Below are 57,671 nucleotides of genomic sequence, written 5' to 3' on the forward strand. Positions count from 1 at the left end.
CGAGTTCGCTTGCTTGCACAAGCTCTCTTCGTTTGGTTGCGATCCGCAAACTTACCGGCTGGCGCTGCTGTTCGCAACCCCGGGTGAACGCCCGGTGAAGCTGTTCCAGCGAGGCCGCCTCTCGGCTACTTGCGGGGACCTACTCTAGCACACCTTTTCGGTGCTTCGCACCGGTGGGTTGCCCGAGTGGATCCTTGAGCTGTTGCCCTGCCTCCGCTCCTGGCGGCTGCCGCGGCAACTCGGGAAACATTACACGCGGCCTCCGGATACGTCAAACCCGCGGGGCGCAGTGCCTCCGCCGGTTCGTCGGGTGCGTACACGGCCCGAGGGGCCGGAGTGCAGGCGGGCTCAGCCTTCCCGACCCTCCGGGGCCTCGGTGGCGGGGACCCCGCTGACGGGCTTGAGGAAGAGCACGGCCAGCGGGGGGACGGTGAGCTCTGCCGATGCCGGCGCCCCGTTGAACGCGCCCTCGGTTGCGGTCACCCGCCCGAGGTTGCCCACACCGGATCCGCCGAAGACCTCGGCGTCCGTGTTGAGGACCTCTTCCCACTCCCCCGCCCAGGGCAGCCCGAGACGGAAGTTCTCGTGGGTGTTGCCCGCGAAGTTCGCGATGCACACGAGGGGGTTGCCCTGGTCGTCCCACCGGGTGAACGAGAGCGTGTTGCGCATGGCGTCGTTCGCGTCGATCCACTCGAAGCCGGAGGGATCGTTGTCACGGGCGTAGAGCGCGGGCGTCTGCCGGTACACTTCGTTGAGGCTCTTGACGAGTTCCTGCACCCCGTGGTGCGGAGGCGTCTCGGAGAGCCACCAGTCCAGACCGTGCTCCTGGGACCACTCCGACTCCTGGGCGTACTCGGTGCCCATGAAGATCAGCTGCTTGCCCGGGTGCGCCCACATGTAGGCCAGGTAGGCCCGCACGCTGGCCAGCTGCTGCCACCGGTCCCCCGGCATCTTGCGCAGCAGTGAGCCCTTGCCGTAGACGACCTCGTCGTGGGAGATCGGCAGGATGAAGTTCTCGGAGAACGCGTACACCAGCGAGAACGTGGCCTTGTTGTGGTGGTAGTGCCGGTTGACCGGGTCCTCGGCCATGTACTCGAGGCTGTCGTGCATCCAGCCCATGTTCCACTTGATGCCGAAGCCGAGGCCGCCGGCGCTCGTGGGCTTGGTCACGCCCGGGAAGGAGGTGGACTCCTCCGCGATCATCACGACGCCGGGATTGCGCCGGTAGGCGGTCGCGTTCGCCTCCTGCAGGAAGCCGATCGCCTCCAGGTTCTCGCGGCCCCCGTACTGGTTGGGCTCCCACTCGCCGTCGTTGCGGGAGTAGTCGAGGTAGAGCATGGACGCGACGGCGTCCACGCGCAGCCCGTCCACGTGGAACTCCTCGAGCCAGTAGTTCGCGTTGGCCACCAGGAAGTTGCGCACCTCGCGCCGGCCGTAGTCGAAGATCAGCGTGCCCCAGTCCTTGTGCTCACCACGCCGGGGGTCCGGGTGCTCGTAGAGGGGCTGGCCGTCGAACTTGGCGAGCGCCCACTCGTCCTTGGGGAAGTGGCCCGGGACCCAGTCCACGAGCACACCGATGCCGGCCTGGTGGAGCTGGTCCACGAGGTACCGGAACTCGTCCGGGGATCCGAACCGGGAGGACGGTGCGTAGTAGCCGGTGACCTGGTAGCCCCAGGAGCCCCCGAACGGGTGCTCCGCCACGGGCATGAACTCCACGTGCGTGAATCCCTGCCACGTGAGGTACTCGACCAGTTCACGGGCGAGGTCCACGTAGCCCAGGCCCATGCGCCACGAGCCGATGTGCATCTCGTAGACGCTCATGGGGGCGTTGTGCGGGTCCGTGGTGGCACGGCGCTGCATCCACTCCGAGTCCTGGAACTCGTACTCCGAGTCGAAGACGCGGGAGGCGGTGGACGGCGGGATCTCGGTGCCGAAGGCCATGGGGTCGGCCTTGTCGCGCCACGCCCCGTCCGCGGCGCGGATGCGGAACTTGTAGGTGTCACCGGACTGCATGCCCGGCACGAACAGCTCCCACACCCCGCTGGAGCCCAGCGAGCGCATGGCGTGCTCGGAGCCGTCCCAGCCGTTGAAGTCGCCGACCACGCGCACGGCCTGCGCGGTGGGAGCCCACACCGCGAAGCTCACGCCGGAGACGTCGCCCAGGGGCGAGGGGTAGTGCCGGATGTGCGCACCCAGGACGGTCCACAGGGTCTCGTGGCGGCCCTCGCCGATCAGGTGCAGGTCCAGCTCCCCGAGGGTGGGCGCGAAGCGGTAGGGGTCGTCGACCTCCTCGGCCTCCTGGCCCGCGTAGGTCACCTCCACCCGGTAGTCCGGGATCTGGCCGTCATCGTGTGCGGGCACCACACCCGTGAAGATGCCGCCCCACTCGTGCTCGAGCGGGAACGTGCCGTCGAGGGTGCGCACCGAGACACCGGTGGCAAAGCGCCGCAGCGTGCGGATCGTAACCGAGCCGTCCGGGTTGGGGTGCGCGCCGAGCACCGAGTGCGGGTCGTGGTAGCGCCCCTCGGCCACGGCCGCGAGGACGTCCTCGGAGGCCGGCACTGGACCGCCCGCGGGAACGTCCTGCCGGGACTCGTGCTGCGGGGGTGCTGCGGGAGCCACCGGTGGCTGGGCCTCGGGGGCCTGCGCGGGCAGGGTGGCAGCGGAGGTCGACGCCGTGGGCTCGACGCGCGCGCTCTTCTCACCGCTCCGCGCCGGCGCGGGGGCGGACTGCTCCGTGGGCCGGGCATCGGAGGAAGCGCGGGGCTTGGGGTTCTGGGGGTGCTCGGTGGTCACGAAATCCTCGGCTCTCGACGGCGTTGACTGGCTCTCGTGTGCGTCACGACTCACGGTACGGGAGCGTGCACGTTCAAGCGAGCGCATGACCGCGGCGGACGGGACCTGCACCCAGTCCGGGCGGTTGCGTTGCTCGTAGACGACCTCGTAGAGGGCCTTGTCGAGCCACAGGGCCTGGTACAGCACGGAGCCCGTGTCCAGGTCACCACCGCTCGTGGCCCGGTAGCCCTCGAGGAAGGCCTCCGAGACGCTGCGGGTCCACTCCTCGGTGTCCTGCTCCGCCTCCTTGGCGGCCATGGCGCCGGCGTAGTCGAACGAGCGCAGCATCCCCACGACGTCGCGCAGGGCCACGTCCGGACGGACACGCTCCTTGATGGGACGCAGCGGCTCGCCCTCGAAGTCGAGGATGCGGAAACCCTGGGTGTCGCTGTGCAGCACCTGGCCCAGGTGGTAGTCGCCGTGGATGCGCTGCAGAGCCGGGATCTCGCGGGTCGTGGCCAGCTCCTCGAGCAGGGCGTCCACCTGCGGCGCGAAGGACTCGAAGCGTTCACCGCACGACTCCCAGGCCCAGCGGATGCGGGCGGCGAGGTCGTCCAGGAAGCGGCGCCGGGCGGCGTCGGCGACGGGCACCGGCTCGAAGGCCGCGAGCAGGTCCGCGTGGACCCGTGCGGTGGTGGCGCCCAGGTCCCGCGCGAGCTCCGCGAAGTCGCGACCCTCCGTGGCCGCGCCCACGGCCATGGCCCAGGCATCCTCGGAGTGGTCCAGGAACTGCGCCGCGACGGCGAGCTGGCCCGACGTGGTGACCAGGCCCTGGCGCCACTGCGCGTCCACCCAGCCCGCGGTCGCGGGGACCGCGCTGGAGCCGTGCGACGTGAGCTTGACGCCCACCTCCACGTCCGGGTTGCGGCCCTCGCCGACGACGCGGAAGAACTTCACGATTACGGCGTCGCCGTGCAGTGCGTCATCCCCGTCCGACTCCCCCTCCGGGCGGAGGATGACGGACGTGTTCGACTGCTCCGAGGAGATCACGTGCACCTGCGCGGAGGAGGCGATGCGGTAGTCCGTGTTCAGCGCCCCGGTGTAGCGGCCGTGCAGCCTCATGCCGTGGCGCAGCACGCCGCCCTCCGTGAGCTGCGCGTCCATCATGCGCAGCACGCGGTCCAGGAAGCCGGGCTCGCCCACGGCGTCGTAGAGGTGGACGGTGGCGCCGTCGTCGGGATCCGGGGTGTCCGCCGAGCGCTCGTGCTCGAGCCCCGCCGTCTCGTCCGACGCAGCCACGCCCTCCTGGTCCTCGGACGCCTTGGCCCCGCGGCGCCGGTCCAGCAGGGAACCGGCCTGGGAGATCGCCCGGCGCAGGAACGACGCCGAGGCCTCCGCCCCCGCGACCAGCTGCTCCGGCAGCGCCCGGTCGGGACCGCCCGCGGAGTAGCTGCCGATCTCGAAGCGCTCGAGCTCCGGCAACCTGCGCGTGCTGCGCACCACCGGCACGTGGAGCAGCTCGCTGCGCTCTCCCACCGTGACCTGCACGAGGAAGATGGCGCGGTCCGTGCCGGGCTCCGACTCCCAGCGGTCGTCACCGCCCACCTCGGCGCGCCCCGCCACGTTCAGCCGGAGCTGGTCCGGGGTGGCAGTGAACGGGAACCACCGCTGCCGCGGCAGCCATTCACGCAGTCGGTCGAGAAGTTGCTGATCCGTCATGAGGATCCCCCCGTTGTGGTCTGGAAGTCTGTGTCGAGCGCGCGCGGGCCGCCCCGCGCGGACTCACTCGCCGCGTGCGGGCCTGATGATGGGCATGGCCACCGTCTCCGGGTGACCGCCGTCCGAGGTCGCCGCCGAGCGCAGACGCAGCCAGAAGAAGTCCTGGGAGCCGAGCGTGATCCGGTAGTCGCCCTCGTCCGAGAACTCCCCGAACGGCTCGCCGCCGAACAGCTCGCGGGTGCCGCGGCCGGCGTACTCGGCGAGGTGCACCGAGCAGCTCGCGGGCACGTGGGAGAGGTTGAAGATGCACAGCAGGGTCTCGCCCACGCCGTCCTCGGCGTCCTCGGGGGCCAGACGGCGCAGGAACGCGAGCACCGACTCGTGGTCCGTGTCCACGTTGATGTACTCGCCCATGCCGAACGCCGGGTGTGCCTTGCGCACCATGAGCATCTGACGGATCCAGAGCAGCAGGGACGACGACGACGCCAGCTGGGTCTCCACGTTCGTCTGCGCGTAGTTGTACACGAGGGACTGCACGACGGGCAGGTACAGCTTTCCCGGGTCCGCGGTGGAGAAGCCCGCGTTGCGGTCCGGGGTCCACTGCATGGGCGTGCGGGACGCGTCGCGGTCGTCGAGCCAGATGTTGTCGCCCATGCCGATCTCGTCCCCGTAGTACAGGAACGGGGAACCGGGAAGGGACAGCAGCATGGCGTGCGCGAGCTCCAGCTCCGCGCGGGAGTTGTCGAGCAGCGGCGCCAGGCGGCGTCGGATGCCGATGTTGGCCCGCATCCGCGAGTCCGGCGCGTACCAGCCGAGCATGGCCTGGCGCTCCTCGCTCGTGACCATCTCCAGGGTCAGCTCGTCGTGGTTGCGCAGGAACGTGCCCCACTGGGTGCCGCGCGGGATCTGCGGAGTGTTCGCCATGGTGGAGACGATGGGCGCGGCCTTCTGGTCACGCAGCGAGTAGTAGATCCGCGGCATGATCGGGAAGTGGAAGCACATGTGGCACTCGGGGGACTCCTCCGTGCCGAAGTACTCCACGACCTCGTGCGGCATCTGGTTGGCCTCCGCGATGATCACGCGGCCGGGGTACTCCTCGTCCACCATCTCGCGCAACTTCACCAGGAAGTCGTGCGTGCCCGGGAGGTTCTCGCAGTTGGTCCCCTCCTCCTCGATGAGGTACGGGATGGCGTCCGCGCGGAAGCCGTCGATGCCCATGTCCAGCCAGAACTTCACGACGTCGAACACGGCCTCGACGACCTTGGGGTTCTCGAAGTTCAGGTCCGGCTGGTGCGAGAAGAAGCGGTGCCAGAAGAACTGGCGGCGCACCGGGTCGAACGTCCAGTTCGAGATCTCGGTGTCCACGAAGATGATGCGGGCGTCCTCGTACTTCTCGTCCGTGTCCGACCACACGTAGAAGTCGCCGTAGGGGCCCTCCGGGTCCTCGCGCGATGCCTGGAACCAGGGGTGCTGGTCCGAGGTGTGGTTCAGCGGCAGGTCCGTGATGACCCGCAGCCCGCGGGCGTGCGCCTCCGCCACGAGACGCTTGAAGTCGCTCACCGTGCCGAACTCGTCCAGGACGGAGTAATAGTCCGAGATGTCGTAGCCGCCGTCGCGCAGGGGCGACTCGTAGAACGGCGGCAGCCACAGGCAGTCGATGCCGAGCCACTGCAGGTAGTCGAGCTTCTCGATCAGACCCGTGAAGTCACCGGAGCCGTCGCCGTTCGCGTCGGAGAACGCGCGCACGAGGACCTCGTAGAACACGGCCTTGCGGAACCAGTCGGGGTCGTGGGCGATCCCGGGAGCGTTGAGTTGGAAAGGAGTGATGCTCATGGTGTGCGGGACTGCCCTCTCGCAGAGACAAGTGTGACGAGCATGAAAGGTACGGGACCCGGCCTGCCGCCGCCATCGGCGTGGACGGCGGCGGCACCGGGCGCTGGGCTACTTGACGTCGCGGCGGACCGTCAGCACGTGGACGGGCTCCACGTAGGGGTCCAGGCGCACGTAGTTGTGGTCCCCCCACTTCCAGCTGGAACCGGTGAGGAGGTCGTCCACCCAGAACGAGCCGTCCTCGTTGAAGTCCTCGTCCCGCAGGTCGAGGGAGTCCAGGTCCAGCCAGACGGTGGCCTCGCGCGTGGCGTGGGGATCGGTGTTGACGACCACGATCACCGTGTCCCTGACCTCCACACCGCCGTGCTCCACGGTCTTGGTCTTGCTGTAGGCCACGATGGCGTCGTCCGAGGTGCGCTGCACCGTGAGGTTCTGCAGGTCCCCCAGCGCCGGGTGGTCCCTGCGGATCTGGTTCAGGCGGGTGACGTACGGGGCGAGCGACTCGCCGCGCTCCAGTGCACCCTCGAAGTCCCGCGGACGCAGCTGGAACTTCTCGTTGTCCACGTACTCCTCGGCACCCTGGCGGGCGACGTGCTCGAAGAGCTCGAAGCCGGCGTAGAGACCCCACAGCGGGGAGGCCGTGGCCGCGAGCGCCGCGCGCACCTTGAAGGCCGCCGGGCCGCCGAACTGCAGGTACTCGGTGAGGATGTCCGGGGTGTTCACGAAGAAGTTGGGCCGGTAGAAGCCCGGGGTCTCGTGCGAGATCTCCTCCAGGTACTCCTCGATCTCCTCCTTGGTGTTGCGCCAGGTGAAGTAGGAGTAGGACTGCTGGAACCCGGCCTTGGCGAGCCCGCGCATCATGGCCGGGCGGGTGAACGCCTCCGCCAGGAACACGGTGTCCGGGTGGTCCTCGCGCACGCGGGCGATCAGCCACTCCCAGAACCACAGGGGCTTGGTGTGGGGGTTGTCCACGCGGAAGATGTCCACGCCGTGGCTGATCCACAGCTCCACGACCCGCAGCACCTCGGCGGCGAGGCCCTGGGGGTCGTTGTCGAAGTTCAGGGGGTAGATGTCCTGGTACTTCTTGGGCGGGTTCTCCGCGTACGCGATGCTGCCGTCCGCGCGGGTGGTGAACCACTGGGGGTGCTCCTGGACCCACGGGTGGTCCGGGGACGCCTGCAGGGCGAGGTCCAGTGCGATCTCCAGCCCGAGCCCGTGCGCGTGCGCGACGAAGGCGTCGAAGTCCTCGAACGTGCCGAGGTCCGGGTGGATGGTGTCGTGCCCGCCCTCGGGGCCACCGATCGCCCATGGGGAGCCCGGGTCCTGCGGACCGGCGGTGAGCGTGTTGTTCGGCCCCTTGCGGTGGTTGCGGCCGATCGGGTGGATCGGGGGCAGGTAGGCGACGTCGAAGCCCATGGCCGCGGCACGGTCCAGGGCCGCCGTGGCGGTGCGGAACGTGCCGGAGGTCCACGTGCCCGTCTCCGGGTCCCAGCTCGCGCCCTCGGAGCGCGGGAAGAACTCGTACCAGGCGCCGCGGCCGGCGGCCTCGCGCTCGACCTCGACCGGGTAGCGCGGGGAGCTGCTCACGAGGTCGCGCAGCGGGTTGCGCTCCACGTAGCCGCGCAGCTGCTCCGAGGTGGCGATCTGCCACCGCTCCTCGGGGGTCAGGGACGTGTCCGTCATGGCCTCCGCGGCCTCCTCGAAGGCGCGCACCTCCTCCGACGAGCGCCCCGACTCCTTGGAGGCGGCGTCGAAGAGCAGGCTCGCCTCCTGGAACACCAGCTCGACGTCCTGGCCCACCCCCAGCTTGATCTGGGCGACGTGGTGCCACGTGTCGTAGAGGTCCGACCAGCCCTCCACCGCGAAGCTCCAGCGACCCTCGGACGCTGGGCGCACCATGGCCTCGTAGCGGTCCGTGCCGGTGGCGACCAGCGTCATGGGGCGACGCTGCACCTCGCGGCCCTGCGGATCGAAGAGCACGGCGGTCACGCCCAGGGAGTCGTGCCCCTCGCGGAAGACGGTCGCGGCCACGCGGATGTCCTCCCCCGGAACGGCCGTGGCGGGGAAGCGCCCGCCCTCGATCACGGGGCTGACGTCCGTGACGGGGATGCGGCCGTAGACGAGGTCCTCGGACGGGAAGTCCACGGTGTCCTCCTCGGCCTGCTCCGCGCCGTCGCACGCTGCCGTGCCCGGGCTCTGCACGGCGGTCTGACCAGCGGGTGCCGCGGGGACGGAGGTGCCGTCCGCGGCCACGACGACGACGTCGTCCTCCCGGACGTCCGCACGGGAGGCCTCCGCTCGAGGCGCGTCCGCTCGGGGCCCGTCGGCCCGGGACACCGACGGGGCGACGTCCGGAACGCCGGTGGCGGGCACGGGCGGGGTCAGGCGGGAGCCCACGTCCGGGGACGCGTCACCCGCGTGGGTGTCCGGTGCGGGATCGTGGGACGGGCGACGGCCTTGGGGCTGTGAGTTCTGCTGCGACACGTGACCAACGTTACCGACTATCCCCGGGATTCTTAAGGCCGCCGGGTCCCGGGACGAACCGTGAAGTCACACGGCGGGCCCCGTTGAGCGGCAGGCCCGCACGGACTAGGCTCGGCCCTGTGAAGGCCATCCGCAGGTTCACCGTCCGCACCGTCCTCCCCGACTCCATCGCCCCGCTCGGGCGACTGGCCCGGAACCTTCGTTGGTCCTGGCACAAACCCACCGAGGACCTCTTCGCCGAGCTCAACCCCCACGCGTGGGAGGCGGTGCACGGGGACCCGGTCAAGCTCCTCGGGTCGCTGACCCGCGAGGAGATCCAGCAGATCTCGCAGGACCCCGAGTTCGTGGCGCGCGTGCACGCCCTCGACGCGGACCTCGAGACCTACCTCACCGAACCCCACTGGTACCAGCGCACCCAGGGCGAGGACGCGCCGTCGTCGATCGCGTACTTCTCCGCGGAGTACGGGATCACCTCCGCCCTGCCGCAGTACTCCGGCGGTCTCGGCATCCTGGCCGGGGACCACCTCAAGACCGCCTCGGACATGGGCGTGCCGGTGGTCGGCGTGGGGCTGCTCTACCAGGCCGGCTACTTCAAGCAGTCGCTCTCGCGCGACGGCTGGCAGCAGGAGACCTACCCCGTCCTGGACCCGGACGAGCTGCCCCTGACCCTGCTGCGCGAGGCGGACGGCACGCCCGCGCTCGTGAGCCTGCCGCTGCCCGACGGCCGCACCCTCTCCGCGCAGATCTGGCGGGCGGAAGTGGGTCGCGTGCCCCTCCTGCTGCTCGACTCCAACATCCGGCAGAACGACGACGCCGCCCGCAACGTCACCGACCGCCTCTACGGCGGCGGCAGCGACCACCGGCTGCAGCAGGAGCTGCTGCTCGGCATGGGCGGGATCCGGGCGCTGCGCGTGCACAGCCGCCTCACGGGTGCCCCGGCGCCGGAGGTCTACCACTGCAACGAGGGTCACGCCGGCTTCCTGGGCATCGAACGGATCCAGGAGCTGATGAGCCCCCAGGGGGACGCGGAGCCCATGACCTGGGAGGAGGCGCTCGCGGAGGTCCGCTCCGCGACCGTCTTCACCACGCACACGCCCGTCCCGGCGGGCATCGACCGCTTCGAGCGCGACCAGGTCCACCACTTCTTCAGCGCCGGCCTGACCCCGGCCGTCCCGATCGAGCGTGTGCTCGAGCTCGGCACCGAGACCTACCCGGGTGGCGACCCGAGCAAGTTCAACATGGCCGTGATGGGCCTTCGCCTGGCCCAGCGCGCCAACGGCGTGGCCAAGCTGCACGGCACCGTCTCGCGCTCCATTTTCCACGGCCTGTGGCAGGGCTTCGACGTGGACGAGGTGCCCATCACCTCCATCACCAACGGCGTGCACGTCCCCTCGTGGATCGACCCGATGATGTGGGACCTCGCCGTGGAGCCGCAGGAGAACGACCTGCAGCCCGCCGCGCGCTGGCGCAAGATCTACGACGTGCCGGATGCCGAGCTCTGGGCGGCCCGGCGCGTGCTGCGCGAACGCCTCGTGCAGGACGTGCGCGAGCGGCTGCGGGCCGCGTGGAAGAAGCGCGGCGCCGCGGACGCCGAGCTGGGCTGGACCGAGTCCGTGCTGGACCCGGACGTGCTCACGATCGGCTTCGCCCGGCGCGTGCCCACCTACAAGCGGCTCACGCTCATGCTGCGCGACCCGGAGCGCCTGAAGCGGATCCTGCTGGACCCGCAGCGTCCCGTGCAGCTGATCGTGGCCGGCAAGTCCCACCCCGCGGACGAGATGGGCAAGCGCATGATCCAGGACCTGGTGCGCTTCACGGACGACCCCGAGGTGCGCCACCGGATCGTCTTCCTGCCCAACTACGACATCGCCATGGCGCGCGTGCTGTTCCCCGGCTGCGACGTGTGGCTCAACAACCCGCTGCGCCCGCTCGAGGCGTGCGGCACGTCCGGCATGAAAGCCGCGATCAACGGCGGGCTGAACCTCTCCGTCCTGGACGGCTGGTGGGACGAGATGTACGACGGCCAGAACGGCTGGGCGATCCCCACCGCGGACACCAAGGCCAGCCCGGACGAGCGCGACGACGTCGAAGCCGCAGCACTCTACGAGCTCATCGAGTCCCACGTGGCGCCGCGCTTCTACGGCGACGGCTCCGAGGGCGGCCCGGCCGCGCTGCGCCACGAGACCGCCGGGGCCTCCGCGCCGGACGCGGTCCCGCACCAGTGGCTCGCCATGGTGCGCCACACGCTCGCGACGCTCGGCCCCCGCGTCTCGGCCCGGCGCATGCTCACCGACTACGTGCAGCAGCTCTACGTCCCGGCGTGCGTCTCCGGGCGCCATGCGGCGGCGGACGACGGCGCCGCGGCCCGTGCGACCGCGCACTGGATCGACCGCGTGCGCACGGCCTGGCCGGGCGTGCGCGTGGAGCACGTGGACGCCCAGGGTGTGCACCAGGAGCCGCAGATCGGGGACGTTCTCGACGTCAACGCGTACGTGGACCTGGGTTCGCTGAGCCCCGAAGACGTCACGGTGCAGGTGGGCTTCGGGCGGGTATCCGAGTCCGACCACATCCACGAGCGCTCCTACGCCACGCTGGAGCCGACCGAGGCGCTGGACGGGGGTCGGATGCTGTTCTCCGGACCCATCACGATCGACCGCTCCGGGCCCTTCGGGTACACCGTGCGGATCCTGCCCCGCCACGGTGACCTCGCGTCCCCCGCCGAGCTCGCCCTGGTGAGCAACGCCGGCTGAGGCACCGGTCGCCGCACGACGACGGCGCGCACGCGGACGGTGGTCCGGGTGCGCGCCGTTCTCGTGTCCGCGCCGGTGTCCTGTCTGCTCTGGTGCCGGTTCTGCGCGGGTACCGATGGCGCGCTCGTGCCGGCTCTGCGCTGGTGCGCATTGTGGGCTGGTGCCGCGGGCTCCCCGCTGACGTGCGCGGCTCAGACCACGGCGAACATCGCCACGCTCTGCGGCGGCACGGTCACGGTGTCGCCCGTGTGCCAGCGGTTGCCGGTCAGCTCGTCCAGGTTCGGGTCCGTGGCGAGCACGAGCCGGAAGGAGGGGGACGCCGCGGTGGCCGTCCCCGATCCGCCGGCCACGGCGGCGTCGTCGTCCCGGGCGGCACGGCCGCGCGCGGCGTGGTCCCCGGGCACCCGCTCGACGGGCGCCGGGTGCTCGAACGCGGGCAGCACGGCGGTGACCTCCGACTCCGTCCCGTTGAGGACGAACAGACCCGCGGTGGTGCCTCCGCGCGCGGCGAGGACGACCTGCAGGGCGCGCACACCGTCCGTCTGCCAGAGGTCCGCGGTCATGGGCTCGCCGGAGCTCGCGTACCAGTTCAGCACAACGTCCTGCGGCCGGGCGGGGAACTCGCGGGGCTGACCCGCCAGGAACGCGCGCCTGATCCGGATCAGTCGCTGGGTGGTGTGGAGCATCGAGCGGTCGAACGGCGTGAGCCGCCAGTCCACCCACGAGAGCCCGTTGTCCTGGCAGTACGCGTTGTTGTTGCCGTCCTGGGAGCGCAGCAGCTCGTCGCCGGCAGTGATCATGGGCACCCCCTGCGAGAAGAGCAGGGTGGCCATCATGTTGCGTGCGGTGGCGGCGCGGGCCGCCCGGACCCGGACGTCCGGGGAGAAACCCTCGTGGTCGTGGTTCCAGGAGTGGTTGTCGTTCGTGCCGTCCGCGTTGTTCTCACGGTTGGCCTCGTTGTGCTTGTTGTCGTACGCCGTGAGGTCGTAGAGCGTGAAGCCGTCGTGCGCGGTGACGAAGTTGACCGACGCCAGCGTGGTGCGCCCGTGCGGGGCGAAGAGCTCCGCGGAACCGGACATCGCTCCCGCGAGCCGACCCGCCGTGCCGCCGCCTCCCCCGCGGCGCATGGTGCGCTGCCCGGAGAGCCAGAAGCCGCGGACCGTGTCCCGGTACTGGTCGTTCCAGTCCGCCCAGCCCACGGGGAACCGGCCCGTCTGCCAGCCACCGGCGCCCACGTCCCACGGCTCGGAGATCATCCGCACGCCCTGCAGCACCGGATCCGCCGCGACCGCCACGAAGAACGGGTGGTTTCGCGTGAAGTGGTGGTGCTCGTCGCGGCCGAGCTCCGGTGCGAGGTCGAAGCGGAAGCCGTCCACGTGGCACTGCTCGACCCAGTAGCGCAGGGAATCCAGCGCCATGCGCACCACCTGGGGGTCCGCGAAGTTCACGGAGTTGCCGCACCCGGTGACGTCCACGTAGTTGCCGTGCTCGTCGTGGCGGTAGTACGCGCGCTCCCCCAGCCCGCGCCAGCAGTAGGCCCGCTGGCCCGGCCCGCCCTCGGCGGTGTGGTTGTACACGACGTCCAGGTAGACCTGCAGCCCTGCGTCGTGCAGCGCGTCCACCATCTGCTGGAACTCGTCCAGCACGGCGGTGGGCCCCGCCTCCTGCGCGGCGCGCGTGGCGTAGCCCGCGTGCGGGGCGAAGAAGCCCAGGGTGTTGTAGCCCCAGTAGTTGGTGAGTCCGGCGGCGGTGAGGTGCGCCTCGTCCAGGTGGGCGTGCACCGGCAGCAGCTCCACGGCGGTGACGCCCAGGCTGCGCAGGTACTCGGTCATCACCGGGTGCGCGAGCCCCGCGTACGTTCCGCGCAGCTCGCGCGGGATGTCCGGGTGGAGCATGGTCAGGCCCTTCACGTGGGCCTCGTAGATCACGGTGTCGCGCCACGGGTGGGCGGGGCGCGAGTCGTCCTGCCAGACGTGGTCCTGCGCCACGACCTCGGACACGTACGTGCCGCCGTAGGCGTCCGGGCCGGGGCCGACGACGTCGGCCGGCGGGGCCACGCGCACGAGTCCCCTGCCGTAGGGGTCCAGCAGCACGGGCTCCTGCGCGGGATCCTCGACCGGTGTGCCGTGGGAGCGGGCGGGGACGAACCCGTAGCGGGTGCCACGGGGCATCGCGGAGCAGACATCGCGCGCCAGCTCCTGCGGTGTCAGGTCCTCGGGGCCTGCGCCCCGGGGGCGGGGCACCGTGGCGTAGTGGATGCCGTGGTTGACCCCGTCCAGCCGCAGCCGCTGCCAGCCTTCGCCGGGGCGGCTGAAGACGAGGTCGACCTCCTCGAGACCGGGTGCGTAGACCGCGACGTTCGCGGTGCCGTCACCGGACGGCGACGGGTGGACCCCCAGGGGGTGGCTACGCGCTTGCACGGCGCCGGGCGACCTCGTACAGCGTGATCCCCACGGCCATGGACGCGTTGAGCGACTCCATGGCGGACTCGATGGGGATCGAGACGATCGCGTCGCAGTGCTCGGTCACCAGGCGGGAGAGGCCCTTGCCCTCGGAGCCCACGACCACCACGAGGGGTTCGGTGGCCAGCTCGAGCTGCGGCAGGGAGAGGTCCCCGCCGCCGTCGAGACCGACCACGAAGTAGCCCTGCTTCTTGCAGTTCTCGAGGGTGCGGGTGAGGTTGGTGGCCTTGGCCACCGGCACGCGCGCCGCCGCACCGGAGCTGGTCTTCCAGGCCGTGGCGGTGACCCCGGCGGAGCGGCGCTCGGGGAGGATCACGCCGTCGCCGGCGAACGCCGAGACGCTGCGGATGATCGCACCCAGGTTGCGCGGGTCCGTGATGCCGTCCGCCGCAACGAGCAGCGGCGTGCGGCCCTCCTCGCGCCGCGCCATCAGCGAGGCCGCGAGCTCGTCCGCGTCCGGGTACTCGTACGGCGGGACCTGCAGCACCACGCCCTGGTGGATCGCGTCCGCGGAGAGCCGGTCCAGCTCACCGCGGGAGGCCTCCAGCGTGGGCACCTGGCGCTCGGCGCACAGCTGCAGGATGTCCTTGACACGGTCGTCCACCTCGATCTTGGTGGCCACGAACAGGGTCTTCGCGGGCACGCCCGCGCGCAGCGCCTCGAGCACCGAGTTGCGCCCGGTCACGAGGTCCTCCTTGATGGGCCCCCCGCCGGAGCGCTGCTGGCGGCCGTGCTGGTCCCGCTGCTTGCGCGCCGCGGCCTGCTTGGCCTTGTAGGCCTTGTGGTAGACGCGGTCCTCCGCCTTGGGCGTGGGGCCGCGGCCCTCCAGGCCCTTGCGGCGCTGACCGCCGCTTCCGACGACCGCGCCCTTCTTCTTCTTGCGGACGGCTCCGGCTCGGTTGTTCTGGGCCATGGGTCAGCACTCCGTGTCTGTCACGGGTCACGGCGCGGGGCCGCCCCGGGGTGGTCGGCGATCTCGCTCCAGTTTAGGTCAGGGTCACGAACCCACGGACCACTCCGCACCCTGGGCGCCGTCCTTCACGACGACGCCGGCGGCGGCCAGGCGGTCCCGGATCGTGTCCGCGAGCGCCCAGTCCTTGGCGGCCCGCGCGGCCGCGCGCTGGGCGAGCAGGTCCCGGACGAGGGCGTCCAGGGCCGTGTGCTCCGCCCCGCCCGCGTCCTGGGAGCCGTGCAGGTCCATCAGGGGCAGCAGGCCGAGCACCTCGCTCATGCCGGCGATCGCGGCGACGGCGGGCCGCGCCGACGCCGGGTCCGGGCCCGTGAGCGCCGTGTTCGCCGCGCGCACGGTCTCGTGCAGGCTCGCGAGCGCGCGGGGCACGTTGAGGTCGTCGTCCATGGCTGCCGCGAAGTCCGCCGGGACGTCCTGCGGGGTCCATGCGAGGTCCAGCCCGGCGCGGGTGGCGGAGACCAGTGCGGCCTCCACGCGCTCCACGGCCGCGGTGGCCTCCTGCAGGGAGGTGGGCCGGTAGTCCAGCACGGAACGGTAGTGGGCCTGGCCCAGGTAGTAGCGCACGGCGAGCGGACGAGCCTGCTCGAGCATGGCCTCCGGGGAGACCGTGTTGCCGATGGACTTGGACATCTTCTCGCCCTGGTAGGTCACGAGGCCGTTGTGCAGCCAGAAGTTGGCGAACTCGCGGCCGGCCGCCGTGGACTGGGCGAGCTCGTTCTCGTGGTGCGGGAAGCGCAGGTCCAGGCCGCCGCCGTGGATGTCGAAGTGCGCACCCAGGTACTTGTGTGCCATCGCCGAGCACTCCAGGTGCCAGCCGGGACGGCCGCGGCCCCAGGGGGAGTCCCACGAGGCCGTGAGGGGCTCGCCCTCCTTGTGCCCCTTCCACAGGGCGAAGTCCCGGGGGTCCCGCTTGCCGCGGGGATCGGCGTCCGGGGCGTCCTGCATGTCCTCGACCCGCTGGCGCGTGAGCTCCCCGTAGCGGGGCCACGAGCGGACGTCGAAGTAGACGTCCCCGGAGTCGTCGAGGGCCGGGTACGCGTGGCCGGCGTCGATCAGCTCCTGGATCAGGGCGTGCATCTCCGGTACGTGGCCCGTGGCGCGCGGCTCGTACGTGGGGCGGTCGATGCCGAGGGCCGCGTAGGCCCGCCCGAAGACCCCCTCGAACCGGTAGGCGAGCGCCCACCACTGCTCGAGCGGGTGCTCCCCCTCGTAGTCCTGCCCGAACGAGGCCAGGGAGTTCGCCAGGATCTTGTCGTCGATGTCCGTGACGTTGCGCACCGTGGTCACGCGGTAGCCGCGGAAGCGCAGCCACCGGGCCAGGACGTCGAACACGAGCGCCGAGCGCACGTGGCCGATGTGCGGCGCGCCCTGCACCGTGGCGCCGCAGTAGTAGAGACCCGCCTCACCGGGGTGGACGGGGACGAAGTCCTTGGTGGTCGCGGACGCGGTGTCGTAGAAGCGCAGAGTCACCGTTCCAGTCTAGCGGCGGGCCCCGACGACGCCGCCGCGGGGCGTCCCGCGGGCCCCGCCCGTTCCGGCGTCAGACGGGGACGACGAGCGCCGTGGCGATGGCCGCGACCCCCTCCCCCCGGCCGGTCAGGCCCAGGGCGTCCGTGGTGGTGGCGCTCAGGTGCACGGGAGCCCCGGCGGCCTCGGAGAGCACCGCCGCGGCCTCCTCCCGCCGCGGGGCGAACTTGGGCCGGTTGCCCACGAGCTGCACGGACACGTTGCCCACGCGGTAGCCGGCCGCGCCGATGATCCGCACGGCCTCCGCGAGGATCCGTGTCCCGGACGCTCCCACCATCTCCGGACGGTCCGTGCCGAAGTGGGCACCGAGGTCCCCCACGCCCGCCGCGGAGAACAGGGCGTCCGCGGCGGCATGCGCCACGACGTCGCCGTCCGAGTGCCCGCTCAGCCCGCGTTCACCGGGCCACAGCAGGCCCGCGAGCCACAGCGGAGTGCTCTCGGGACCGAAGGCGTGGACGTCCACTCCGATACCGGTGAGGGGAAGCGGGAAGGAGTGCTCGTGGGAATCCGTCATGCGCTCATTCTGCCCGGCCGGCGCGGGAGTCCACCACGGCGCGGGCGAGCACGAGGTCCAGGGGCCGGGTGACCTTGAAGGACTCCTCGTCCCCGTCGACGAAGCGCACCGGGTGCTCGGGTGCGTGGTGCTCCACGAGGCTGGCGTCGTCGGTGATGCCCTCGGGGTCGGTGCCGCTTGCGGAAGCGGAGCTCCCTGCGGCTCCCGTCCCCCCGGTGGCCGCCGTGTCCCCGGCGGAAGCTGAGAGGGCGGCGTCGTCGGCACCGGCGGATTCGTGCGGGAGCAGGCCCGCGGCACGGTTCACGCGCCGCAGCAGCGCGGCGTCGAAGCCCTGCGGGGTCTGCACGCCGCGCAGGACCGAGCGGTCCACGGTCCCGGTGCTACGACCCTCGGCGTCCGCACGGCGGATCGTGTCCGTGACGGGGGTGACCGGGACGACCGCGCGCGCCCCCTCCCGCAGGGCCGCCAACACGCGCGCGAACACGGCGGGCGGCGTGAGGCAGCGGGCGGCGTCGTGCACCAGAACGTGCTCGGTGGAGGCGGGCAGCGCGGCGAGGGCGCGGGCGACGGACTGCGCGCGGCTGGCCCCGCCCGTCACAGCCCGTGCGCCCATGCGTCGGGCCAGCGCCGTCAGCTCGGTGTCCGCCGCGGGAACGGTGACGAGGACCGCGGCCGCGGGCAGCGCCTCGCGGACCGTGCGCAGCGCGTGCGCGAGCAGCGGCTCCCCCGCCAGCGGCACGAGCGCCTTGGGGAGCCCGTAGCCCAGCCGGGTGCCGGAACCCGCCGCCACGACAACGACGGCGAGCCCGTCCGCGGGGGACGGGCTCGCAACGTCAGGGTGGTTCATCGGGTGGAAAACGGTGCTCAGGCCGCGGACAGGATGTCGTCCAGGCGCTTCTCCGCCTCTTCCTCGTCGATCTTCTTGGCCAGCGCCAGCTCGGAGGTGAGGATTTGGCGGGCCTTGGTCAGCATGCGCTTCTCGCCGGCGGAGAGTCCCTTGCCGCGGTCGCGACGCCAGAGGTCACGGACGACCTCCGCGACCTTGAGAACGTCGCCGGAGGCCAGCTTCTCGAGGTTGGCCTTGTAGCGGCGGGACCAGTTGGAGGCCTCCTCCGCGTCCTGGGCCTGCAGGACCGCGATGACTTCCTTGAGCCCGTCCTCGTCCACGACGTCACGGACTCCCACGAGATCCACGTTCTCCGCGGGGACCTCGATCATCAGGTCGCCCTGGGTCACCTTGAGCCGGAGATACATCTTCTCCTCGCCCTTGATGGTGCGAGTCTTGATCTCCTCGATGGTTGCGGCACCGTGGTGCGGATAGACAACCGTTTCGCCAACCTCAAATACCATGCACAAACCCCTTTCAGCCCACCAAGTCTACCACGGTGTATGATTCGCCACTCTGTGCCCGGGAGCCCTCCCCGCACCCCACCTGCCCGCGCCGCCGGGCCCCACGCCGCGGTGGACGCGCCACGGAGGACGGCAGGATGCAGACGATCCGTGGCCAAACCGATAGACTGACCACACGTTTCCACACCATGTCAGAGAGCCCGAGGAGTTCGTGCCGTGAAGAACGCCGCCCACAAGAAGTTGCAGCAGCTCGGACTGGGTGCGGCAGCGCTTGCAGTCCTCACCGGCGTGAGCGGTTGCGCGTACATCAGCCCGCAGGCCACCACGGACAGCTTCGCCCCGGCGGACGGCATCCAGATGGACCTGGGCGACCTGCAGCTGCGCAACGTCCTGGTGGTCGCCAAGGACGCCGATTCCGAGGGCCGCGTGCTCGGCACCGTCATCAACAACGACGACTCCGACCAGACCCTGACCATGGACGCGGACGGCTCCACTGTGAAGATCGACGTCCCCGCCAACAAAGAGGTCGTCCTCGAGAAGTCCGAGCCGGTGCTGCTCCAGCGCGCCGGTGCGAAACCGGGACTGATGGTCAACACCACCTTCCGCGCCGAGGACAAGGACCAGACCGTCTCCGTGCCGGTGCTGGACTACACCTTCCCGTACTACGCGAGCTTCATGCCCGGCGGCGTGCCCTCCACCCCGGCGAACCCCTCCAACACTCCCAACGCAGAGAAGGCCGAGTGCGGCCACTGACCGACCCACACGCTCCTCACCCGGGACGACGAAGAGGACCGCACCCCGAGCTTCGGGATGCGGTCCTCTTGCGTGTGTCGTTGCGCGGCTCGCGGCTCGCGGCTGCTGCGCGCCGGGTGACCAGACCACCGGATGCCACGGGACGGACCCTGCGCCCAGGGGTCTTCCTCCCGGGGGCTCTTCTCAGGGTTCGAACTTGTACCCCAGCCCCCGCACCGTGACGATGTGCCGCGGGGTGGAGGGGTCCGGCTCGATCTTGGAGCGCAGCCGCTTGACGTGCACGTCCAGGGTCTTGGTGTCCCCCACGTAGTCGGAACCCCACACGCGGTCGATGAGCTGGCCGCGGGTGAGCACCCGCCCGGCGTTGCGCAGCAGCATCTCGAGCAGCTCGAACTCCTTCAGCGGCATGGCCACGGTCTCGGCGCCCACGTGCACCACGTGGCGCTCCACGTCCATGCGGACCGGTCCTGCCGAGACGGTGCCAGCGAGCAGCTCCTCCGGCTCGGCGCGGCGTCGCAGCACTGCCCTGATACGGGCCACGAGCTCCCGGGAGGAGTAGGGCTTGGTCACGTAGTCGTCCGCGCCGAGCTCGAGGCCCACGACCTTGTCGATCTCCGCGTCCTTGGCCGTGAGCATGATGATGGGCACGCTGGAGCGCTGCCGCAGCTGCCGGCACACCTCCGTGCCGGACTGGCCGGGAAGCATGAGGTCCAGGAGCACGAGGTCCGCTCCGGCCCTGTCGAACTCGGCAACGGCGCTGATCCCGTCCGCGACCACGCTCACGTCGAAGCCCTCGCGCCCCAGCAGATATGCCAGGGGGTCGCTCAGGGACTCCTCGTCCTCCACCATGAGTATCCGGGTCACGCGCCTTCCTCCGCTCGTTCGGTGCGACGCCCGCCACCGGCCGGTACGGGGTCCTGGTGCTCCTCGGGATCGTCCATGGGCGGAAGCAGCAGCGTGAAGGTCGAGCCGCGGCCGGGCTGCGACCACACCGAGACCTCACCACCGTGCTGCGCCATGACGTGCTTGACGATGCTCAGCCCGAGCCCGGTACCTCCGGTCTGGCGCGAGCGCGCGCTGTCCACCCGGTAGAAGCGCTCGAAGATCCTGTCCTGCTCTGCCTCGGAGATGCCGGGGCCCTGGTCCGTGACGGTGACCTGCACCATCCCGCCACGCTCCCGCAGCCCCACGCCCACGCGGGTGTCCTCCGGCGAGTAGCGCACGGCGTTGTCGATCAGGTTGCGAACCGCCGTGACGAGCATGTCCGGGTCACCGAACACGGGCGTCCGCACGCTGCCGCCGAACTTGATGGAGATGTTCTTGCTCTCCGCGGCCAGGCGGCTGCGGTCCACGGCCTCGTGCACGGCCCGGTTCATGTCCACCGCGGTTCCCTCGGCCACGACGTCCGTGCCCTGCAGGCGCGAGAGCTCGATGATGTCCTGCACGAGCGCACTGAGCCGGGCGGACTCGCGGTGCAAGCTCGCCGCGAAGTGCCGCACGGCCTCCTGGTCCGCGGCGGCGTCCTCGATGGCCTCGGAGAGCAGGCTGATGGCACCCACCGGGGTCTTGAGCTCGTGGGAGACGTTGGCCACGAAGTCGTTGCGGATGGACTGGGCGCGCACGATCTCGGTCTGGTCGTCCGCGAGCAGCAGGATGTACTCGTCCGCGATCGTCACCACGCGCACGTCCAGCACGATGGATCCGCGCTGCAGCTGACCGCGCGAGAGCTCCAGGCGCTTCTCCTCCACGATCCCGTTGCGCCGGGTGCTGCGCACCAGCTCCAGCAGCTCGTCGTGGACCACGGTGTGCCCGCGCACCAACCCATAGGCGTACGCGGCGGGCGAGGCCTTCACCACGCCGTCGACGCCGTCGACCACCACGTACGCGAGGCCGAGCGCCGCGAGGATCTCCGCGGTGCCCTCCGGCAGCGTGGGCTCCTGGACGTCCGCGAACGAATGACGACGCCGCTGGCTCGCCCGCACGGCGATCAGTCCGCTGATGCCGAGCAGGAAGCCGATGAACCCGGCCAGCAGGGCAATCGTCGTCTCGCTCACGGTGCCAGCTTAGACGCCGCGACACCGTACGGAGCCCGGAACGGGACCCCGGTGCAGGTGGTTCAGCCAACGTTCACCCGAGCATGGCGGTTCGTTCACTCCCGCCTGTGAGCCTGGACGGGCCTGTGCGAATTCTCGTGCCGCCTCCCCGGTGGCAGCCGGGCCGTTCCGGACGCGTAAGCTACGGGACCAAGAATTGCCGTGAACGAAAGGACCCCCTGTGCGCAAGGTTTTCCAGGCCGAACTCCACCAGGTCGGTGAAGAGCTGATCCAGATCGCCACGCTCGTGCAGGAGGCCCTGGGCAGCGCCCGCACGGCGTTCCTCGACGCGGACATCCAGGTGGCCGAGGAGGTCATCTCCAACGACGCCCGCATCGACTTCCTGCAGAACGACCTGGACGAGCGCTCGATCGACATCCTGGCCCTGCAGTCCCCCGTGGCCTCCGACCTGCGCATGATCGTGGGTGCGCTGCGCATGAGCGCCTCGCTCGAGCGCATGGGCGACCTCGCCCGGCACCTGGCCCAGCTGGCCCGCCTGCGCTTCCCGGAGCCGGTGCTGCCGGAGTCCATGAGCAGCCACTTCGACCAGATGTTCGAGATCGACCTCAAGCTGATCGCGCGCGTGATCACCGTGCTGGAGGACCGGGACATCAGTGAGACGGACGAGATCTTCGCCCTGAAGTCGGAGCTCAACGTCAAGCACCAGCAGGTCTTCGAGATGCTCGCCGCCCCGGACTGGGACTCCTCCGTGCCCACCGCCGTGGACGTCACCCTGGCCTCGCGCTACCTCGAGCGGATCGGCGACCACGGCGTCTCCGTGGCACGCAAGGTCTCCTACCTGGTCACCGGCGACTGGGCCCCCGCGACCGAGAACCGCCCCACCGGCCACGGCCACATCGGCGCCGACGCCGGCGAGTGATTTCGCGGCCCCACACAGAAGGCCCCCGTCACCGAGTGGTGACGGGGGCCTTCTGCACGGGGCGTGACGACTACTTCTTGCCCTGGTTCGCCACGGCCTTGATGGACTCCGCGGCGGCGTCCGGGTCCAGGTAGCGGCCACCGGCGGTGACGGGCTTGAAGTTCTGGTCCAGCTCGTAGAACAGCGGGATGCCCGTGGGGATGTTCAGCCCGGCGATGTCGTCGTCCGAGATGCCGTCCAGGTGCTTCACGAGCGCTCGCAGCGAGTTGCCGTGGGCGGCCACGAGAACCGTCTTGCCGGCCTTGAGGTCCGGCACGATCTGCTCGTCCCAGTAGGGCAGGAAGCGCTCGAGGACGTCCTTGAGGCACTCCGTGCGGGGCAGGTCCGCGACGTCCGCGTAGCGCGGGTCCCCGGCCTGCGACCACTCGGAGGAGTCGTCGATGGCGGGCGGGGGCGTGTCGTAGGAACGGCGCCAGGTCATGAACTGCTCCTCGCCGTACTCCTCGCGGATCTCCGCCTTGTTCTTGCCCTGCAGCGCACCGTAGTGGCGCTCGTTCAGACGCCACGAGCGCTTGACCGGGATCCAGAGGCGGTCCGCGGCGTCGAGCGCCAGGTTGGCCGTGTTAATGGCCCGGCGCAGCAGGGACGTGTGGACCACGTCCGGCAGCAGGTCGTTCTCCGCGATGAGTTCACCGCCGCGCGTGGCCTCGGCACGGCCCTGGTCCGTGAGCGGGACATCTACCCAGCCGGTGAAGAGGTTCTTCTCGTTCCACACGGACTGTCCGTGGCGCAGGAGGATGAGCTTGTGGGTCGTCGAATCGTTAGCCATGACCCCATTGTCCCACCACGGGCGCGCGGGCGGAACGGGTGTCGCGCACTCGTCCGGGCGCTGACAGTACAGTGTCCGTGTGCCAGCCCAGTCCCGCCCCGTGGGGTCCATCACCCGGGGAACCACCAACCCGAACCGGTTGCGCCGGGCGGACCGCTACCTCACCGGCGTCCTGGCTCCGCTGCTGCGCCGCGCCGCGGACCCGCTGCTCGTGGACCTCGGCTTCGGTGCGGCACCCGTGACCACGGTGGAGCTGCTGCGGCGCGCCCGCACCGTGCGGCGGGACGTGGAGATCGTGGGCGTGGAGATCGACCCGGAGCGGGTCGACGCCGCCCGGGTCCACGCCGGCCCGGGGCTCGACTTCCGGCGCGGCGGATTCGAGATCCCCACCGGCGAGCGCCGCCCGGTGTTCGTGCGGGCGTTCAACGTGCTGCGGCAGTACCCCGTGGAGGAGGTCCCGGCAGCGTGGCAGCTCGCGTGCGCACGGCTCGCGCCGGGCGGGGTGCTGATGGACGGGACGTGCGACGAGATCGGCCGGCTGGCCACGTGGCTGTGCCTGGACGGGCGCGGGCCGCGGACGTTCACGGTGAGCCTGCGACCGGGCAGCTACGAGACGCCCTCGGAGGTGGCCGCCCGGCTGCCCAAGATCCTGATCCATCGCAACGTGGCCGACGAGCCGGTGCACGAGTTCCTCGCCGCGGCCGACGCCGCCTGGCGGGCCAGTGCCCCGCTCTCGCCGTTCGGACCCCGCCACCGGTGGATGGCGACGTGCCGGGAGCTGAGGGCCTCCGGGTGGCCCGTGCTGCACGGGCCACGGCGGTGGCGGCTCGGCGAGCTCACCGTGCCGTGGGAGGCCGTGGCGCCGCGCGGCGTCGTCGTCCCCGGCTGAGTCCCGGGTGATCCTCCCGGCCCGGCCCCGGAACGGAGCGTTGCGTCACCAGCGGCGAGGATTCCTGGAGGGCCCGCCGACCGCGGGGCGCACGTCCGCGAGGTACACACCGGCGATCGTGGCCGCCACGAGCATGAGGATCAGCGAGCCGGTGCCCGGAACCCCGATGCTCACCAGGGTCATGGTGGAGAAGACCGCGCTGAAGACGGAGACCACGGCGGCGCCGCCGGTCAGTGCCAGCCAGAACGTCTTGGTGCGCTTCCACGCGCGCTCGAACTCCACCGCCTGGCGGCGCAGGCAGTCCAGCGCGGCCACCAGCGCGAGCACCGCCACCAGCAGCGTGATGGCGTAGTCCAGGTAGTTCGCCAGTACCAGGGCCCAGGGGTAGGAAGTCACGGGAGCAGTCTACCGATCCGCGAGCGCGTCGAGTCCGGGCAGCAGGTCCTCCCACAGGTCCTCGACGTTCTCGATCCCCACGGACAGCCGCAGCAGGCTCTCCGGGACACTCGCGGGCTCGTCGTGGTGGCGGCGCCGCCGCTCGATCAGGGACTCCACGCCTCCCAGGGAGGTGGCCGGGGTCCACAGGTGCAGGTGCGAGACGAGGTCCTCGACCGCCGCGGCGTCCGCGCGGGGCACCACGGAGATCACGGAGCCGAAACCGCCGCTCATCTGCGCCGCGGCGCGCCCGTGACCGGGATCCCCGGGCAGCCCCGGGTACAGGACGGTCGCCACCGCCGGATGGGCCTCGAGGCGGCGTGCGAGCTCGGCGGCACTGGCCATGGAGCGTTCCACACGCAGCGCGAGCGTGCGGACCCCGCGCAGTGCGAGCCACGCCTCGAACGGCCCGGGGACGGCGCCCTCGAGGGTGCGCTGCGCGTGCAGCCGCGTGCGCAGCTCAGGCGTGGCGCACAGCACCGCGCCCATCAGGACGTCCGAGTGGCCGGCGATGTACTTGGTCGCGGAGTGCACCACGAGATCCGCCCCCAGCGTGAGCGGGCGCTGCAGCAGCGGCGTGGCGAAGGTGTTGTCCACGCACGTGAGCACACCCTTCTCCCGCGCGCCGGCGATCAGGGCCGGCAGGTCCGCGACCTCCAGCATGGGGTTGGTGGGGCTCTCGACCCACAGCACGTCCGCGCCGTCGAGGGCCGCCAGCGTCTGCTGCGTGTCCGCGATGTCCACGGTGCGCACGGTGAAGATCCCGCGCTGCTCCCAGGCCCGCGCGAGCTGCGCGCTGCCCTGGTAGCTGTGGCGCGGCAGCACGAGGGTGCCGCCCACCGGCACGAGCGTCAGCGCGGCGGTGATCGCGGCGAGCCCCGAGGCGTACGCGAGCGCCGGGCACGGGGACTCCTCCAGATCCGCGAGGACCTCCTCGAAGGCCTCCCACGTGGGGTTCGTCTGGCGGGCGTACGAGCGGTCCGTGTCCGCGACCTCTCCCACCCCGCGGTACGTGGAGGTCAGCACCACCGGTGGGTTCACGGGGGCGTCGTGCTCGTGTCCCGGACGCCCGCCGGCGACCACCACAGTGTCTTTTCGCATGCTCCCCACCCTATCCGGCCCCGTCCGGGGGCCGCCGTGCGTTCCGCCCTCCCCCGGTTCGGAGGCGGCCTCTGCGTGTCGGCGGGCCTCGCTACAGTGGTGGGCGTGAAACAGACAACGCGCGGCGCACTCATCGTGTTCGAAGGCGGTGACGGCGCGGGGAAGTCCACCCAGGTCCAGGCCCTCGCCCGTGCCCTGCGCGCGGCCGGACGCACGGTCACGTGCACCCGCGAACCCGGCGGCACGCCCCTCGCGGAGGCCGTGCGCGCGCTCGTCCTCGATCCCTGCCACACCCCCGTGTCCGCGCAGACCGAGGCGCTGCTCTTCGCCTCCGCCCGCGCGGACCACGTGACCCGTCTGATCCGCCCCGCGCTGCAGCGCGGGGAGGTCGTGGTCAGCGACCGCTTCGTGGACTCCTCCGCCGCCTACCAGGGAACCGGCCGCGGGCTCGGCGTGGACAGCGTGCTCGCGCTGAACGAGTGGGCGCTGCAGGGCCTCGTTCCCGACCTCACGGTGGTGCTGGACGTGGACCAGGACACCGCCGAGTCGCGCCGCGCCCGGCGAGGGCTGCCGGAGGACCGCATGGAGTCCGAGGCCGGGGCCTTCCACCGGGCCGTCAACGCCACCTTCCGGGAGCTCGCGGCGCGCTCGCCCGAGCGCTACCTCGTGCTCGACGCCGCCCTCCCGGCCGAGCAGATCACCCGCACCGTGGCAGAGCGGGCCCTGGCGCTCACGGCGCCCGCGGCGTCGTCGTCCTCCCCCGCGTCCGCATCCTCGCCCGGTGCCCGTCCGGGCCTCTCCCACGCGGCCCCTTCCGAGTCTCACGGCGCCCCCTCCGAGGACGTGACCCGATGAGCGTGTGGGACGAGGTGGTGGGGCAGCCGCGCGTGGTCGAGCAGCTGCAGCGCGCCGCGCGCGACAACGACCCCACCCACGCCTGGCTGTTCACCGGCCCGCCCGGCTCCGGGCGCTCCACCGCGGCCCGGGCCCTGGCCGCCGCCCTGCTGTGCGAGCGCGGCACCGGGTGCGGGCAGTGCCACGCGTGCCGCACCGCGTTCGCCGGCACCCACGCGGACGTCACCAACTTCGTGACCGAGAACCCGCAGATCAGCATCGAGGAGGCCCGGGGGCTCGTCGTCAAGGCCCAGGACCGCCCGTCCGTGGGCTCGTGGCGGATCATGATCGTCGAGGACGCGGACCGCATGACGGAGCGGACCTCTAACGTGATGCTCAAGAGCATCGAGGAGCCGCCACCGCACACCATCTGGCTGCTGTGCGCGCCCTCCCCCATGGACGTGCTCGTCACCATCCGCTCGCGCTGCCGCGCGGTGACCCTGAAGGTACCGTCCCCCGAGGACGTCGCGGCGCTGCTCGTCGCGCGCCACGGCGTGCCCCAGCAGCGAGCCGAGCAGTGCGCGCGTCTGGCCCAGTGCCACGTGGGCGTGGCCACCCGGCTCGCCCTGTACGACGACGCCCGCACACGCCGCCAGGAGGTCGTGTCCCTGCCGCTGTCCATGCACGGGGTGACCCAGGCCGTCCGGGCCGCGGACCGGCTGCACCGCCTGGCCGTGGACGAGTCCGCGGCAGACGCGGAGGCCCGCAACGACGAGGAGCGCGCCCAGCTGCTCGTGTCCATGGGGGCTCCGGAGACCGGTCGCGTACCACCGGCCATCCGCGGCGCGCTGAACCGTTTGGAAGCGGATCAGAAACGCCGATCCCGCCGCATCCAGACGGACACCCTCGACCGCTTCCTGATCGACCTGACCACGTTCTACCGGGACGTGCTGAGCGTGCAGCTCGGCACCGGGGTGGCACTCGTCAACGGTCACCTCGAGGAGCAGATCCGGGGCTACGCGACCAACTCCGCGGCGGAGCAGACGCTGCACAGGATCGACGTGATCAGCGAGACGCGCCAGCGCATCCGCACGAACGTGAGTGCGCAGCTCGCGTTCGAGTCCATGATGGTCTCCATCGTCTGAGCCCTGCCCCCCCTTCCGAGAGGCCCCCGTGAAGAACACCCGATCCCGCCGTGCCCTGGTCGTGCTCGGCACTCTCGCCCTGGCTCTCACCGGCTGCTCCGGCGGTGGCTCCTCGACATCCGGCAACGCGTCCGGCTCCGCGGACCCGGACGTCACGGCGAGCGGTGACCCCGCCCTGCAGGGGTACTACACGCAGTCGCTGGACTGGACCGGGTGCGGGAAGACCACCGGCGGTCAGGACCTGCCGGAGACGGTGCAGTGCGCGAAGGTCACCGTGCCCGTGGACTACGCGGACCCGTCCGCCGGGGACACCCACGTGGAGATCGCGCGGCTGAAGGCCTCGGGGTCCTCGCCCGAGGGCACCCTGTTCCTCAACCCGGGCGGGCCCGGCGGCTCCGGCGTGGACATGATGGCCTCCACGGACTACTTCACGTCCCAGCAGACCCGCAAGGCCTACGACCTCGTGGGCTTCGACCCCCGGGGCGTGGACCGCTCGGACGGCATCCGCTGCCTCTCGGACAGGGAGCAGGACGAGTGGCGGCAGGAGCCTGCGTTCGACCCCGCGAAGCAGAGCCTCGAGGAGGTGCGAGCCAGCTCCCGGAAGATCGGCGAGAAGTGCCACGAGAAGTCGTCGGCCGTGGTCTCGCACATGGACACACAGAGCGTCGCTCGTGACCTGGACGTCATTCGCGCCGTGCTGCAGCAGCCGGTGACGCACTACCTGGGCTTCTCCTACGGCACGGAGATCGGTGCCACCTACGCGCACCTCTTCCCGCGGCGCACCGGGCGCATGGTGCTCGACGGCGCCGTGGACCCCACGCTCGGCGAGCGCGCCGCCACGCTCGCCCAGGCCGAGGGCTTCGAGGACAACCTGCGCCACTTCGTGGCCGACTGCCAGGCGAACACCCGCGGCTGCGCCGTGGCCGGCAGCAGCGTGGACGAGGGCATGACCGCGATCCAGGACATGCTGCGCAAGGTCGCCCAGGGGCACGTGACCGTCTCGGACGGGCGCACCCTCACGGCGACCAACGCGCTCGAGGGCATCCTGGTGCCCCTCTACTCAACCACGGGGTACGCACAGCTCAACAGCGCACTGAAGGAGGCGTTCGACGGGCACTACGACACCCTCATGGGGTTCTCGGACTCCAACCACGGACGCGACTCCTCCGGGAAGTACACGAGCAACGTGTCCATGGCGTTCACCGCGGTGACGTGCCTGGACGCGGACCCGGCCCGGGTGAGCGACGCGCAGATGAAGGAGGCCGCGCAGCAGATGACCGAGAAGGCCCCCACGTTCGGCCCCTACCTGGGCTACGGTGCGGCGTCGTGCCAGGGCTGGCCGGACCGCCCGGTGGAACGCATCGCCGACTACCACGCGGACCTCGACACCTCCGCACTCGTCGTGGGCACCACCCACGACCCCGCCACCCCCTACGCGTGGGCGAAGTCCCTCACCGGCCAGCTCGGCGACGCCCGGCTGCTTTCCCACGAGGGCTACGGGCACACGGCCTACACCTCCGGCAGCACGTGCGTGGCCCGCGCCGTGGACGACTACCTTCAGAAAGGCACCCTGCCTGACGACGGCACGGTCTGCGACGCCGGCTGACCGCCTCCCGGACACGGGCTGACCGTCCAGCAGGCAGCCGGCTTCCTGCCCCGACCGCCCGCGGCTGATTGGTGGAGCGCCGCCGCCATCTGATACTGTTTCGGCGTGCATCTGGGGTCTTCGCGCCCCGGTCACGCCGCCTTAGCTCAGTCGGTAGAGCGATTCACTCGTAATGAATAGGTCGCCGGTTCGATTCCGGCAGGCGGCTCCGCATCGAACAAGAGCCCCGTCACCGTTGGTGACGGGGCTCTTGCCGTGTTCGGGAGGTGCCCCCCCCCGGCATGCGCACCTGCGCCGGGGACACGCGCCAGCACCAGCGACCGGGAGCGCGGGGACGAGTCAGGGTCACGGGTGGCCGCGGTGGCGTTGTCCACCCGGGTCACCCGACGGGACCGGGGGGGCGAGAGGTGGTCGTGGTCGCGTCGCCCTCCCCGGCTGCCTCCGAAAGCACCGGAGGGGACGACGGGGCACCGCCGCGGCGTCGTCGTCCCCTCCAGTGCGCGAGTCGCTCCACTCGCGCTCGTCACTCGGCTCGCGCGGCCGCCTCGTAGGCCTCGGGCTGCGTGCGCCGCAGCCAGCGGGTGTGCACGCGGAAGTTGATCTCCACGAGCACGGAGCCCGCGAGTGCCACCGCCAGGGAGGCCCACAGCAGCGACGGGTGGGGCAGCTCGAACTGGTGGTACATCAGGGACAGCGGGACCACCAGGACCAGCACGAGACCCACGTACATGGCCACGACCAGCGCCAGACGGATCTTGGTGAGCGGGCGCGATCCCACGCACAGGATCCACAGCCCCACAAGCACCAGCACCAGGAAGCTCGCGGTCTGGAACGCGCGCGTGCTCTGCGCGGGGTCCAGGGTGCGCTCGTAGAGGTTGAGGCCCACCACGGACAGCGCCACGATCACGGCACTGGGCACGGAGAAGTGCAGCGCCCGCCTGAGGTAGCCGGAGACGTAGCGGCGGGAGTTCGGCAGCATGGCCAGGATGAACGACGGCGCGCCGAGCATCAGGAAGTCCGCGGTGGAGTACTGGCGCGGCAGGAACGGGAAGGTCCAGGCGAGCACGCCCAGGATCACGCCCATGAAGACCGCGAACCCGGTCTTGCTGAGGAACAGGTGCGTCACGCGCTCGATGTTCGCGATGATCTTCCGGCCCTCCGCGAGCACGGACGGCAGCCGCGAGAACTGGCCGTCCAGCAGCACGAGCCGGGACACGGCCTTGGTCGCGGGGGCGGCGTTGCCCATGGCGATGCCGAGGTCCGCGTGCTTCAGGGCGAGGGCGTCGTTGATGCCGTCGCCGGTCATGGCGACCACGCGTCCGCTCTCCTGCAGCCCCAGGACCATGTTCTTCTTCTGGTGCGGGGAGACCCGGCCGAACACGCTGTGCTCGAGGGCCGCGCGGTGCAGCTCCTCGCCGTCCTCCGGCAGCTGGGTCGCGTCCACCGCGCCCTGGGAGACGTCCATGCCCGCCATCTTCGCCGCGGCGGCCACGGTTGCGGGGTTGTCCCCGGAGAAGACCTTGAGGTCGATCCCCTGCTCGGTGAAGTAGGCCAGCGTCTCGCGGGCGTCCGAGCGGACCTGCTCGCGGAAGGTCAGCAGCAGCTGCGGCTCGAGGTCCGCCGGCAGCTCCTGCGCGGCGCGCTTGCGGGTGCCGTCCCCGCCCTCCTCGGTGACCAGGTGTGCGGCGTGGGAGAGCACCATGGTGCGCATCCCGGCGGCGGCCAGCTCCTGCGCGTGCTCCCGGGCCTCACGGTGCTCGGAAGCGTTGAGCAGCACCTCCGGCGCACCCAGCACCCACGCCCCGGAGTCCGGGAACTCCACGCCGGAGAACCTATTGGCGGAGGAGAAGCCCAGCACGGCCACCGGCTCCTGCGGGTTGGGGTGCTCGAAACCGCCGGCGAGCGCCGCGGCGGTCGGGTTCGCGTGCGGGTCCGCGCCGAACCACGCCAGCGCGGCGGCGGCCTCCGGGGAGGGTTCGACGGCGTCCGTCGGGATCGCGGCGTCGGCCCCGACCTCTGCCGTCGCGGCATTTTCCGCCCCGGTCCCGTTCCCCGCCCCGGTGCCCTGCTCGGTCCGGGCCCCTGACGGCGACGTCGACGGCGCGAGGCTGCGTGCGGCGTCGAAGGAGACACCGCCCTCGGTCAGGGTCCCGGTCTTGTCGAAGCACACGGTGTCCACGCGGGCGAGAACCTCCACCGCGGGCTGCTCCTGGATCAGGACCTCCTGCCGGGCGAGCTTCACGGCGGCCACGGCGAAGGTGATGGTGGTCATCAGGGCGAGCCCCTGGGGGACCATCGAGGCCACGGAGGAGACCGAGGCGACCAGGGCGTCCTCCCAGGCCCCGCTCGAGATCGCGTGCTCCCAGCCCCCGGCGGCAACCATCTGGCCGTTGAGCACCACCGCGATGATGGGCACGAGGGCAATGGTGAGCCAGCGCACCACGCGCGCGAGGGACTCCCGCAGCTCGGAGCGGATGGGCGCGAACTGGCGGGCCTCCTTGGCGAGCTTCGAGGCGTGGGACTTGCCTCCCACGGCGGTGACCCGCACGGTGCCGGAACCGCTCGTCACGCTGGAGGCGGAGAAGACCTTGTCCCCGGGCTGCTTGACCACGGGGTCGTTCTCGCCGGTGAGCAGGGACTCGTCGATGTCCAGGCCGTCCGACTCCAGCACCTGCGCGTCCGCGGGCACCTGGTCGCCGCGGGAGAGCAGCAGGACGTCGTCCAGGACGATGTCCTCCAGCGGGATCTTGACGGCCTCCCCGTCCCGGCGCACGGCGGCGGGGTCACGGCGCAGCAGCGCGATCTTGTCGAGCTGGCGCTTCGCGGAGAACTCCTGCACGAAGCCGATCACCACGTTGCTCACGGCGGCCACGAGGAAGAGCAGGTCCAGCCAGCGGCCCAGCATCACGATCACGGCGCCGCACAGCCCCAGCACCAGGTTGAACAGGGTGAACAGGTGGGTGCGGATGATCGCCCACAGGCTGCGGGACGTGGTGTCCGGCTGCGCGTTCGTCAGCCCGAGCTCCACGCGTTCGGAGACCTGCCCGGAACTGAGCCCCTCCCGAGCCAGGGTGCCGTCATCGGGCCGTTCGGGCCTCTGGGCGGCTTTCGGGCTCCGCTGGGACATCGCTCTCCTCGGCTCGGCTCGGCATCCGACCCGCTGCCCCACGCAGGTGCATCGCACGGGGCGGACGGCGCGCCTCCACCCGGTGAGCAGGGGCGACGCCGCTGGTCGGAAAGGCCGGGGAAGTGCTCCTCCCCGGTCCTTCCAGTAAATCATTCCCGGTCCCGCGCAGTGCCCCCGGCGCTCCCTCGGCTGCAGATTCATCACGGACCGGCGAGGTCTTCCCTGCCACAACGGCGTTTCATATCATGGACCCAGGACGTTGCGGCTCTGGCTTGCCCAATGCTCCACGACAGGGGACGCACAGAGACCCCGAGGGTTCTGCGACCGGTCGGGCTCGACCGGCAGAGCTTCGATACCCTCGGGGTCTCGTTCTGCCCCGTACACCGTTGTCCGGGAACACGCACGCTCTGACCGGGCGTCCCTGCGTGGCAGGCACCGAGCAGTCCTCGCGCCCCTCAGTACTGGCCGCGGCGCCCCGAGCGCGCCTCCATGAGCTCCTCCGCGGCCGCCACATACTCCTCCACCACACCGGATCGGCGCTGGATCGATCCTGCCCCCGGACCAGGGGCGGAACCGGGGCCAGCGGTGGAGCCCGAGACGATAGCGGAACCGGAGGTGGCGCCGGGACAGGGCGCGGCGGCGTCGTCGGTCCCGGCGGGAGCACCCGGCGCCACGACGTCCGCTCGAGCACCCGCGGCGTGGACCCCCGCACCAGCGGCGCCGGGTCCCAGGTCTGCGGCGCCCTGCGGCCCCCGGCCCGCCGTGGCGAACCGCGCCATGGTCAGGGCCTCCGCGGTCTGGGCCATCGAGTTGCCCGCCCGGGAGAGCTGGCGGTGGACGTCCGAGAGGTAGCCGTCCGTGGAGTGCGGGATGTCCTGGGTCTGCGAGGGCGCCCGGAAGTGGGCCTCGGTGCACACTGCCCGCACGCGCGGCAGCAGCTCGGCGAGCTCGTTGGCCACGGGCACGGCGACGGCGCGCAGCTCGGGATCGTGGACGGACTCGAGGATCTGGTGGTACCGGTCGAGGCCCCGCTTGAAGCGGTCGTGCGCGCGGCGCCAGACGCCCTCGCCCAGCTCGCGCTCGTCGCGGCGCGTGGCCCTGTAGTCACCGAAGAAACCCACCGACATCCCTTTCCCGCCCGCCGTCCGCGGACGGCGGCCATCCTACCGCCTCAGCAGCAGCGGCCCTCGGGGTGGGCGTCCTGCCAGTCCTGGTAGTCGCGCCAGAACTCGCGCTCCGACATGGGCTCCGAGCCGGAGCCGGAGGCCCGGTGGTACTGCAGGTAGCGCTCGTACCTGTCCGCGCCGAGCACACCGTTGCCGAAACGCAGCGCCGCCCGCCACCAGGTGCCGAGGCGCGGACGCCCCGGCACCTGTGGCTCCACGGTGCCGGCCATCAGTGGTGCGCCCCACCCGTGGGCGTGCGCCGCTCGAGGGGCAGCGCCTCCCACTCCCGCGCGAGCGCCTTCTCGGACGGCGTGGCCACCAGGCCCGACGGCGCGTAGAACCAAGACTCAACGAACGGGTCCTCGTGGGTTCCCCGGCCGCGGCCCCGCAGAGCCTTGACGGTCTCCACGACGCCCATGACCACCACGACGATGGTGAGCACCACGAACAGGACGGACAGCGTTCCCTGCACGAACGTGTTGCGGACCACGGCCTCCATGGCCTCCACGTTCTTGGCGGTGCCGAAACTGGTCTTGCCCTGGCCCAGGGCGTCCTGGAACGCGAAGTGGTTGGCCCAGTAGCCGACCTTGGGATCGGAGGAGAAGATCTTCTGCCACGAGCCGGTGACCGTGACCAGGACGTCGAAGAGCAGCGGCAGGATGATGATCCAGAGGTACCTGAACCGGCCCTGGTTCGCGGCGATCGCCAGGCACACCGCGAGCGCGATGGCCGCGAGCAGCTGGTTGGCGATGCCGAACAGCGGGTAGAACGTGTTGATCCCGCCCAGGGGGTCGGTGACGCCCAGGATCAGGATGGTTCCCCACCCGGCGACCATGACCGCGGTGGTCAGCCAGGCCCCGGCACGCCAGTTGGTGTCCCGGAAGCGGGGGAAGAAGTTGCCCAGGGTGTCGGTGAGCATGAAGCGCGCCACGCGGGTGCCGGCGTCCACGGCGGTGAGGATGAACAGGGCCTCGAACATGATGGCGAAGTGGTACCAGAAGCTCATCATCGAGGCCCCGCCGAACCACTGCTGCATGATGTGCGACAGGCCCACGGCCAGGGTGGGTGCGCCACCGGTGCGGGAGACGATGGTCTCCTCACCGACCGCTTCCGCGGTGCCCTGCAGCAGCTCGGGGGTCACGTGCACCCCGGAGAGGCCCAGCGAGTTCACGAACGCCGCCGCACCCTCCACGGTGCCCATGGTGGCGGCGGGGGACGCGTTCATCGCGAAGTAGATGCCGCGGTCGATCGACACCGCCGCGACGAGCGCCATGATGGCCACGAAGGACTCCATGAGCATGCCGCCGTAGCCGATGAAGCGTGCCTGGCGCTCCTTCTCGATCATCTTGGGCGTGGTGCCGGAGGCGATCAGCGCGTGGAACCCGGACAGCGCGCCGCACGCGATGGTCACGAACAGGAACGGGAAGAGGGAGCCCGTGAACACGGGGCCGTCCGAGCGCCCGGCGAACTCGCTCACGGCGGGGACGGTGATCTCGGGGCGGACCACGACGATCGCGGCCGCGAGCAGCAGGATGGTCCCCACCTTCATGAACGTGGAGAGGTAGTCGCGCGGGGAGAGCAGCAGCCACACGGGCAGCACGGCGGCCACGAAGCCGTAGCCGATCACGCACCACGCCAGGGTCACGCGGTCCAGGGTGAACAGCTGCGCGCCGAGCTCGCTGTCCGCGACCCAGCCGCCGGCCACGATCACGGCCATGAGCAGCACGAAGCCGATGACGGAGACCTCCATGACCTTGCCCGGGCGCAGGTAGCGCAGGTACACGCCCATGAACAGTGCGATGGGGATGGTCATGCCCACCGAGAACACGCCCCACGGGGACTCCCCCAGGGCGTTGACCACCACGAGGGCCAGGATGGCCACGATGATGATCATGATGGTGAGAGTGGCAATGATCGCCGCGTACCCGCCCACCACGCCGAGCTCCTCGCGGGCCATCTGGCCGAGCGAGCGGCCGCCGCGGCGCATGGAGAAGAACAGCACCAGGTAGTCCTGCACCGCCCCGGCCAGGATCACGCCGACGATGATCCAGATGGTGCCCGGCAGGTAGCCCATCTGCGCCGCGAGCACGGGGCCCACGAGCGGGCCCGCACCGGCGATGGCCGCGAAGTGGTGGCCGTAGAGCACCCGCCGGTCCGTGGGCATGTAGTCCTTGCCGTTGGCGTAGTACTCCGCCGGGGTGGCGCGACGGTCGTCCGGGCGGGTCAGCTTCAGCTCGATGAACTTGGAGTAGAAGCGGTAGGCGATGAAGTAGCTGCACACCGCCGCGAACACGAACCAGATGGCGTTGACGGACTCGCCGCGCGCGAACGCGATCATCACCCATGCCACACCCCCGAGCAGGGCGACGCCCACCCACAGGGCGATGCGCAGCGGCGTCCAGCGCGTCCGCTCCCGCTCCAGGACCTCCGGGTCCACGTGGTTCGGCGGAAGGTCCTCGTGACCTCCCTCGGCCGGGTGCGGGGAGCCCGCGGGGTGAGGGTGCGTGGTGCTCATGGGGGAAGACTCCGAATCTCGTGCGGCACACGCGGTGCCGGGTGTGATGGCCCGCACGAGTCTATGCGAGCCACGTCACGAGCTGTTCCACCCCGGACGACGGCCCCTTCCCACCCCTGCCCGACGGCGCCCTCCAGCCACCGTGGTGGCCGCAGCCTGCGGCGGGGACCACCCGACCGCCGGCTCCGGCGCCGCCGCGGGTGCGCGCGCGTCGTCGGCCCCCCTCAGAGCGTCAGCAGCACCTTTCCCGTGTGGGAACCGGCGTCGAAGTACTCGTGCGCCGCCCTGACCTCGTCGAGCGGGAAGGTGCGGGACACGAGCGGGCGGACCGCCCCGGAGGCCACGAGCGGCCACACGTGCTCGCGCACCGCCGCCATGATCCGGGCCTTCTCCTCCGCGGGCCGGGCACGCAGGGTCGTGCCGATGACCGCCGCGCGCTTGGCGAGCAGCCGCCCCACGTTCAGCTCGCCCTTGGCACCGCCCTGCATGCCGATGACCACGATGCGCCCGTTGGTCGCCACGGCGCGCAGGTTCGGGTCCAGGTAGGCGGCCCCGACGACGTCGAGGATCACGTCCGCGCCGCGGCCGTCGGTGAGCTCGTGGACGCGTGCCACGAAGTCCTCGTCCCGGTAGTTGATCGCGGTGGCTCCCAGCTCGGTGACCACCCGCGCCTTCTCGTCGCTGCCCACCGTGGCGAGCACCGTGAGCCCGAGCGCACGGGCCACCTGGATGGCGTGCGTCCCGATGCCACCGGCGCCGCCGTGCACGAGCAGCGTCTCGCCCTCGCGGGCCGACGCCGCCATGAAGACGTTGGAGAACACGGTCGCGGCCACCTCGGGCAGGCCCGCCGCGGCGACCGGGTCCACGCCGTCGGGCAGCGGGAGCACCTGCCGCCACGGCGCCACCACGCGCTCGGCGTACCCGCCGGAGTCCACCAGCGCGACCACGGGATCGCCCACCGACAGTCCCGCGCTGTCCGGGACCTCGTCCCCGATCTCCAGCACCGTGCCGGAGACCTCCAGGCCGAACACGTCCGAGGCCTCCGGCGGCACGGCGTAGTGGCCCTGCCGCTGCAGGACGTCCGCGCGGTTCAGCCCCGCCGCCGTCACCCCGATCAGCACACCGTCCGCCGTGAGCTCCGGCTCGGGGGCTTCGCTCACCGTCAGGACCTCGGGCCCACCGGATTCCAGGTCACGCACTGCACGCACGGGATTCTCCCTCCACTCGTCAACTCGTCGCGGCCATCCTCCACCCGTCCGGCCCGGGTGCACCAGGGGCCGACGCCGCTGTTCCCTCTCCGCGGACAGGTCCGCCGTGTGGCCACGCCGCCCCAGCGGCGTCGTCGCCCGGCCCGCCCACCGCGTTCGCACGCCGGGCGCGCGGCGTGGAATAATGACGACTCGTCCCCGCGAGCCCTGGGCCCGCCGCGGACGGAGGAAGGTTGTCCGAGCGGCCTAAGGAGCTGGTCTTGAAAACCAGTGTGCGGTAACCCCGTACCAAGGGTTCAAATCCCTTACCTTCCGCGAAAAGGAAAGCCCCTGCCACCTGGCGCACCAGATGACAGGGGCTTTCTCGTGCGGTTTCCGCGCTCCGTGAGCGCTCCCGGGCCGCGTTCCCGCCCGGGCCGAGACCACGGGAGCCGCGGGCTCAGAACCCCAGGATCTCCCGGAGCTCCGCGCTGATCCGCTCGAGCCGCTCGGCGGCCTCAGCCCGCGGCACGTCCGCGCCCTCGGACACGGGCAGCACGACCTCCAGGTAGCACTTGAGCTTGGGCTCGGTGCCGGAGGGACGCACGATCACACGGTCGTCCGCCTCGGTGCGCACCAGGATGCCCTCGGTGGGCAGCATCTCGGGGCCACCCTCGGCGAGGTCCACGAACTCCGCGACCGGCGAGCCCGCGAGTTCCGCGGGCGGGTTCTCCCGCAGCCGCGTCATGCCGCGGCCGATGAGCGAGAGGTCCGAGACCCGGAACGTGAGCGGCGCGGTGGCGTAGAGGCCGTGCAGCCGGGCGAGCCGGTCCAGCTCGTCCTGCACGGTGGCCCCGCGCTCCTTCAGCCCCGCCACGAGGGACGCGACCCGCACGGCGGTGGAGACGCCGTCCTTGTCGCGCACGGCAGCGGGGTCGGTGCAGTAGCCGATGGCCTCCTCGTAGCCGAAGCGCAGGCCGGGGGTGCGGGCGATCCACTTGAACCCGGTCAGGGTCTGGCGGAAGGAGAGCCCGTGGTGCTCCGCGATCCGCCCCAGCAGCCGGCCCGAGACGATCGAGCACGCGAGGGTGTCCCCCGCGCGGTCGGAATCGGACGCGGCGTCCTCGCCGAGCAGCGCACCGAGCTCGTCACCGCTCAGCCGCCGCCAGTCCACGGCGGGATCGCCGCTGCCCGCGCCGGTGGGGATCGCCACGGCGCAGCGGTCCGCGTCCGGGTCCAGGGCGATCGCCACGTCCGCGCCCTCCCGGGCCGCGAGCGCGGTGAGCAGGTCCATGGCCCCCGGCTCCTCCGGATTCGGGAAGGCCACGGTGGGGAAGTCGGGATCGGGATCGGCCTGCTCCGCCACCACGGAGACGCGCGAGAACCCGGCGTCCTCCAGCACCCGCAGCGCGGTGCCGAGCCCCACGCCGTGCATGGGAGTCAGGGCGATGGACAGTTCGGACGGCGTCCCGGCGTCCGCACGCAGCGAGGCCGCGTGCCGCACGTAGCCGGTGACCAGGGCGTCGTCGACGGCGCCCACCGCCGCCGGGGTGCGCGGCACCTCGTCCGCGGGCGGGGCTGCGGCGATGCGCTCGGCGATCCGGGCGTCGTCCGGCGGCACGATCTGGACACCGCGCTCGTCGTCCCCGGAGACGGCCCGGCCGCCCAGGTAGACCTTGTACCCGTTGTCCGCGGGCGGGTTGTGGGAGGCGGTGACCATCACACCGGCGTCCGCGCCCAGCTCGCGCACGGCGTACGCGACGAGGGGCGTGGGCAGCTGCGCGGGCAGGCGCAGCGTGCGGCACCCGGCCGCGGCGAAGACGGCCGCGGCGTCCGCGGCGAAGTCCTCGGAACCGTGGCGGGCGTCGCAGCCCACCACCACGAGCGGCTCGGCACCCACGCGGTCCACGAGGAACGAGGCCAGCCCGGCGCTCGCGCGGATCACGACGGCCCGGTTCATGCGGGACTCCCCCGCCCCCACGGCCGCGCGCAGTCCGGCGGTGCCGAACACGAGCGGGCCGGTGAAGCGAGAGGCGAGCTCCGCCAGCGCGGTCTCGTCCCCGGAGCGCGCGGGCTCCAGCAGGGAGGTGAGCTCCTCACGGGCGGCGGGATCGGGATCGTGCTCGATCCACCGCTGGACGCGTTCAAGCAGGTCCGCGCTCATCACGACTCCATCCCGTCGAGGACGCCACGAGTCCCGGAGAGGCCGAGGCGCGTGGCCCCGGCCTCGACCATGGCGAGCGCTGCCTCGGTGCTGCGGATGCCACCGGAGGCCTTCACGCCCAGGCGCCCGCCCACGGTCTCCGCCATCAGGCGCACGGCCTCGACGCTCGCGCCGCCCGCGGGGTGGAAGCCCGTGGAAGTCTTCACGAAGTCCGCTCCGGCGGCCTCCGCGGCCTGGCACGCGGCGACGATCTGCTCGTCCGTGAGCGCCGCGGACTCGATGATGACCTTGAGCACGACCGGTTCGGGGCACACGGCGCGCACGGCCGCGATGTCCTCGCGGACGCCGTCCCAGTCACCGGCCGCGGCGAGGCCCAGGTTGATGACCATGTCCACCTCGTCCGCGCCGCTGGCCACGGACACCGCGGCCTCCGCGGCCTTCACCTGGGAGGTGTGGGCGCCGGATGGGAAGCCGCACACGGTGGCGAGCTTGACCCCCTCGGGCAGCTCGACGTCCAGCATGGAGGGCGAGACGCAGATGGAGTAGGCGCCGAGTTCGGCGGCCTCCCGGGCGAGGGCCGCCACCTGCTCGGCAGTGGCCTCGGGCTTGAGCAGGGTGTGGTCGACGATTCCGGCCAGTTCTTCTCGGGTGGTCATGCGGTTCTCCTTCGGTAGTTCATGGATCGCGGCGCGGGGCCACGGGATCGCGCGGCGCTCACGGTTCTCGCGGTTCGTGCGGGGCGGGGTGCCGTGGTCCGGGCCGCTGCCCGGCGCCGCCACGGCACCCGCGGTGAACTCAGGCGATGCGGTCGATGACGACGTCCGCGCGGGCACCGGTGCCCTCCGGGGCGTCCGGGTCGATGGTCGCGCCGCCGGCGAGGGACTCCAGAGCGCGGTCGAAACGCTCCGGGGTGTCCGTGTGGAGGGTGAACAGCTTCTGCCCCTTGCTGATGCGCTCACCGGGCACCGCGTGGATCTCCACACCGGCACCCGCCTGCACGGGGTCGCCCTGCCGGGCGCGCCCGGCACCCAGCCGCCACGAGGCCACACCCACGGACATCGCGTCCATCTCGGTGAGGACGCCCTCGGTCTCCGCCAGCACGTCCTGCGTGTGCTTGGCCCTCGGCAGCGGGGCCTCGGGATCTCCACCCTGCGCGGCGACCATCTGCTTCCAGGAGTCCATGGCGCGGCCGTCCTTCAGCGCGGTCTCGACGTCCGCGTCCTTCACGCCGGCCGCGGCGAGCATCTCCTGCGCGAGGGCCACGGTCAGGCGGACGACGTCGCTCGGTCCGCCGCCCGCGAGCACCTCCACCGACTCGCGCACCTCCAGGGCGTTGCCCACGGTGCGGCCCAGCGGACGGGACATGTCCGTGAGCAGGGCGACGGTGTCCACGCCGTGGTCCTTGCCCAGGTCCACCATGGTGCGCGCGAGCTCGCGGGCGTCCTGCTCGGACTTCATGAACGCCCCGGGACCGGTCTTGACGTCCAGCACGAGGGCGCCGGTGCCCTCCGCGATCTTCTTGGACATGATCGAGGAGGCGATCAGTGGAATGCACTCGACCGTGGAGGTGGTGTCCCGCAGGGCGTAGAGTTTCTTGTCCGCCGGGGCCAGACCGCTGCCGGCCGCGCAGATCACGGCACCCACGGTGTCCAGGATCTCCATCATCCGCTCGTTGGACAGGTCCGCCCGCCAGCCGGGGATGGCCTCCATCTTGTCGAGCGTGCCGCCCGTGTGGCCCAGGCCGCGGCCCGAGAGCTGCGGGACGGCCACGCCGAAGCTCGCGACGAGCGGAGCCAGGGGAAGCGTGATCTTGTCGCCCACGCCACCGGTCGAGTGCTTGTCCGCCGTGGGCCGGGAGAGGGCCTTGAAGTTCATGCGCTCGCCGGAGTCGATCATGGCCTGCGTCCAGCGGGAGATCTCCTCGCGGTCCATGCCGTTGAGGAAGATGGCCATGGCCAGGGCGGACATCTGCTCGTCCGCCACGACCCCGCGAGTGTAGGCGTCGATCACCCAGTCGATGGCCTCCGGGGACAGTTTCTCCCCGTCCCTCTTCATCCGGATGACGTCCACGGCGTCGAAGGTCTCGACCATCGTTCCCACTCCTTCGTGTAGATGCGGTGCAGCGCGCCGGCTGGGTGCTCCCGCGACACGCCTCACCAACAATCCTAGGCGGGGGTTCGGAAAATCTGTCAACTATAGTTTTGACAAATGTGCTTGTCCGGCACCGGCGCCGGGCACCTCTCAAGGAAAGCTGGGGTCAGCGTGGACCGTTTCCAGGGCCTGGTGGGGATCTTCCTCATCCTGGGCATCATCGTTCTTCTCTCCCGCCACCGCAGCGCCATCAAGTGGCGCACGCTCGCGGTGGGTCTTGCCCTGCAGATCGGGGTGGCGCTGCTCATTCTCAAGTGGGGACCGGGCTTCGAGGCCCTGAAATGGTTCTCGGACCTGGTCCAGGGACTGATCGGCTTCACCAACGAGGGCACCAAGTTCGTCTTCGGCGGGCTCATGGACGAGAAGAACGGCTTCGTCTTCGCGCTCAACGTGCTGCCCGTGATCATCTTCCTGGGCGCCCTCATCAGTGCGCTCTACTACCTGCGGATCATCCAGGTCTTCGTGCACGTTCTGGGCACGGTGCTCAACAAGATCATGGGCACCTCCAAGATCGAGTCCGTGTTCGCGTCCACCGTGATCTTCCTGGGGCAGAGCGAGGCGCCCCTGATGATCAAGCCGTACCTCAGCAAGCTCACGCGCTCCGAGCTGTTCGCGTGCATGACCGGTGGCTTCGCCGCGGCCGCGGGCTCCACCCTGGTGGGCTACTCCCTGCTGGGCGCTCCCCTGCCGTACCTGCTGGCCGCCTCCGTGATGAACGCTCCCGGCTCCCTCCTGGTGGCCAAGGCGCTGATGCCGGAGACCGAGAAGTCCGAGGCCTCCATCAACGTCCTGAAGGTCCGGGACACCGAGTCCAAGAACCTGATCGACGCGATCGGCACCGGCGCGCTGAACGGTGGCCGGATCGCCGCGATCGTGGGCTGCCTGCTGATCGCCTTCATCGCGCTGATCGCCCTGGGCTCCTCCGTGCTGGGCTGGGTCGGCTCGCTGTTCGGCTTCGAGGGCTGGTCCCTGGAGGGCCTGTTCGGCATCATCTTCTCGCCGCTCGCGTGGGCGATCGGTGTGCCGTGGCAGGACACCGCCCAGGTGGGCAACTTCATCGGCCAGAAGACCATCCTCAACGAGTTCGTGGGCTACACCTCCTTCGGCCCGGCGATCCCCTCCATGGATCCCCAGTCCGTGCTGATCACCACGTTCGCCCTGGCCGGTTTCGCGAACCTCTCCTCGATCGCCATCCAAATCGGATCCTTCGGCGGTCTCGCCCCGGACCGCCGCGGGGACGTGGCCAAGATGGGCATGTTCGCGCTGCTGGGCGGGTTCCTCACGAACATGCTCAACGCCGCGCTCGTCGGCGTGATCATGGGGCTGTGATGCCGGCGGCCCGCGCCGCGCACCACGGCACCGCCCGCAACGGTGCCGCGCGGGAGAACGCGCCGAGCGGCGTCGTCGTGCGCAGGACAGCAGGACTCCGGGCCCACGCCGCCAGCGGTGCCGCGTGGAGCTGAGCCCGCGGGACGCGCAGGCGATCGAGGCCGCCCGGCTGCACTACCAGCGCGGGCTCTCGCAGACGGACGTCGCCCGGCAGCTGTCCCTGTCCCGCCCCACGGTGTCCAAGCTGATCCAGCACGCGAAGGACCGCGGGTTCGTGAGCATCGAGATCCACGACCCGCGCGCCGTGTCCTCGGACGTGGGGCGGGAGCTGTGCGTGCGCTTCGGGCTCGCCCAGGCCCGGGTGGTCGCCACCGCGGACACCGAGGACGAGCTGCTCCACGAGCTCGGCGGCATGGGCGCCCAGGTGCTCGAGGAGAACGTGGCGGACGGGGACCTCGTGGGCATCACGTGGGGGCGCACCATGCGCGCGCTCGCCCAGGCGCTCACGCCGCAACCGCGCACGGGCGTGCACATGGTGCAGCTCAAGGGCGGCAGCAGCCTGGCCTCCCCGGTCGCGGGGCACCACGAGACTGTGCGGCTGCTGTGCGCCGCCTTCGACGCCTACCCCCACACCCTGCCGCTGCCGGTGCTCTTCGACAGTCCCGAGGTCAAGCGGCTCGTGGAGCAGGACCGGCACCTCAAGTACGTACTGGACCTGGGGCGCAGCGCCCGCACCGCCGTGTTCACGGTGGGCCCCGCGGGCCGCGACGCACCCCTGATCACGCGCGACTACCTCACAGTCGAGGAGCGGGAGGCGGTGGCGGAGCTCGCGGTGGGGGACCTCTGCTCGCACTTCATCACCGCGGACGGCCGCCCCGCCGTGCCCACCCTCGACGCGCGCACGGTGGCGCTGCCGCTGGAGGCGCTGCGGGAGAAGGAGCTGCGCCTCTGCGTGGCCGGCGGGGCGCCCAAGGTCCCCGCGCTGCGGGCCGCGCTGCGCTCGGGATACGTCTCGCACCTGGTCACGGACGAGCGCACCGCACGCGCCGTCCTGGCCGAGCCCCGGGGGACGACGCCGTAGCGCCGGGTCCGCGCCGACGCCGCCGCCGTGGGCGCGCTCAGTCCCTGGCGGCGGGACCCGCGAGGACGTCCCGCGCGATCTGGTCCGCGTCCGCGAGCGTCCGGGCACCCAGGTGGGCCGGAGCCTCGGCCTCCGCGGCAATCGCCACGCCCCACTGCACCGAGGACAGCTGCAGTCCGATCACGTAGATGCCCGGCTCCGCGGTGTCCTTCGCCCCCACGGCGCGGTACACGAACCCGGGGGCCGCGGCGTCGTCCTGCGTGCCACGGGCCCGCTCGGCGCGGACGTCCAGGCCCGTGCTCGTCTCCGGGGTCGCGCCGTCGCGGGTCTCCATGAGCTTGGCGCGCACGAGGCCGCGCTCGTGCATGTGGGTGAGCAGCGGGGAGATGTTGCGGTGGACGTCGTTGGTCGGGGACATGGCCTCGATCAGCCAGCGCGAGCGCACCGGTGCCGCCTCGACCCACGGCGACGCCGCCACGAAGCAGCCCTGCGTGCGGTCCACGACGAAGCGTGGCTCCGGGCCCAGGAAACGGACCACGCCCGCGCGGGTCAGGGCCGCGAGCTGCTGGATCCGCAGCACGGGCGGACCCGAGGCGAGCCCCTCCACGAGCGGCTCGAACTTCCGCCGCAGCTCGTGCACCCAGGACGAGTCCGAGATCCCGATCTCCGCGAGCACGCACTTGAGCACCGTGCGCGCGGCGTTCAGCGAGGCGATGGCCATCTTCGTGGGGTCGTCCTCCCCGCGCAGCGAGCCGTGGACGTCCCGGTCCAGGTGGTGCACGACCGCCGCCGCGTACTCGTCGTGGCTCGCGAAGCTGACGTCCGCGAACGGACGCGCCAGCCGGGCCTGCTGCAGCTGCTGCCCGGGCACCACGGACTCGGAGATCAGGGCGTCGATCCGCCGCGACCAGTTGGGCTCGTGCGGGTCCGTGAGGATCGCGTCCAGGCGGCGCAGGAACTCGCGCGGGTCCACGGTGAACGCCGCCGGTGTGGTGCGGGCGAGAACCGCGTAGTAGTTCCAGTTCACGTCCTTGCGGATCAGCGGCCACAGCTGCCGCTCGAAGGACAGGGGGGTCCCCGCCTCCGCCAGCTCCCGGGCGGCGTCGAGCGTGAAGAACCGCGTGTCCAGGGAGCTCGCGTAGTAGCCGGCGAGCGCGGGCTTCGCGCGGTAGGGCGTGCCGCGGCGCGAGCCGGCGACGATCACAGGTTCGCGGCCGCAGGGGTGGTAGACCAGCCGCTCGGGGTTGTCGGGGGCCGGGCTGAACGTGCCGCCGCGGCCCTCCGTGAGCTGGGCGAGTGCGTCGCAGAAGTTCAGGCCCATGCCGCGCACGAGCACGGTCTCACCGGCGGGGACCTCGGACCAGAAGGCGTCCGCGGGCACGGTGGGCGGCCAGTAGGTCAGCCCGTGCTCCGCGGCACCGTCCACGCGGTCCTTCTGCGAGGGGCGCAGGTGGGCGTCCAGATGGCCGAGCGCGAGCACCACGGCGTCCGCGGGCAGCACCAGCCCACCGGCGAGCTCCACGGCGTAGCGGTGCCGGCCGTCCGTGCGGACCCAGGCATCCACGGCCTCGCCGCGGTGCACGGTCAGCTCCGTGCTCGCGGGAAGGTTCTGCCGCAGGGTCGCGAACACCCACTCGAGGTAGCGGCCGTAGACCGCCCGCGGCGGGAAGCCCTGCGGCGTGAGGCCCTCCAGTGCCGCCGACTGCTCCGGCGTCAACGGCGTGGCGGGGGTGATCCGGCCGTCGACGACGCCGCGGCGCCACCGCTCGAAGCTCATCCCCCGCAGCGGGGCGGGCGAGGGCACGTCCAGCACACCCTGCCCGGGCAGCACGGTGGGAAACAGGGACGGGGTGTTCATGAGGAACAGCTCGGACTGGTCCGTACGCCACACGTGTCCCGGCCCGGGAGGAAAGGGGTCCACGAGGTCGATGTGCACGCGCGCCCCGCTGTGCGCCGAGTGCGCCGCGAGCCGTTCCACGACCGACAGACCCCGGGGGCCCGCCCCCACCACCACGACACGCTGCTGAATGACCATGGTTCCCAGGATATCGAGGCGGGCCGCACCAGCAGTGCGGCCACCGCGGCGTCGCCCCGTCCGCCGTGCCGGAGCGTGTCATCGCCGACCGCTAGTCTGTAGCGGGCCCGGAACCGCAGGGCCCCTCCACCCGGGCCACCGCCCCCGACGCTGGGAACTCCTCCATGCCCTCTGCCTCCCCGGCCGACTCCCGCCCGCAGGCCGCCGCCGGAGCCACCGCGACCATCGCGGTGCTGCTCGTGGCCGCCTTCGTGGTCATCCTCAACGAGACCGTGCTCAACGTGGCGCTGCCGCACATCATGTCCGACATGCACGTGAGCGCCACGACCGTCCAGTGGGTCACCACGTCCTTCATGCTGACCATGGCCGTGGTCATCCCCACCACCGGGTTCCTGCTGCAGCGCTTCAGCACCCGCACGGTCTTCGCGCTCGCCATGGGCAGCTTCTCCCTGGGGACGCTCATGGCGGCGCTGACGCCGAGCTTCGGGGTGCTGATCGCGGCCCGCGTGGTGCAGGCGTTCGGCTCCGCGATCATGCTGCCGCTGCTCATGACGACCATCCTGATGCTCGTGCCCAAGGAACGGCGCGGCGTGGTCATGGGCAACGTGTCCATCGTGATCTCGGTGGCCCCGGCGCTCGGGCCCACGCTCTCCGGCGTGATCCTGGCGCACTTCCCGTGGCGCACCATCTTCTGGTTCGTCCTGCCCATCTCCCTGCTGGCCCTGGTGATCGGGCTCGTGCGGCTCAAGGACGTGAGCGAGCGCGGCACGCTGAAGCTGGACCTGCTCTCCGTGGCGCTGTCCGTGGTGGGCTTCGGCTCGCTCGTGCAGGGGCTCTCCGCCGTGGGTTCCGCCGGTTCCGCCGGCACCGGGGAGGGCAGCTGGCTCTCCTCGACCGCCGGCGGAGTCACCGTGCTGACCCTGGGCGTGGTGCTCGTGGCCCTGTTCGTCTGGCGCCAGCTCACGCTGCAGAAGCGCGACGAGCCCTTCCTGGACATGCGCACGTTCCGCTACCGGGACTTCACCGTGTCCGTGGCGGTGCTCGCCCTGGGCATGATGACGCTGTTCGGCGGGGTCATCGTGCTGCCCCTCTACCTGCAGACCGGCCGCGGCCTGGACACTCTCGAGACCGGACTGATCCTGCTGCCCGGCGGTCTGGTGATGGGACTGCTCGGTCCGCTGGTGGGCCGTCTCTTCGACGCGTGGGGTCCCCGCCCGCTGGCCGCGCCCGGTGCCGCCGTGCTGGTCCTGGTGATGCTCGGCTTCTCCCGGCTGCAGACGGACACCCCCGTGTGGTGGATCGTGACCCTGCAGATCGCGATGTCCGTGGGGCTCGCGTTCATCTTCACCCCGGCCTTCACCGCGGGCCTGAACCCGCTGCCGCCGCACCTGTACTCGCACGGCTCGGCCACGCTGTCCACGCTGCAGCAGGTGGCCGGCGGCGCGGGCACGGCCCTGCTCGTGGGCGTCCTGCAGGCCGGCACCGTGGTCACCACCGCCGCGGACGGCAGCACCGTCACGGACTCCATCCCGGGCGTGCACGCGGCGTTCGTGACGGCCGCGGCGATCGCCGTGGTGGTGCTGGTGCTCACCTTCTTCATGCGCCGCGGCGAGCCCACGGAGCTGTCCCACGCGGAGGCCGACGCCGCCGCGTGAGCCCCGCGGCGGCGTCGCCGTCGTCCGGACTAGCCCAGGGTGGTGCGCACAACCTTGCCCGTGGCCCGGGTCCACGTGTACTGGGTCAGGACCCCCGTTGCGGGGTTCCGGAAGCGCTGGTAGGCGCCCGTGGCCGTGAGCACCTCGGGGATGGTCGGGTAGCCGGCCCCGTTCTCGAAGCCGTCACGCGCCCACTGCTTCCCGATCCCCGAGCTCTCCCCGACCGGCTGCGCCCCGGTCCTCGCGCTCCAGATGATCTTGGTGGTGCTGCTCGCGCCGGGGCGCACGAAGTTCTGGTAGGCACCGCCCGTCGCGGTGGGCTGCTCGTCCTTGGTGGGCAGCCCGAACCGCGCGGCACCGCCCAGCTGCGCGAAGCGCGCCCCGATCCCGGTCCGGGTGTCCACGCGGTGGGCACCCGTCTCGTGCGACCACCAGATCTGGGTGGTCCGGCCGTTCTTCACGAACGTCTGCACCACGCCGCCCACACCGGTGGCCAGCTCGTGCGTGGTCGGGGTGCCGAGGGCCGCCGCCCCGCCGTGGCTCGCGTAGTAGGTGGCGATGGCCCCCCGCACCGTGGGCTTGGCGCGGGCCACCGCCCGGGTCGCGGCCACGGCATTGACCTTGCGGTACCCGCTCACGGTGGACCCCGTGGAGCGCAGCGTGGAACGGATGGCCTCGACCCCGAGGTCCGGGTTGCGCTCCTTCATCAGGGCGATCACTCCGGCCACGTGCGGTGCCGCCATCGACGTCCCGGTGAGGTCGCCGTAGCTCGCCCTGCCGATCGAGTACGTTCCCGTGTTCACCGTGGACCAGATGGGAGAGCTCACGTCCCCGCCCGGGGCCACGACGTCCACCATGGGACCCCAGTTGGAGTAGCCGGTGAGCTGCTGGCGGTAGGTGGTGGCACCCACCACGACGGCGCCCGGGCAGTTCGCCGGCGACGCCAGGTTCGCGCTCTTCGCGGCGTTGCCAGCGGCGACCACGAGCGGGACGTTGATCGCGTGCATCCGGTCGACCGCCTTCTGCATCACCGCCGGGCAGGACCCGGCGTCCCAGGCCTCGGAGAGGTTGACGACCTTCGCGGGGGTCATGTTGCGGGGCACCCCGGGGATCGCGATGCCCGCGGACCACATCACGCCGTCCGCGATGTCCGAGACGTAGCCGCGGCCGTCCGCGCCCAGCACCCGCGCGTGCTGGAGGCGGGCGTCCGGGGCGACCCCGGCCACCCCCTGACGGTTGTTCGTGCTCGCGGCCGCAATGCCCGCCACGTGGGAGCCGTGCCACCAGGAGGGGCGGCCCGGGCTCCAGTCCCCCTCGTCCCGGGGGTTGGAGTCGCGCCCGTTGCCGTCGCGCGAGTGGTAGGTGTCCGAGAGGAAGTCGTAGCCCTGCACCGTCTTGGCGTTGAGGTCCGGGTGGTCGCTCTGGCCGGTGTCCGCGATGCCGATCACCACGCCCTGCCCGGTGGCCTCCTTCCACGCCGAGGGGATCCCGATGTCGCGCGGACCCCACTGGTAGCTCCAGTAGCGGTCGTTCGGGGTCGAGGCCGGGGTGGCCGCGAGCGCGTTCACCACGATCTGGTCCGGCTCCGCGTCCTCCACCGCGGGATCGGACTCGATGGTCTCGACCACCTTCTGCTGCTCCGCGGTGCTCAGCATGTCGTCGGACTCCACGACGTCCTCGCCGTTGCCGGTGGTGCGGACGATGTCCGGGTCCTCCATCTCGGTCCTGCGCTCCGCCGTGGCGAGGACCGCGGCCTTGCGCTCCTGGGAGACGTCGTCCTTGAAGGTCACGACGATCCGGTCCGTCTCGGCCAGCACACGACCCTCCCCCGCGGAGCCGCGTCCCAGCGACGCGGTGCCGCCCTCGGTGACGGGCTGCACCTGGGCGGTCTGGTCGGAGGCGGCCCCTTCCGGTGGTGCGGCAACGGCCGGTGCCGCCGTGGCCACGAGTGCCACTGCGAGTCCCGCGGTGAGCCATGCCTGGGTGTTGAGGTGTCGCATGCGTGTCGCTCCCGTCTCGGCACGAACCCTGCACACGGCGTGACCGGGGCGGCACGAGGGGGGCGGTGCTGCTCCGGAGTGTATCCATACACATCCATGTACCAGTGCAAACGCGGGTTGATGTCCGAGTGTGACGGGGCGCACCCCCGCGAGTCCCGCACGGCCACGGTCAAGACCCATGGACACGACGAACGCCGCCCGTGTGGCCACGGACGGCGTTCGTCTGGTGCTGCGGAGACGGGGGGATTTGAACCCCCGGCCCGGGGTTAATCCGAGCCCTTCATTAGCAGTGAAGTCCATTCGGCCGCTCTGGCACGTCTCCACGTGTCCTGCGACGCGCCCACCCCGGAGGATGGGGCCCATCACAAAACAACGGGTGCCATCGTATCGGCCCCGTGCACGCGGGGTCAAAGCGGAGGGGTGCGCGACGCCGCGCGCCGCACCGTGGTAATCATGGACCGTGGGCACCCCGCCCCACTCCCACCGCCCGAAAGGCCCCTTCCCGTGCGATCACTCGTCGTCACCGCCTGGTTCCCCGACGCGCAGACCCCCAGCCGGACCCCGTTCGTGGTGGAGCACTGCTGGGCGCTGCAGGAGGCGGGGCACGACGTCGCCGTCGTCCACATCACGATCGGGCGCGCCTCGGCGCCCACCACCCAGGAGACCTACCAGGGCATCCCGGTCACCCGGGTGGCCCTCGACGTCGCCGACCCCCGCAGCTACGCCACGGTGGAACGCGTGGTCGCACGGGGCCTGCGCGGCGCGCAGATCCTGCACACCATGGCCTTCTCCGCGGTGCTGTTCGCGGCCCTGCCCTGGCTGGGCCGCAGGCTGCCGTGGGTGCACACCGAGCACTGGAACGGCGTGGTGAACCCGGCGAGCGTGGGTCCCGTGTGGGAGCGCGTCGCCTGGCTGCGGCACGCGCTGCGGCTGCCCCACGCCGTGACCGGGGTGACCGGGGAGCTGTGCCGGGAGATGGCCCGCTTCTCGCGCCCCGGGGCCACCCATATGGTCCCCTGCGTGGTGGAGAACCCGGACCCCGCCCGGGACTTCCCCGCCGCGCCCCCGGTGCGGCTCGTGGGCGTGGGCGCGCTGATCGACCGCAAACGGCCGGTGCTCGCCCTGGAGACCGTGGCGGAGCTGGTGCGCCGCGGGATGGACGTGCACTACACGCTCATCGGCAAGGGCCCCCTCATGGAGACGCTGAGGGAGACGGCACGGAACCTGGGGATCGAGGACCGCGTGGAGCTCACGGGCCCGATCCCCCCGGCCGAGGTGGCCGAGCGACTCTCCCGGGCGCACCTCTTCTTCCTGCCGAGCGCGCAGGAGAACTTCTTCACCGCAGTTGCAGAGGCCATCGCGGCGGGCCGACCCGCCGCGGTGCCGCTGAGCGGCGGTTTCGACGACTACTGCACCCCAGAGAACTCCGTGCTCACGAGCAGCTGGGACGTTCCCGTGCTCGCGGACGCCGTGGAGACCGCGTGGGAGCGCTTCCGCCACGCCTCCCCCGCGAGCATCGCGCAGACGGTGCGCCCCCTGTTCTCCCGGGCCGAGGTCGGGGCCCAGTTCTCCCGGATCTACCGTGCTGTGTCGCGCACCGCGGACCGGGGCACCCCGAGTCGATAAACTCCAGGGCGTGACGAATGCCCCCGCTCCCAGCAGATCCTCCGGCAGGTGGCGGGGCATCCTCTTCCCGCCGCCCAACCACGAGAACAGGGACAACCCGCTCGGCTCCTCGTTCGCACTGACCGTGATCGCGGTCTTCGTCCAGGGGCTCTCCCGCTTCGGGTACAGCCTGCTCGTGGGCAACATGCTGGGCAGCGAGATCCTGGGTCGCGTCAACCTGGCGATCTCCCTGGCGCTGTTCCTGGTGCTGCTGTGGCCCCAGGCCTCCGGCAACGCCGCGTCCAAGTTCATCGCGATGGCCCGCGGCCAGCAGCACCGGCAGGAGCAGCTGTCCGTAGCGGTCTACGCCTCGCGCACCGCCGCGCTCGCCTCCGTGGTGCTGGCGGTCGCGGCCGTGGTGATCGCCACGTACTTCCTGCGCCTGCCCGTGAGCTACGCGCTCTCCGCCGGGCTGCTCGTGATCGCGCTGTCCGCGTACAACTTCGTGCGCGGCGTGCGCACCGGCAACAACCAGTTCGTGACCACCGCCGTCTGGGACTGCATCAGCTCCGGGATCACCCTCACGCTGCTGCTGCTCGTCCTGCTGGGCGGCTTCACGCCACTGCTGCTGCTGCCCCTGAGCATCGGCTACCTCTGCTACGCGATCCCCGGCTGGCCGCGGCGCTCGGGCGGGCCGCTGCCCGCGCACCTGAAGCGGCAGATCAACTCGTTCACCGCGTGGGCCGCCGTCAACATCATCACGGCGTCGGGGCTGCTGCAGCTGTCCATGATGCTCGGCAAGCACTACGACGCCCCCACCGCCGTGGGCCAGTACTCGGCGGCCGTGAGCATCGCGACCCCGGCGAGCATGCTGTCCTCCTCGATGCTCGTGGCCCTCGCCCCGGCCGTGGCCCGCATGTTCACCGCCGGTGACATGACGGGGATGAAGCGCCAGCTGGACTCGATCCTGCGGGTCATGGTGCTCGTGTTCCTGCCGGTCTTCGGCGTGGGCATCCTGTGGGCGCGCCCGGTGATCCACCTGCTCTACAACGCCCGGGCTCAGGAGTTCGAGGGCGCCGTGCCCCTGCTGATCGTGCTCTTCTTCGCGGTCTCGGCCACGAGCTTCAACGCCTCCAACTCACGTCTCAACGGCGGGGAGAGCTGGGGGGTGCGCGCCCTGGCGGCGTGCAACGCGCTGGGCCTGGTGCTGGGCGTGGTCACGGTGCTGTGGTGGGGTCCGAGCCTCGGCATCATGTCCGCGGCCGTGGGCTACCTGGTGGGGTGCCTCGTGAGCTCGGTGGGGCCGCTGGTCATCGTGTGGATCCACGACCGCATGCACTGGGCCGGGCTGATGACCCGCGTGGGTCTGGGCTACCTCCTGATCCTGGCGGCACTGTGGCTCGTGCTCGCCCGCCCCGGGATCGGCACCACGGTGCTCGCGACCGCGGGCTTCCTGGTGGCGTGGTGCGCGATCTCGTGGCGGGACCTCGCGCCGCGGGTGGGCATGGTGCTGCGCAGGCTGCGGCGCGCCTGAGCTACCGCACGTCTGCACCACCGCCCGCGTGGACCACCGCGCGTCTGGGCCACCGCCCGCCGGAGCCGCCTCGCACCCGGGCCGCCTGGCGCCCGGTACTTGCCGCTTGCCGCCAGTGTCAACGACGACGACGGAGCCCCGCGAGTCCCGCGCGGTACCTCACGATCTGCACCGCACCGGCCGCGGCGATGCGCAGGGGCGCCTGCCGCGCGAGCGCCCAGCGCAGGTCCTGCGTGAGCAGGGCCGCAGGAGTGGCGAACCGGCGCCGTGCGGCGAGGGCCGCGAGCAGCTCCGCCTGGTCCGCGCCCTCGTGCAGCAGCCGCCCGACGTGCCCGTCCGCACGGGAGAGCTGCTCGGCCACGTGGGGGGCGAAGCCCACGAGCTCGTCCCACACCGCGGCCGCACCGCGGGCCCGCTCCGGCCCCCACTCGCCCGAACGCACGGCATGGTCCAGGGCGGGGAAGAAGTTCACGCGGATGTACTTGAGCACGTAGGAGGTCCGGAACGTCGTGGAGACCGCCCCGAACCACGGCTCGTGGACCAGGTCGAGGAGCGCGGCGACCTCATCCCGCAGGGGCAGCGGCTGCCGCGAGACCCTGACGTCCGCGTCCGTGTGCATGACGCACCCCGGGGTTCCCGGCGCGAAGTCGATGCGCCGACCCCCCGTGTACAGCGCCACGATGAAGGCCTGGTCCTCACCGGTGCGGACGTTCTCGTCGAACCGGGCCCCCACCTCGCGAGCGGCGCTGGTGCGCGCGAGCCCGAACGCCGAGCTGCGGTAGCCCAGACGGTCCTTGACCGCGTCCAGCCGCGCGGAGCGGAAGGGTCGGGTGACGGGGGTGATGTCCACGCGGTCGCCCTCGTGGTGCTGGAACGGGATCACGAGGTCGCTGCCGCGCCGCTGCGCGATGCCGAGCCAACGGGTCACGGCGCCCGGGTCGAGGGTGTCGTCGCTGTCCAGGAAACTGACGTAGCGCGCCGTGGTGCGCCGCAGGGCCTCGTTGCGCGGCACGGCGGCGGTGGCGCCCCGGTCCTCGGACTCGATCACGTGCACGACGTCGCGGTACTCGGGGCTCAGCATGTCCCGCACCTGTGCCTCGGTGAGGTGGTGGCCCACCACCGTCACACGGCACTGTCCCGGCCCCGCACCGCGGCACGCGAGCAGCGCGGAGGACACGGCCCGTTCCAGGGGACGGGTGGTGGAGTGGACCGGGATAACGATGTCCACGAGCGGGAGATCCGAGTGTTCGACCATGCGGTCAGGATAGGACACGCCCCTGGCTCCCACCCGGTCCCGGAGCAGACTCAGCCCTGGGAGGCCAGGACGAACGGCAGCACGGCCTCCGCCCCGGCGCGCCTGAGCTCACGGGCGGCCACCGTGAGGCTCCACCGGCTGTCCACGAGGTCGTCCACGAGCAGCACGCTCGCCCGCGGAGCGGCCGCGAGCTGCTCGGCGAGCTCCGGCGGGACGGTGAAGCGGTCCCAGACCTCCGCCAGCCTGTAGGCGCTGTTGCCGCCGTGGGACCCACGGGGGACGTCCGGGTTCAGCCCGAGCGCGCCCCAGTACGGGAGGTGCCCCGCGGCGGCGAGTCCGCGTGCGAGGGAGTCCACGAGGCGCGGGCGGGACAGGGACGGCATGGCGACGACCGCGGTGGGCCGCTGCTGCCAGTCCCACTGCGCGAGCACGGAGACGCTCGCCCTCCCGAGGTCCGCGGTGACCTCCGAGTCCAGCGGCTCGCCGTTCTCCCCGGCCCGGAAGACCTCCCGCAGCCGCTGGCCCCAGCCGAGGTCCGTGAGGCGGGCGAGCGCCCGGCCGCGCTCCGCCCGTTCCCCCTCCGGGATCTTCCCCTTGAGCGGCAGCCCCAGCCGGTCCATGCCGGTGGGCCACTGCGCGCGGGGTTCCAGGGGCACGCCCGCCCGGTGCAGGGCCGCGTTCGCGGCGTCCGAGGCCTGCGCGTCCACGTCCGTGGGGTACCAGGGTCCCGCGCAGACGTCGCACCGGCCGCAGGGCTCTCCGGTGGGGTCGTCCAGCTGGCGGGTGAGGAACTGCATGCGGCACTCGTCCGTGACCTGGTAGTCGAGCATGGCCTGCTGCTCGGCCTCGCGGGCCCTGCGGACGCGGTCGTAGCGGGCGGCGTCGTAGGTCCAGGGCCGGCCGGTGCTCTGCCAGCCGCCGGCCACCCGCTCCACGGCACCGTCCACCGCGAGGACCTTGAGCAGAAGCTCGAGCGGCGAGCGCTTGATGTTGACCCGCGGCTCCAGCGCCGCCACGGACAGCGGGCCACCGTGCTCGGCGAGGGCCCGCAGCACGGCGGACGCCTTCTCCTCCGTGGGCATGGACGCGGTGGCGAAGTACTGCCAGATGTCCCTGTCCTCCCCACCGGGCAGCAGCAGGACGTCCGCGTTGTCGGTGGCACGCCCGGCACGCCCCACCTGCTGGTAGTAGGCCACGGGCGAGGACGGCGCACCCAGGTGCACCACGAACCCCAGGTCCGGCTTGTCGAAGCCCATGCCGAGCGCGGAGGTGGCGACGAGCGCCTTGACCCGGTTCTCCTTCAGCGCGGCCTCGAGCTCCTCGCGGTCCGCGGCGTCCGTGCGCCCGGTGTAGGCGGCGACGGCGTGCCCGGCGTCCGAGAGCGCCTGCGCGGTGTCCTCTGCCGCGCCGATGGTGAGCGCGTAGATGATGCCGCTGCCCGGCAGCTCCTCCAGGTGCTCGAGCAGCCACGCGAGGCGCGCCGCCGTGGACGGCAGCCGCAGCACGCCCAGCCGCAGGGACGCGCGGGACAGCGGTCCCCGCAGGGTGAAGACGTCCCCGCCGTAGCCCGATCCGACGCCCAGCTGCTCGCGGACGTCCTCGATCACGCGCTCGTTGGCGGTGGCCGTGGTGGCCAGGACGGCCACGGAATCCGGCAGCTCCGCGAGCAGGTCCTTGATCCGCCGGTAGTCCGGGCGGAAGTCGTGGCCCCAGTCCGAGATGCAGTGGGCCTCGTCCACGACCAGCAGACCCAGCCGGGAAACCAGCTGCGGCAGCTGCTCGTCCCGGAAGCGCGGGTTGTTCAGGCGTTCCGGGGAGACGAGCAGGACGTCCAGCTCGCCGCGGTCCAGCGCCGCACTGATCTGCGCCCACTCCGTGGGATTGGCGGAGGAGATGGCGGCCGCGCGCACCCCGGCACGACCGGCGGCGGCAACCTGGTCACGCATCAGTGCCAGCAGCGGGGAGATGATCAGGGTGGGCCCGTAGCCCTGGGCGCGCATGAGCAGCGCGGAGAGGAAGTAGACCGCGGACTTGCCCCAGCCGGTGCGCTGCACCACGAGCGCCCGCCTGTGGTCCTGCACGAGCGCCGAGATGGCCTCGAACTGCCCCGGGTGGAAGTCCGCCGCCGGGTTGCCCGTGAGCTCCGTGAGGTGCTGCTGCGCGCTGTGCCGCAGCGTTGAGGTGGTCTGGTCCGCCGTCTCGGTCATGGGAGCAGTCTCCCAGCGGGCTCGGACACGCATAAGCGGTGCGGGGCACCCGTGGAGAGGGGCTGCCGTGCAGCCGGAGGAGAGGCCGCCGCGGCGTCGAGCCCTGTGGCGGGGGTCGGGACCGTGATGCGTCCGCTGCACCCGGGCCCATTCCCCCGAAGGGGCCGTGGGGTGCAGCGGACGCACACGCCGGTCTCCCGGCGCGGATCAGATCCGCTCGGAGCACACGCCCCCCGGCGTGGGCTCCGTTCCAACGCTCCACGGGAGCGACCCGAGCACATCACGCCCCCCAGCGTGTGTCGTGCTCACGTCGACAGTGGTGCGTGCGGCCCGTATTCCCCCCGGTCATGGCCGCCGCTCCACTCGTGTTCCCGTGGTGCGATGACTTCATGCTGACACGCGGTTCCGCGGATTTCCACCAGCCACGGAGCCGCTGTCCACCCATCACAATTCTGTGGACAAGTCCCTGCCGACCCATATTCACGCATGTCAGAAGCGTTTTTTGTGTCCTCGCGGGATTCCGGCCCGGCAGGGGGCCCGGGGCGGCGTACCGCAAAATGGGGACAGACCGAACGACCGGTAACAACCGGGAGACGCGCTTCACACCCCTCCGGAGCCGCGGCGCGCGCCCCGGGTACGACGACGCCCCGCCCCCGGAGAGGTCCGGGAACGGGGCGGGTGGTGCGCCCTGTGGGGCTCGAACCCACGACCCATGGATTAAAAGTCCACTGCTCTACCAACTGAGCTAAAGGCGCACGCCCGACGTCGCGGCACACCGCGGTCGGGCACGGCCACTCTACCGCAGGGTCGGGGAGGTGCCCCGCAGGACTCCCGCGGCGGCGTCGACGCCGCCGGTCCCCACCCGGGGACCGGCACGACCACGCGGGCCCACCGCCCGCGGCCGAGGCCCCCACGGGCCGCCAGTCCCCGCGGCGTCGTCGTCCGTCCCCTCGCCCGGGCCGCGCCGCCGGTGTGGGACACTGGAGGGCGGGCACCGCAGCGCCACCGCGTGCGCGCCGGTCCCGCCCCGCACCCCGCCGTCCCGACCCCCAGGAGTGATCCGTGAGCACCGTTCCCATGACCAAGCTGGGCCCCTCGCCCGTCACGGAGTACCTGCGCCGCGTCGTGGCGGACCTGCGCGAGGTGGAGGGCGGCGCCGTCAACACCTCGATCCCGGAGCTTGCGAACGCGGACCCCTCGACCGTGGGCATCGCCGTGGCCACCGTGGACGGCGCGCTGTACCAGGCCGGTGACACCAAGCAGGAGTTCAGCATCCAGTCCATCTCCAAGGCCTTCACGTATGCGCAGGCGCTGACGGACCGCGGTGTGGAGGGTGTCTTGGAGAAGATCGACGTGGAGCCCAGCGGGGACGCCTTCAACGAGATATCCCTGCAGCCGGACACCGGACGTCCCTCCAACCCCATGATCAACGCCGGGGCCATCGCGTCCACCTCGCTGGTGCGCAACACGTCCCACGGCTCGCGCATGGAGCGCATCCTGCGGCTGTACTCGCGCTGCGCCGGCCGGCAGCTGCGGATCAACAAGACCGTGCAGACACAGGAGCGCCGGGCCGGGCACCGCAACCGCGCCCTGGGCTGGCTGCTGACCTCCCGGGGGATCATCGAGGGCGATCCCACGGGCGCCCTGGAAGACTACTTCAGCCAGTGCGCGGTGATGCTCAACTGCGTGGACCTGGCCCGGATGGGTGCCACGC

General features: G+C 71.7%; 39 protein-coding genes and 4 tRNA genes (1 of these 43 running past the window's edge). 15 read left to right on the top strand and 28 right to left on the bottom strand.

What is annotated here, in order from left to right:
• Nucleotides 1-348: 348 nt before the first annotated feature.
• The 3 genes from glgB to KVA01_RS10495 form a co-directional block, all read right to left on the bottom strand.
• A complete protein-coding gene (gene glgB / locus KVA01_RS10485; protein ID WP_141270182.1) occupies nt 349-4,494 on the bottom strand; it encodes a 1,4-alpha-glucan branching protein GlgB in 4,146 nt (1,381 codons plus the stop codon).
• Between the two features lie 63 nt (nt 4,495-4,557).
• Nucleotides 4,558-6,327, bottom strand: a complete 1,770-nt coding sequence (gene treS / locus KVA01_RS10490) for a maltose alpha-D-glucosyltransferase (RefSeq protein WP_141270184.1) — start codon at nt 6,325-6,327, stop codon at nt 4,558-4,560.
• Nucleotides 6,328-6,435: 108 nt separating this feature from the next.
• A complete protein-coding gene (locus tag KVA01_RS10495) occupies nt 6,436-8,469 on the bottom strand; it encodes an alpha-1,4-glucan--maltose-1-phosphate maltosyltransferase (protein ID WP_233438855.1) in 2,034 nt (677 codons plus the stop codon).
• Between the two features lie 458 nt (nt 8,470-8,927).
• Here KVA01_RS10495 and glgP point away from each other — a divergent pair, with 458 nt between their 5' ends.
• Nucleotides 8,928-11,558 (top strand): alpha-glucan family phosphorylase, encoded by a 2,631-nt coding sequence (gene glgP, locus KVA01_RS10500; protein ID WP_141270187.1) that lies wholly within the window; start codon nt 8,928-8,930, stop codon nt 11,556-11,558.
• 191 nt (nt 11,559-11,749) lie between these two features.
• Here glgP and glgX read toward each other — a convergent pair whose 3' ends face one another.
• The 6 genes from glgX to KVA01_RS10530 all read right to left on the bottom strand — a co-directional run bounded on the left by glgX (nt 11,750) and on the right by KVA01_RS10530 (nt 18,381).
• Nucleotides 11,750-13,978 carry a glycogen debranching protein GlgX gene (glgX, locus tag KVA01_RS10505; RefSeq protein ID WP_068470514.1) on the bottom strand — a complete coding sequence of 743 codons (2,229 nt, stop codon included), beginning with the start codon at nt 13,976-13,978 and terminating at the stop codon, nt 11,750-11,752.
• Complete coding sequence (gene rlmB, locus KVA01_RS10510; protein WP_068470512.1) at nt 13,965-14,933, bottom strand: 23S rRNA (guanosine(2251)-2'-O)-methyltransferase RlmB; 969 nt, start codon at nt 14,931-14,933, stop codon at nt 13,965-13,967. Before rlmB ends, glgX begins: the two co-directional genes overlap by 14 nt.
• Before the next feature lie 84 nt (nt 14,934-15,017).
• A complete protein-coding gene (cysS, locus tag KVA01_RS10515; RefSeq protein ID WP_068470510.1) occupies nt 15,018-16,460 on the bottom strand; it encodes a cysteine--tRNA ligase in 1,443 nt (480 codons plus the stop codon).
• A 70-nt stretch (nt 16,461-16,530) separates the two neighbouring features.
• Nucleotides 16,531-17,031: a 2-C-methyl-D-erythritol 2,4-cyclodiphosphate synthase gene (gene ispF, locus KVA01_RS10520; protein ID WP_141270189.1), complete on the bottom strand. Its 501-nt coding sequence runs from the start codon at nt 17,029-17,031 to the stop codon at nt 16,531-16,533.
• Nucleotides 17,032-17,035: 4 nt separating this feature from the next.
• A complete protein-coding gene (locus KVA01_RS10525; protein ID WP_141270191.1) occupies nt 17,036-17,878 on the bottom strand; it encodes an IspD/TarI family cytidylyltransferase in 843 nt (280 codons plus the stop codon).
• A 17-nt stretch (nt 17,879-17,895) separates the two neighbouring features.
• Nucleotides 17,896-18,381, bottom strand: a complete 486-nt coding sequence (locus tag KVA01_RS10530; RefSeq protein WP_035960700.1) for a CarD family transcriptional regulator — start codon at nt 18,379-18,381, stop codon at nt 17,896-17,898.
• 216 nt (nt 18,382-18,597) lie between these two features.
• Between KVA01_RS10530 and KVA01_RS10535 the strand changes: the two genes are divergently transcribed.
• Nucleotides 18,598-19,134: a hypothetical protein gene (locus KVA01_RS10535; protein ID WP_141270193.1), complete on the top strand. Its 537-nt coding sequence runs from the start codon at nt 18,598-18,600 to the stop codon at nt 19,132-19,134.
• 183 nt (nt 19,135-19,317) lie between these two features.
• Here the strand turns inward: KVA01_RS10535 and KVA01_RS10540 are convergent, their stop codons facing one another.
• Together KVA01_RS10540 and KVA01_RS10545 are read right to left on the bottom strand one after the other, a co-directional pair.
• Nucleotides 19,318-19,998, bottom strand: coding sequence for a winged helix-turn-helix domain-containing protein (locus KVA01_RS10540; protein ID WP_068470502.1), 681 nt, complete (start codon nt 19,996-19,998; stop codon nt 19,318-19,320).
• Entirely contained in the window at nt 19,995-21,188 is a 1,194-nt protein-coding gene (locus KVA01_RS10545; RefSeq protein WP_068470500.1) for a sensor histidine kinase, read from the bottom strand. The genes KVA01_RS10540 and KVA01_RS10545 overlap by 4 nt, the downstream gene beginning before the upstream one ends.
• A gap of 220 nt (nt 21,189-21,408) precedes the next feature.
• Between KVA01_RS10545 and phoU the strand changes: the two genes are divergently transcribed.
• Nucleotides 21,409-22,107, top strand: a complete 699-nt coding sequence (gene phoU / locus KVA01_RS10550; protein ID WP_141270195.1) for a phosphate signaling complex protein PhoU — start codon at nt 21,409-21,411, stop codon at nt 22,105-22,107.
• Between the two features lie 70 nt (nt 22,108-22,177).
• Here the strand turns inward: phoU and KVA01_RS10555 are convergent, their stop codons facing one another.
• A complete protein-coding gene (locus KVA01_RS10555; protein WP_068470497.1) occupies nt 22,178-22,936 on the bottom strand; it encodes a phosphoglyceromutase in 759 nt (252 codons plus the stop codon).
• 79 nt (nt 22,937-23,015) lie between these two features.
• On the opposite strand from KVA01_RS10555, the gene KVA01_RS10560 reads away from it, so the two are divergent.
• Nucleotides 23,016-23,825: a class I SAM-dependent methyltransferase gene (locus KVA01_RS10560; RefSeq protein WP_141270197.1), complete on the top strand. Its 810-nt coding sequence runs from the start codon at nt 23,016-23,018 to the stop codon at nt 23,823-23,825.
• A 45-nt stretch (nt 23,826-23,870) separates the two neighbouring features.
• Here the strand turns inward: KVA01_RS10560 and KVA01_RS10565 are convergent, their stop codons facing one another.
• Nucleotides 23,871-24,221 (bottom strand): DUF2516 family protein, encoded by a 351-nt coding sequence (locus tag KVA01_RS10565; RefSeq protein ID WP_068470494.1) that lies wholly within the window; start codon nt 24,219-24,221, stop codon nt 23,871-23,873.
• 9 nt (nt 24,222-24,230) lie between these two features.
• On the bottom strand, nt 24,231-25,361 hold the full coding sequence (locus KVA01_RS10570) for a trans-sulfuration enzyme family protein (RefSeq protein WP_068470492.1): 1,131 nt from the start codon (nt 25,359-25,361) through the stop codon (nt 24,231-24,233).
• Nucleotides 25,362-25,466: 105 nt separating this feature from the next.
• Here KVA01_RS10570 and tmk point away from each other — a divergent pair, with 105 nt between their 5' ends.
• The 4 genes from tmk to KVA01_RS10590 all read left to right on the top strand — a co-directional run bounded on the left by tmk (nt 25,467) and on the right by KVA01_RS10590 (nt 29,154).
• Entirely contained in the window at nt 25,467-26,216 is a 750-nt protein-coding gene (gene tmk, locus KVA01_RS10575; RefSeq protein WP_068470526.1) for a dTMP kinase, read from the top strand.
• Complete coding sequence (locus tag KVA01_RS10580; RefSeq protein ID WP_068470490.1) at nt 26,213-27,340, top strand: DNA polymerase III subunit delta'; 1,128 nt, start codon at nt 26,213-26,215, stop codon at nt 27,338-27,340. Before tmk ends, KVA01_RS10580 begins: the two co-directional genes overlap by 4 nt.
• 28 nt (nt 27,341-27,368) lie before the next feature.
• Nucleotides 27,369-28,946, top strand: a complete 1,578-nt coding sequence (locus KVA01_RS10585; RefSeq protein WP_141270200.1) for an alpha/beta hydrolase — start codon at nt 27,369-27,371, stop codon at nt 28,944-28,946.
• Nucleotides 28,947-29,081: 135 nt separating this feature from the next.
• Nucleotides 29,082-29,154 (top strand) — tRNA-Thr (locus tag KVA01_RS10590).
• Between the two features lie 315 nt (nt 29,155-29,469).
• Here KVA01_RS10590 and KVA01_RS10595 read toward each other — a convergent pair.
• From KVA01_RS10595 to KVA01_RS10615, 5 genes are all read right to left on the bottom strand, one after another.
• Complete coding sequence (locus KVA01_RS10595; protein WP_141270202.1) at nt 29,470-32,073, bottom strand: HAD-IC family P-type ATPase; 2,604 nt, start codon at nt 32,071-32,073, stop codon at nt 29,470-29,472.
• Nucleotides 32,074-32,528: 455 nt separating this feature from the next.
• On the bottom strand, nt 32,529-33,200 hold the full coding sequence (locus tag KVA01_RS13175; RefSeq protein ID WP_068470484.1) for a hypothetical protein: 672 nt from the start codon (nt 33,198-33,200) through the stop codon (nt 32,529-32,531).
• Nucleotides 33,201-33,244: 44 nt separating this feature from the next.
• The gene (locus KVA01_RS10605) at nt 33,245-33,469 is read right to left on the bottom strand and encodes a YbdD/YjiX family protein (protein ID WP_068470482.1); all 225 of its coding nucleotides are present in this window, start codon (nt 33,467-33,469) and stop codon (nt 33,245-33,247) included.
• Nucleotides 33,469-35,754, bottom strand: a complete 2,286-nt coding sequence (locus KVA01_RS10610; RefSeq protein ID WP_141270204.1) for a carbon starvation CstA family protein — start codon at nt 35,752-35,754, stop codon at nt 33,469-33,471. Before KVA01_RS10610 ends, KVA01_RS10605 begins: the two co-directional genes overlap by 1 nt.
• A gap of 224 nt (nt 35,755-35,978) precedes the next feature.
• The gene (locus KVA01_RS10615) at nt 35,979-36,962 is read right to left on the bottom strand and encodes an NAD(P)H-quinone oxidoreductase (RefSeq protein WP_068470478.1); all 984 of its coding nucleotides are present in this window, start codon (nt 36,960-36,962) and stop codon (nt 35,979-35,981) included.
• A gap of 227 nt (nt 36,963-37,189) precedes the next feature.
• Here KVA01_RS10615 and KVA01_RS10620 point away from each other — a divergent pair.
• A tRNA-Ser gene (locus KVA01_RS10620) sits at nt 37,190-37,277 on the top strand.
• A gap of 124 nt (nt 37,278-37,401) precedes the next feature.
• Here the strand turns inward: KVA01_RS10620 and KVA01_RS10625 are convergent.
• The 3 genes from KVA01_RS10625 to KVA01_RS10635 all read right to left on the bottom strand — a co-directional run bounded on the left by KVA01_RS10625 (nt 37,402) and on the right by KVA01_RS10635 (nt 41,196).
• Nucleotides 37,402-39,105, bottom strand: a complete 1,704-nt coding sequence (locus KVA01_RS10625; RefSeq protein WP_068470476.1) for a phospho-sugar mutase — start codon at nt 39,103-39,105, stop codon at nt 37,402-37,404.
• Entirely contained in the window at nt 39,105-39,761 is a 657-nt protein-coding gene (gene deoC / locus KVA01_RS10630) for a deoxyribose-phosphate aldolase (RefSeq protein ID WP_068470524.1), read from the bottom strand. Before deoC ends, KVA01_RS10625 begins: the two co-directional genes overlap by 1 nt.
• Before the next feature lie 139 nt (nt 39,762-39,900).
• Entirely contained in the window at nt 39,901-41,196 is a 1,296-nt protein-coding gene (locus KVA01_RS10635; protein ID WP_141270206.1) for a thymidine phosphorylase, read from the bottom strand.
• A gap of 171 nt (nt 41,197-41,367) precedes the next feature.
• Here KVA01_RS10635 and KVA01_RS10640 point away from each other — a divergent pair, with 171 nt between their 5' ends.
• Together KVA01_RS10640 and KVA01_RS10645 are read left to right on the top strand one after the other, a co-directional pair.
• On the top strand, nt 41,368-42,585 hold the full coding sequence (locus KVA01_RS10640; RefSeq protein WP_141270208.1) for a NupC/NupG family nucleoside CNT transporter: 1,218 nt from the start codon (nt 41,368-41,370) through the stop codon (nt 42,583-42,585).
• Nucleotides 42,586-42,709: 124 nt separating this feature from the next.
• Nucleotides 42,710-43,666: a sugar-binding transcriptional regulator gene (locus tag KVA01_RS10645; RefSeq protein ID WP_068470471.1), complete on the top strand. Its 957-nt coding sequence runs from the start codon at nt 42,710-42,712 to the stop codon at nt 43,664-43,666.
• 37 nt (nt 43,667-43,703) lie between these two features.
• Here the strand turns inward: KVA01_RS10645 and KVA01_RS10650 are convergent, their stop codons facing one another.
• The gene (locus tag KVA01_RS10650; protein WP_141270210.1) at nt 43,704-45,701 is read right to left on the bottom strand and encodes an FAD/NAD(P)-binding protein; all 1,998 of its coding nucleotides are present in this window, start codon (nt 45,699-45,701) and stop codon (nt 43,704-43,706) included.
• A 164-nt stretch (nt 45,702-45,865) separates the two neighbouring features.
• On the opposite strand from KVA01_RS10650, the gene KVA01_RS10655 reads away from it, so the two are divergent.
• Nucleotides 45,866-47,356 carry an MDR family MFS transporter gene (locus KVA01_RS10655; RefSeq protein WP_141270212.1) on the top strand — a complete coding sequence of 497 codons (1,491 nt, stop codon included), beginning with the start codon at nt 45,866-45,868 and terminating at the stop codon, nt 47,354-47,356.
• Nucleotides 47,357-47,385: 29 nt separating this feature from the next.
• On the opposite strand, the gene KVA01_RS10660 is transcribed toward KVA01_RS10655, so the two are convergent.
• Nucleotides 47,386-49,356: a S8 family serine peptidase gene (locus tag KVA01_RS10660; RefSeq protein WP_141270214.1), complete on the bottom strand. Its 1,971-nt coding sequence runs from the start codon at nt 49,354-49,356 to the stop codon at nt 47,386-47,388.
• A 232-nt stretch (nt 49,357-49,588) separates the two neighbouring features.
• Nucleotides 49,589-49,678, bottom strand: a tRNA-Ser gene (locus KVA01_RS10665).
• Between the two features lie 182 nt (nt 49,679-49,860).
• Here KVA01_RS10665 and KVA01_RS10670 point away from each other — a divergent pair.
• Complete coding sequence (locus tag KVA01_RS10670; RefSeq protein ID WP_141270216.1) at nt 49,861-50,982, top strand: glycosyltransferase; 1,122 nt, start codon at nt 49,861-49,863, stop codon at nt 50,980-50,982.
• A gap of 10 nt (nt 50,983-50,992) precedes the next feature.
• Entirely contained in the window at nt 50,993-52,495 is a 1,503-nt protein-coding gene (locus tag KVA01_RS10675; RefSeq protein ID WP_233438853.1) for a lipopolysaccharide biosynthesis protein, read from the top strand.
• Nucleotides 52,496-52,613: 118 nt separating this feature from the next.
• Here KVA01_RS10675 and KVA01_RS10680 read toward each other — a convergent pair whose 3' ends face one another.
• From KVA01_RS10680 to KVA01_RS10690, 3 genes are all read right to left on the bottom strand, one after another.
• Nucleotides 52,614-53,750, bottom strand: a complete 1,137-nt coding sequence (locus KVA01_RS10680; protein WP_233438854.1) for a glycosyltransferase family 2 protein — start codon at nt 53,748-53,750, stop codon at nt 52,614-52,616.
• Between the two features lie 50 nt (nt 53,751-53,800).
• Nucleotides 53,801-55,957, bottom strand: coding sequence for a RecQ family ATP-dependent DNA helicase (locus KVA01_RS10685; RefSeq protein WP_141270219.1), 2,157 nt, complete (start codon nt 55,955-55,957; stop codon nt 53,801-53,803).
• A 679-nt stretch (nt 55,958-56,636) separates the two neighbouring features.
• Nucleotides 56,637-56,712 (bottom strand) — tRNA-Lys (locus KVA01_RS10690).
• A gap of 307 nt (nt 56,713-57,019) precedes the next feature.
• On the opposite strand from KVA01_RS10690, the gene glsA reads away from it, so the two are divergent.
• Nucleotides 57,020-57,671, top strand: partial view of a glutaminase A gene (gene glsA, locus KVA01_RS10695; RefSeq protein WP_141270221.1) — the 5' portion only. It continues 1,190 nt past the right edge of the window; only the first 652 of its 1,842 coding nucleotides appear in the window; it begins with the start codon at nt 57,020-57,022; the stop codon falls past the right edge of the window.

It is taken from the genome of Kocuria varians (assembly GCF_006539885.1).
GTDB classification, from domain to species: domain Bacteria; phylum Actinomycetota; class Actinomycetes; order Actinomycetales; family Micrococcaceae; genus Kocuria; species Kocuria varians.

Bases quoted from the DNA above. Each gene is read 5' to 3' on its own strand.
- KVA01_RS10655 (WP_141270212.1), top strand. From the start codon at position 45,866: ATGCCCTCTGCCTCCCCGGCCGACTCCCGCCCGCAGGCCGCCGCCGGA.
- KVA01_RS10555 (WP_068470497.1), bottom strand. From the start codon at position 22,936: ATGGCTAACGATTCGACGACCCACAAGCTCATCCTCCTGCGCCACGGA.
- KVA01_RS10625 (WP_068470476.1), bottom strand. From the start codon at position 39,105: ATGAGCGCGGACCTGCTTGAACGCGTCCAGCGGTGGATCGAGCACGAT.
- KVA01_RS10605 (WP_068470482.1), bottom strand. From the start codon at position 33,469: ATGGCCGGCACCGTGGAGCCACAGGTGCCGGGGCGTCCGCGCCTCGGC.
- KVA01_RS10660 (WP_141270214.1), bottom strand. From the start codon at position 49,356: ATGCGACACCTCAACACCCAGGCATGGCTCACCGCGGGACTCGCAGTG.
- KVA01_RS10635 (WP_141270206.1), bottom strand. From the start codon at position 41,196: ATGGTCGAGACCTTCGACGCCGTGGACGTCATCCGGATGAAGAGGGAC.
- KVA01_RS13175 (WP_068470484.1), bottom strand. From the start codon at position 33,200: ATGTCGGTGGGTTTCTTCGGTGACTACAGGGCCACGCGCCGCGACGAG.
- KVA01_RS10595 (WP_141270202.1), bottom strand. From the start codon at position 32,073: ATGTCCCAGCGGAGCCCGAAAGCCGCCCAGAGGCCCGAACGGCCCGAT.
- ispF (WP_141270189.1), bottom strand. From the start codon at position 17,031: ATGACGGATTCCCACGAGCACTCCTTCCCGCTTCCCCTCACCGGTATC.
- deoC (WP_068470524.1), bottom strand. From the start codon at position 39,761: ATGACCACCCGAGAAGAACTGGCCGGAATCGTCGACCACACCCTGCTC.
- glgB (WP_141270182.1), bottom strand. From the start codon at position 4,494: ATGACGGATCAGCAACTTCTCGACCGACTGCGTGAATGGCTGCCGCGG.
- KVA01_RS10525 (WP_141270191.1), bottom strand. From the start codon at position 17,878: ATGAACCACCCTGACGTTGCGAGCCCGTCCCCCGCGGACGGGCTCGCC.
- KVA01_RS10650 (WP_141270210.1), bottom strand. From the start codon at position 45,701: ATGGTCATTCAGCAGCGTGTCGTGGTGGTGGGGGCGGGCCCCCGGGGT.
- KVA01_RS10580 (WP_068470490.1), top strand. From the start codon at position 26,213: ATGAGCGTGTGGGACGAGGTGGTGGGGCAGCCGCGCGTGGTCGAGCAG.
- KVA01_RS10680 (WP_233438854.1), bottom strand. From the start codon at position 53,750: ATGGTCGAACACTCGGATCTCCCGCTCGTGGACATCGTTATCCCGGTC.
- KVA01_RS10610 (WP_141270204.1), bottom strand. From the start codon at position 35,754: ATGAGCACCACGCACCCTCACCCCGCGGGCTCCCCGCACCCGGCCGAG.
- KVA01_RS10685 (WP_141270219.1), bottom strand. From the start codon at position 55,957: ATGACCGAGACGGCGGACCAGACCACCTCAACGCTGCGGCACAGCGCG.
- treS (WP_141270184.1), bottom strand. From the start codon at position 6,327: ATGAGCATCACTCCTTTCCAACTCAACGCTCCCGGGATCGCCCACGAC.
- rlmB (WP_068470512.1), bottom strand. From the start codon at position 14,933: ATGGCCCAGAACAACCGAGCCGGAGCCGTCCGCAAGAAGAAGAAGGGC.
- KVA01_RS10570 (WP_068470492.1), bottom strand. From the start codon at position 25,361: ATGCGAAAAGACACTGTGGTGGTCGCCGGCGGGCGTCCGGGACACGAG.
- KVA01_RS10530 (WP_035960700.1), bottom strand. From the start codon at position 18,381: ATGGTATTTGAGGTTGGCGAAACGGTTGTCTATCCGCACCACGGTGCC.